This window comes from Exiguobacterium sp. BRG2 (genome assembly GCF_031844245.1).
GTDB lineage: Bacteria > Bacillota > Bacilli > Exiguobacteriales > Exiguobacteriaceae > Exiguobacterium_A.
Window position 1 is genome coordinate 169,910 of sequence record NZ_JAUZUW010000005.1, and the last position, 56,569, is coordinate 226,478.

The following is a 56,569-nucleotide window of genomic DNA, read 5'->3' on the forward strand; positions in this document are numbered from 1 at the left end:
GATTTTTCAGAAAAAATTTGATCGAGAAGGGTTTCTCATCAATCTGTTTATCACTTTGTTAGTTTTAGGGTTGTTATCTCCGACAATGATAAAGACAAGTGAGTTCACAGACAAAGCCATTACAAACATCAATCAAGATGGAGTATATGAAAATCGGGATCATACTTTATCACAATCAGTGCTCCAAAAAAATATAAATGATTTAGTCGAATACGATAAAACTGCTTTCAAAGATACAAAAATTAAAATTCCAAACTCTATTCCAGCAAGCCAAATCAAGAATATAGACATTAATGATGTATTTGATAGCGATGAGTATCGATTGAGTAAAGAAGGCGAAGATATTTCTCAGAACAAACTTGCTTGGAATGGGAAAGAAATGACCGAAACCGAGTTAGACCAGAGCGGTGTTGAATGGAACAACCAGTACTACTATCGCTATCATCCGAACTGGTTGACGATTCTTGTCACCCTTGGCGTGATGGGCTTCACCCTCTTCTCGATTGCCTACAAGCTAGCTCGACTTTCGTTCGAGTTGGCTTTTAATTATGTTTTAGCGATTTTAGTCGCCCCCGCTGACTTGCACAGCGGACAAAAGACGAAGAAGGTCATTCAAAGCATCCTGAACACGTTCCTCGTCATCATCTTGATTTTTGTTTCAATCAAGCTCTACACAATTGGGACAGCTTATCTTGCTGATACACTCGACGGTCTCGCCTACTTGATCGCGTTGATTGCTTTCTCCGCTGCTTTGATTGATGGACCGAACATGGTGGAACGTCTCTTCGGGATTGATGCGGGTCTGAAGCGTGGATGGGGGGTCGCACTTGGTGCGTATGCTGTCGGGAAAGGTACTGCGAAAGTCGGAGCTCGTATCGCTGGGCAGACGATGAAGAGAACATCACAACCAACTACTCCATCTGCCTCAGAAGCTGCCAGTACGAAGTTACCACCGAATCCACCATCTGGTGGTGGCACACCGACGGGTCGTCCGGATCGTTCGTCCGATAGTGTGCCAGTTCGTTCGCAAGCACAAGAGCGCACTTCACGATCAGCCAGACAAGAGAACCAGCGCATTGAATCAACTGATTTATCGACTCATGACATGAATTCGGAGAGTCCGACTGCAACAACATCAAAAGAGTCCATGCCACGTCGTTCGGACGATGTCTCACCACAATCACCTGCGACTACTCCGTCATCATCGCAAACACCACTTTCACAATCGAAGATGCCCGATGGATCTATAAAGGAACAACCAACTACTTCACCTGATGCGTTCAATACTTCCGAAACAACTATCGCATCGCAACCTACTTCATCGTCGGAGCCACCAACTGGATCACGTGCACCTAGTTCGACTTCTGTTCACTCAGGATCAACATCTGACATGAAACCTAATGTACTTGCACATTCTTCTAATACACCTGAAGACGAAACACCTACTATCTCCTCTTCAGGAACGAGCAATCCTTCACCTTCTATCACTGAATCACAGGAAACATCATCTGAAACACAGCGGCAACGAAAGTCGATCTATCAAACACTGGAGACGACGACACAAAAAGAACTCAAGCATGTCGAACAAGCGCAGACGCGTGTGACGTCAGAGTCGTCCCGGATGTACTCGACGGATGTCCCGCGCCTAGATCTGAAAAAGGAGTGAGAACATGCAACAGCGCCAGTACCGGATTCCGAACGAAGTCACGACCGAGCTGAAAATCAATAAGATGCTCTATCTCTATGACTTACTGTTTCTCGTCGCTTTGATCATCGTCCGGTTGATTGCTCTTCCGTTCATCCCAGACGCCTTACATCTGCCGTTCACGTTTTTCCTCGTCGGGTTTGGACTTTTCCTCGTCATCCGACCGACGACGAATCCAGAGAAACGGATGATTCATGTGCTCTATTACGCCCTCATCAAGAAGAAGGACACCTATATTGCCTTGACCGACCAAAAAGATGACACGAAAGGAGCGTGATGGGATGAGTTTATCGGAAGACACACGATTAAAGACTGACCCCACTTCTGAAATCACTTGGCTCGACGAGGTTCAGTTGACGACACCACCAACGCGCAAGGAGAAGCACGTCCGTATTCCGCCTTCTGTCGCCTCTCTGCTACCAATCATTGATGCCACGACGCTCGATGGGTTCGAGATGCAGGATGGGACGTTCTGCGACATTATCCAGCTGACTTCGAAGGATATTTATGGATTGTCCGAGACCGAGAAGGACCATGACATCTTCTCCCTTGCCTATCTGTTACAGGCGTACATTCATCCGTTGAAGGTGATTCCGCTCAATACACCACTTAATTTGGAGAAACAGAAACAGCGTATCGAACGACAGCTACGGCAAAACCAAAACACTGCCTATCGACCGTTCCTACAAAAGAAGAAACAGGAATTGATCTACCTTGAGGAGCATCGCACCAATCGCGATTATCTCCTCTTTTTTTATGCGCCAGATGAGGCGATGCTGCGGGAACGAAAGCATCAATTGACGAAACTGCTTCGACGCAGCAACCCAATGGTCGAACTGACACTTGAACAGAAAATCCATGTTCTGTTCCAGCTACACAATCCGAATACGAAACCGACTCAGGACGGAAAGGAGTGATGGTGTCATGTGGCGTACACGTTTTTTACGGAAGCAGGACCCGGAGACGATCAAACGACAGGATGGCTACAATCCGACGTTCGTCCAAGCCATCCAGCCGCAAGGCGGACTTCGCTTCGAACCGAACTATGTCCGGACCGGTGACGGTTATCTCGCTTGCCTCCATGTCTATAAGTATCAATCAACCGTCTACGACTTTTGGCTCGAACCGATCCTCAACCTCCCCGGTGTCTTGACGACGCTCGACATCGGGACGGCGGATAAACGGGAGATGATTCGGACCATCAACAAGTCGATGGCCGAGCAGAATACGCGCTTCGAGAATGCAAAGGACAATGTCGACCGGATTGATGCACGCGAGACCTACAAGGAATTGAATGAACTCTACGAACAGATCACGCAGGGTGAGGCGATGAAATATCTGCACCTACGGCTCTACGTCAAAGCGAAAACACTCGACACACTCGAACGCCAAGTTCAGGACGTGATGGAGGAACTCGAAGCGCGGAACTTCCGCGCAACCGTCTTCCTGAACGAACAGGAATGGGAATGGCAGAGCCTGTTCCTCAGCTACGAGCAACAGCAAAAGCTACCGAACCGTCGTCGCGGGAAAGAGATTCCGTCGCTCTCGATCGCGGGTGGTTATCCGTTTCATTTCACGTCGCTACAGGATCCGACTGGGACCTATTACGGGACGACCGATACGAACGGAAGCGTCATCTTCGACTTATTCCACAAGGACAAGCAGCGGAAGTTCTACAACGCCTTGATGATCGGCAAGATGGGCTCCGGGAAGTCGACCTTGCTCAAGAAGACGGTCTTCGATCAAGCGATCAAAGGGAATCATGTCCGCATCTTGGACGTGACGGGTGAGTTCTCCGATCTCGTCCGACAACTGGGTGGAAAGGAAATCGCGCTTGATGGCTCCGCGGGGCGGATCAATCCGCTCCATGTCTATAAGACTGTGACGCACGCCAACGGATCGGCAGACGAAGCGCTCTCGTTCATGCAACACCTGTCGAAGATTGCGGTCTTCTATCACTACATCAATCCGGCAGCCACGCAGGAAGAAGCGAACGAGTTCGAGATTCTGCTCCGGCAACTCTACCTTGAGAAGGGGCTTTGGAACGAGGACGGTGACGCACCGATCACGACGCACCCAGCAAACACCTATCCGGTCTTCTCCGACTTCTTAGCGCTCGTTCGCTCTGAATTGTATGCGGACGCTGCACGGACGACGATCCGCGAGACGATCAGTACGAACCGTGTCAGACGACTTGAGAACATCGAACTCGCCATCACGAACCTCGTCCACAACTACGGCAACATCTTCGACGGACACTCTTCAATCGAACGGTTCGATGAGGAAGCGATTGTCTCATTCCCGCTACGCAACCTGACCAATCTGAAAGACGAAATCTTTCAGGCACAGGTCTTCAATCTGATGAACATGCTGTGGGACGGGATGATCCTCAACGGTGCCGGACAACTCCGTAGCTACAATCAGGGCGAGTTATTAATCGAAGATGCCTTCAAGTATCTGATTGTCATCGATGAGGCACATCATCTAATCAATACGCGGGATATTGCCCAACCGGCGATCCTATACCTACAACAGTTCATGCGTGAAGCGCGAAAATACTTCGGCGGCATCTTCTTCGCTTCCCATTTGATCACGGACTTTGTTCCGACCGGTTCGAAGTCGGAGAATGCGGAGAACGTCAAAACCCTGTTCCAGCTGACGCAGTATAAGTTTATCGGTGAACAGGATGCCGAAAGCATCCCAACGATCCAGACCGTCTTCGACGGACAGCTAACGGAGAGTGAGACGAGGTTAATCCCATCGCTCGAGACGGGACGGATCGTCCTCAGTATCTCCGGTGTGAAAACGCTGATTTTCGATGTTGATGTCTCACCCGAGGAGCTGACCTTGTTCGGAGGTGGTGCCTGATGTGGAGTACGGTCCGGCAGTCGGCACGTGTCGCCGTCCGGATGAAATGGCGACTCCTGACCTTGAAGTATCGTCTGATCGCTCTCGGAATCGCGCTCCTGCTCCTCCTGCTGATCATCATCGTCGCAGGCATTCTCGATACGTTGACCGGGATCGAGAACGATCAGGCGACGGAGACACCGATCGCTTACTCGGACGCGAGCCTGCAAGTCAGTGATGATGTCCTACAATACCGCGAAGCGATTGCACGTGAATTGAAGAAGGAACAGCTTGAGGGACAGACGAACGTCGTCCTTGCGTTGATGATGCAGGAAAGCGGTGGACGAGGAAACGATCCGATGCAAGCGAGTGAATCGAAGTGCGGACGGATCGGCTGCATCACCTCGCCTGATGAGAGCATTCAGTACGGCGTGAAGCACTTCGCATCTGTCTTCCGGCAAGCGAACAAGGACGTCAAGCTGACACTCCAGAGTTACAACTTTGGCGGAGGCTTCATCGATTACGTCCAAGAAAATGGCGGACGCTATACGAAACAACTCGCGATTTCTTTTTCACAGATGATGTACCAACGCGTCAAGAAGAGCGGCATTTATCAGTGCCATCGCCCAAGCGCGATCGAGCATCAAGCCTGTTACGGTGACATCGAGTATGTCGATGCCGTTCTCCGATATCTGACACCGACGGTACTAGCGGAAGGCAAAACAGGACCGATCAAAGGAAAACTCCATGCTCCGCTCGACATCCCACTTCAGATGACGTCGGGGTTCGGATCCCGGATTGTTTTCGGAAAGACGGACGTTCATACGGGGATCGATTTCAGTTGTCACAATACGGATACCGTCCACGCCGTCCGCTCCGGTACCGTCACCTATAGTGGTCTACGCGGACCGTATGGGCAGTTGATTCAGATCAAACAGGGCGACTGGATTACCGCTTACGCCCACCTTTCCGCACGTCAGGTTAAGACGGGGCAAAAGATCGAGGCTGGTCAAGCGATCGGGATGTGTGGGTCAACCGGACGGTCGACGGGCAATCATCTACACATCGAATTCAAGACGAGTGATTGGTCCGGACACATTGATCCAGCACCACTGTTTTCGCTATAAGGAGGGATGAACTATGGCATTGACGAGTCGTCATCTTCTGTGGCTCGTGTTGTTCTGTCTGTTGCTGTCGATCAGTGCCAATGTCTATCAATATCGCTCCATGGCAGTAGATGAATCGCATCGAATCGTCGAGAAAGACGAGAAGCATGTGTTACCACAAACGACGGTGTCGGATCCGCCTATCCCGACTAACGAACAAGAGCAAGAACAAAATTCGACCATTTCGAAGAACGCGGAACGCTTCATTACGTTCGCTTTCACATGGGAGGACGGGACCTATCCCACGCGTAAACGACAAGCCGATCAGTATATGTCAGAGTCTCTCAAACGGACATTATTTGCGAGTAGCGGAAGCGATAACAAGTTCACCGCCTCCGTCGCTGACATCGAAGTCTTTCTGAACCGTGACAATCCGAAGCATTGCCTTGTCCGCTTCAAACGGACGTTGACGATTGATTCAAACGACTATGAAGAGACATCCGATGAGCTGGTCGAACTGACGTTTACGAACCAAGACGGACATTACATCGTCGATCAGATGAAGAGTCTTCAAACGTCAGGAGGTGTCTAAATGCATCCAGGAAAGCGAAAGACGCTGACCCGTGACTGGTCGCGCTTGTATCTCGGAACAGGTCTGTTCTTCTTGATCGGCTTTCTGTTTTTCGGTTTCTCCTCCCTCTTCTTTGCTGAGGAACAACCGATCAATGCGACACTCATCGGCGAAGAACAACGGTTGACGAATGGACAGACCGTTACGCTTCTCGATTGGTCCCATGATGTGCAGCGGAAACAAATGCGCGTCCGTCTCCAGTTCGATCAACCTCAAGACTACGCGTCAAAGCTTGTGGCACGAATCGCCTATAAGGAACGACCAACAGATGAGCAACGTGTCCGCGTCGTCTATCAGCAGGACGAGCACTACGTCTTCGAAATCGAAGATGTACCGCGTGACTTTGATCAGCTAGCCCTCCGTTTGTATGTCATGAAGCCTGAACAGTCACTCGAGAAGCTAAGTGCTACGAAACGAGAAGACGCGCTCGTCGAATCACTCTATATGGATCAGCGACGTGTTCTAAAGACATCACTTTCTATTCAACAAGCAGACGATTATGCACAACTTTTTCTCGCTGACGAGCACGTACAAAGTCAAAAACGGGTCAAGAACATGAAGCGTGAACAGACAGAACACGCTTCCCTCATCCAACAAATCGAACAGGACATCGAGATGAAACAAGCCACCTTACCCGACCTCACACTCGATGAACAAGTCGAACGTGAGGATGAAATCTTCAATCTGAAGCAGGACAAAGAAGACGCACTGCTGAGACAAACGGAATTGAAAAAACAACTCACACAAGAAGAAAAAAGACAGAATCAGCTGCGTATTAAAGCACGTGAACTGAAATGGTAAGGTGGCAAACACCGTGCCAAAATGCGGTTTTTAGTGGCACGCGGTGTGACCTTTTGGCGATTTTGATGATATCAGGGAAACACTAGGCTCCGCCTAGGCTAGCACGCTGAGTGATAGCAGTTTCCCCTTATGCTCTTTTTCACGGTTTTGAACTATTTTTGGTTTTTCTCCTCTAAAAAAATCGACGTACATTTAGTCATTCTATCGACCTTCATCAACTCTTAGATTGATTCTGTTACGTCACTTTTTTCGACTCTTTTCATCTCATGATGCTGTATCTTCGACCAGATATTTTTCAAAAGTTCGACGGTCAAGGAGACGCTCACGGCTTCTCCAAGTGCGTAACCGTGTTCGATGATGGGTTGCATATGTTTCCTCCGTTCTTCGTCTAAGTAGGATCACCTTTCTCACTTCTAATGACAGGAGGAACGAGTGAATTGTTCGGAAAACTTTTCATTTTTTTAAATCATTAAGACTGACTTTTCTGATGGAAGGAGGAAGACGAATGGATCTCTTGATTCGTGACATCGACCCCATATTCGTCAAACAACTCGACGAACAGGCGGAGAAACAGATGTGTTCCCGACAAGAATTGTTGAAAGGATTGTTGACGACCTGGTGCACGGACGGCATCCAGTCGACACAGGTCGCACGCCTCGAACGACAGCTTGAAGCGAATACCTTGCATCTGAAGCGAAGTGCAACCGAACTCGAACTCTTGACTACACTCTTCCGTGAGGTGATGCAGGATGAGTAACATTCCAGGCGTCATCATCAAGTCGAAGTTCAAGTTGCCGCAAGCAACCCGACGTTCGCATCGTTACACGACCTACCTCAGCTACATCGATCGTCCGGAGACGAAAGCACAATCGCATCAATTTGAGAACTACCACGACTATATGGAAGACGAACTGAAATCAAGTGGTCTGTTTACGGCGACGCAAGACCGATTGAATGTGAGGGAACGAGAGCAGTTACGCGATATCTTCCGTCGGGCACAAGAGAACGGTAGCATCCTCTGGCAAGACGTCATCTCGTTCGATGAAGCCTGGTTACAGGAAGTCGGCGTCAAAGAAAATCGTTACATCGATGAACAACGGTTGATGCAGGCGACACGGAACGCGACCGCGCTGATGATCGAAAAGGAACAGATGCTGCATGCGACGTGGACCGCTGCGATTCATTACAACACGGATAACATCCACGTCCATGTCGCGACAGTTGAGACAGTTCATCCACGTGAACGGGGCAAACGTAAACCAAAAACGATTGAGAAGATGAAGGCACAAGTCGTCCAAACACTCGCCGATCGGACACGGGAACAGGAGAAGTTGAATGCCTTTATCCGTGATGAAGTCCTCGCGCACAAACGAAATCATGCAACACTATCCGTTTCAAATCGCGTGCTACATCCGGAACTCGTACGCCAGTATAAAGCGATTCAGAAACGACTACCGGACGACAAGCGGCAACGGTATTACAACATGAACAGCATGCACGAACTGCGTCCTTCACTCAATCAGTTCACCGACACATATCTTGCGACACACTTTGAGAAAGAACACGCCGCGTTCAAGCAACGACTCGTTACAGAGGTCGCATTCTACGAGCGAAGTTACGGATCGGCATCGCAAGCATCGACTTATCGGAAGACGAAAGAACAGGATCTCTATACACGAATGGGAAACGCCATCCTGTCCGAGATGCGTGAATCAGATAAGTCGTCCCCGAAGCTTGAGAAGTCGAAGACACCCTCACCTAAACAAAAAATCCGATCAGCGTTTCGACGTGAACGGATCATGCAAGAGACACTTTATCGGATCGGACGACACATGAATGATGAATGGGAACACATACAAAATCAAAAAGCGTTCGAACTTCTTCAGCAAGAAATTGATCACGATCGGTAAAAGAAAAAGTCACCCTTACAATAAAAGGATGACAACCAGCAATTTTTTTATCGACGATTCATTTGAATTGCATAGTCACTCAAACGCTGGAATTCTTCATTGTACATTCGATTCAATCTTGATCTGGAGAGTTTGTAAAGAATAGCATAAGCCCATTTCGGTGTATCCACTATTAAATCGATTTGTAGCTCTGTTTGATTCTGTTTCGATTGCAAATGGTATTGACCAATCATCGTTCCCACCTCATTCGAAGTTCTGAGATCAATAAAGGACGGTGCCTCGATATTCTCGACCCAAGCATCAGCGCAATACCTTTTTCCACGATGTTCTTGAATGACTTGAAGTTTCTGACCCGCGTATGAATATTGCAATGGTTCTCCGTTTGAATAGATGTGATCCTTAGTCATATTGTTCCAACTCAGAATGTGTTCATTCTTCGTCAGGTAATCGTATACCTCTTCAATAGGGGCATCAATCAATAGAACAGAATTGTAAAAATGAATTTTTGACATATTTGTACCTCGCCTTAACTAATTTATCTGTTCATCATACCATTCGAACGGAGTCCTGTTTCTTTGGCAGTCGTTTTTACAGTTCGTGATTATAGAAAGGAGCATACAAATGGAGGAAACGAAGCAAGTACGAATCAAGATGAGTGCCGTGACCGCTGAATTTTTAGAGGAATACCGGGAGAGAGAGCGGTTGTCCGGGATTGGTCCGGCCATCGATCACATCATCCGCGACTATCAGGAGATGATCAAAAAGCAATGGGACTTGAACTATGTCAGTCGTTCCGTCTCGAAACAAATTGAACAAGCGTTAACGTCGTTCTGGGAAGAACAGATCACGAAAAGTCTTTCTCCGTTACAAAAGAGCGTCCAACAAACAGACCTTCAAACACAGGTATTGATCGAATTGCTACAAGCCCTGATGCAGACGGAGAGCATCGAGGACATCATCCCGACGACCGAATACCGTCCCTCGTTTCTTGAGACGGCAGAGACGGCTGTAAGAAAGCGAATCGACCAACGAAAGCAATATAAGCATTCAGACGAAGAAAGGATGATCCACAAATGAGACGACTCGAAGCCTTCACACTCGCCACACTTCTCGAACTGCATCAGACTCATGTCGCCGTCATGATTCATCAAACGCGCTATGACATTCCCCTTTCACAGGAGGAACACGCGCTACTGCAACTCTTACAGGAAGAACCCTTGGTATTACTCCCGGTATCACGTGATCGCCGTCATCTACTACTGGATCGACTGGTTAACGACTTGATGGTATTAGAAGAGTTGAACGATTTTGAAGGTGCTGCTGATTCGTACGTTTCGTCGGAAGGAGCGTGAGTGGTATGGCATACAAGAAGAAAACACGTGAGGATTACCAGAAGGAAGTCCAAGCGTTAACCGATAAAATGGAGACGCAGCTCGCCTCCCACTTCGTCAGTCAGGAGAGCATCAAGGAACACCTCGACTTCATGAGCCGGTTCCATCGCTACTCGACGCGGAACATGCTGTTGATCGAAGAACAGTTCCAAGGCGCACGTGCTGTCGGTTCCTATGCCTACTGGGAGAAGCAAGGTGTCCAAGTCCAAAAAGGAGAGAAAGGAATCAAAATCTTCGTCCCCTCCCCTGTTACGTTCATCAAACGAGAGACGGATTGGGTGGCGTGGAAGGACGCGACGAAGGCGGAGCAAAAACGTGCGAAGGAAGGTTCTCTTCCGACGCGGAAAGCGATGTACTACAAGATTGGTCATGTCTTCGAGTACACACAGACCGATGCACGGGAAAAGGGACTTGAAGTCTCTGAGCTGTTTGCTTCCTATCATCGAAATGGCTCGTTACGTGAGGCGGAATTGTTTCGCCGCGCATTGAACGGGATTGCCGAGACACAAGAGGTGAAAATACTCGACCAGCCACTCAGCGAGCTTGGTACGGCAAAAGGATGCTTTTATCCGGAACTGAATGCAATTGCACTCAATCCGCGAAATTCGGACATCGAGAACGTCACTATATTGATTCACGAACTCGCGCACGCCAATCTGCATAACACAGAACGGAATGAAGAGCGCGGAATTGAGTTGAATCCGCACGAGAAGGAATTCCAAGCGGAGATGGTCGCTTACACGGTCGCGGCTCACTTTGGTTTTCCGACGGACGAGTTTTCCTTATCGTATCTCGCCAACTGGACGCAAGGGAGAGACTTGCGCGACAAGGAAGACATATTGCACGAAGTTCATCAAACATCCGGGCACTTCATCCGTGAGATTCACGCTTCACTTGAGCAGGAGCAAATCTTGGAACGCGAAGCATCACCTATTAAAATGATTGAGTACATCGAACAGACTGCACAAATCACAGAACACGGACTACCGTTAGCTGAACGGCTAGAACGAATCATGCAACATTCACCGGAGGACGTCGGTGCTTACCTGACAAGCATCGCTAAGCAGGACACGCAACAAGACCTTTCAACGTTCGAAGAACCAATGATGCTCGTTCATGGGTCGACAGACTTCTTCGAACCGTTCGCGAAAGCCAACGACCGTGACTTTGACGAACATGAGACTGTCGCCTATACGCTCGTCATCCCGGGCGAAGAACCGATCAGCCAACACTTTCGCATCCTCGATGATGCGATGGGACCGTACCATCATATCCTGAACACAGGAGTCGTTAGTAAGGAGACCGAACAAGTACTTGAAAAAGCATGGTACGACGAGATGATTTCGACGGAAGATCGTGACCTAGAAAAAGTCCGTCAAATTGTGACGCGTCACTTCAATGTACCGGAACAGGATTTCCGTAGTCGATAAAAAATTTGTATATTCAATCACTGTTTAAAAATTACTGAAGTAACAAAACACCATACTAAACTCGATGGAATATTAGTTCGAGTTTAGTATGGTGTTCTAATACATCTTGTTCATATATTGCCTAATCTCTTATTGATTTTAAAGTTATGTCATAATATAGGTCTTTTAGATTGACCAGTAGTGAAAAGTCACTATCGAATAAAGGATAGCTTCTTACTTCCAGTTTTCTATTCGATTTTTTATTGAACAACATGATTTTATTTTATTTGATTTGAATTGTAGAAAAAGGATTAGATATATTTTAATTATTTTTTAGAGTCTTTGTATAACTTCCAAACGTAATCAGAGTAAGTAGATGATTTGCGATATCCTGCAGCGCTGATCTTAGCTTTGAATTCAGGATGAGCTACAAATAGCTTACTCATGTACTTCATTCTTAAAGCTCCGGTGGTACTAGAATGAAATTCTTCATCTAGTAAAATGAAGTCAGTAATTTCTTTTAACTCTTCTTCAGCTTCTTCAACTAATTTAAGTTTTATTTTTTTAAGTTTTTTTTCATCATAAATTTCTAGAACTTCGGATTGTATTTTCTCATAAGTCTCTTCAGAACTATTCATATCTGCATAGTCTTCATTAAAAACTGAATAACTAACTATAATTCCTTCATGGATGAAGTAAACATGTAACATATAAGGGTTAGTAAAGTTTATCTCTTGAAGACTTTCGTTATGAAAACAGATTCTCTTGTTGATTTCATCCTTAATTTCCTCAATCATTGATTGACTATCAACAAAATCAACCGTAAAAGTTTCCTCATCAACTAATAATGACTTAGCGAATAGAAGCTTTGGCTTAGCTTGAAAGTATGCTCTTTCAAATTCTTTTAGTGTCAGCAATGATATTCCGCTATTTAAATTATCATAGTCAATCGAAGAATGAAGTAATGACTCGCCTTTATTCTTGATCCATTCGTCAAGTTCTGCAAACTTATTCATAGAGTTGCTCCTCTAAATACTAATATGATTTATTTCAGTTCAATCTTCTTTTCACCCAACTCTTTTCCTGCTAATCCTTGAGTAGCTTTCAAGGTGACGACTGCCTTGGGATCCTCAATGTCATAAGCCATAATCCCTTTTGCAGTACCACCCGGTTTGATATCATCCAGCTGATGCTCTAAATAAGAGGCATACTTCTCTTCTTGTGGCGTCATCCCTACCTCTAGCTTGTTAATTGTATCGGTTCCTTCTTGTGTCGCTTCAAAGCATGCAATCCAGACATTCATTCCATTAAGCGGCTTCTTGCTGTCATTCGTCGTCTCATATGTGAAGACGAGTTGGGGCTTTTCGCGGAAGTATTCTTTACTCGGCTCAAGTACTTCTGTCGAAAGAATCTTGACGGTCGCCATGTCGATCTTTAGCGTGTCGTCTTTGAAATAGACATCTTCCTTTTTCGGCTCTGCTACCTTGACCTTTTCAGTCGGATTCGCTGCTTTTTTCGGTGGATCTTCTATCGTTTCTTGTGTGCCGCATCCAACGAGTGATAACCCTAGTCCGATAATGACGACCGCTTTTCCTAACTTATTCATCTGCTTCAGCTCATTTCTTTTTTAGTCTTCCCATAGTTCTTCCATCAACTCATCGATTTCGTCTGACAGTCGTTGCCGTTCGCGATCGTCCTTCTCGATATGACCGTATTCATCCATCCAAATAACATCGCCTGACTCGACGGTCATCGGGAAACGAGAAATCAAGATATCACACATCCCATCGTCGAACTCGACAACGACCCACTTCTCCTCAATCCGATCGATGATTCCCTTTCGCTTCATCATTTCAACTTCTTGATCGTGTAGGACGATCCGTTCCCTTCAAAGACGATCGTGCCACTCTTATCCGTCCGCAGCATCGTCGCCTTTGCACGCTTCAGGTTCGTCACGACTTCCTTCGTTGGGTGTCCATACGCGTTCTTTCCGACACTGATGACGGCATACTTCGGCTTGACGTACTTGAGGAACGTCGCGCTCGTCGATGTCTTCGCCCCATGATGACCGACCTTGAGGACGTCCGCACGCAGTGTCTTCTTCTTCGCAATCATGTCCTGTTCCGATTTCAATTCCGCGTCTCCCGTGAACAGGAACGTATTCTTCTTGTAGGCGACGTGTAAGACCGCACTCCAATTGTTCAGATCACTCTTCGCATAGTCTTTGACCGGTCCGACAAACTGTGCCTTCACGCCTTTGACCGGAAACGAAACGCCTGCCTTCGCCGTCTTGATCGTCAGCTTCTCGCGTTTGACCGCCAACAAGAAGTCTTTGTAGGCTTGTGTCGTGTGCTTGACCTTCGGTGCGTAGACGCTCTTGACTTTGAACGAGTCGAGGACTTCATCAAGCCCTCCGATGTGATCAGCATCTGGATGCGTCGAGATCAATACCTCAATATCACCGACCTTCTGTTTCTTCAGATAGGTGACGAGTGCATCGCCCTTCCCCTTGTTGCCACCATCGATGACGATATCCTCGCCACTTGGCATCTTGATGTAGATAGCGTCACCTTGACCGACATCGATATAGTGGACCTTGATTTTCGGTGTCGCTGCCTCTGCGCCTTGTAGTGGTCCGACGAGTAATCCAACACTTGCGAGCGCTAAGCTCGTACCTATCCATTTTCGTTTCACCTTTCATCGCTCCATTCTTGATTTGTAAGTTATCTTCAGTATACAGTGAATACCAGGAGAAAGTTGGTTATATTTCCCACCGATCTATTTTTATTGATAGGTTAGTCTGTATATAAATCCATATAAAAAAACAGACCTCAAAGGGTCTGCTTAGTAAAGTACGTCTGCATGAAGTCAGTCAGTCGATTCACGTCGATGAACCATGTCACATGCTCAATCGATCCTTCTACTTCTCGCACGAATCGAAGCTGGGCATCGATCAATGTTACCTTATCTGGTATCTGTTTCCCCTTCGCTTGCTCCATGACCTCAAACATCTCTACTATATTCATGTGCTCCACCTCTCATTTGATTTCTTGACTAGATCATACGTCGAAACATCAGGAACTGACGACTCATGCTACTTTACGTAAGTGTGCCCTTATTTGAAATAGAGAGAACTATTACCAAGCTGAACGCGGCATAGAAATGACTATACATAAAAATACGACTCAAATCCTCTTGCTATCAAGGACTTGAATCGTATGATAAAGCATCGAGTGAGTCATCGCACCACTCAAACAATCGACGTAAAGGCTTTAGCGGTCACGTTTAACTCTCCAGCGGTTTCTCCCATACTATTGAATCTGTCGACGGTTTTCTCCATCACTTGAAGACTGTCCGTCGTATCTTTTGCTGATTGGTCCATTACCTTTAATACTTTTTGCAGTTCTCCGTTCATCTTTTCAGTCGTTGTCCGAACATCCACCACAGCACGTTCGACAAGTTTCGATAGATTTCGGACTTCTGTTGCGACGACGTTGAACCCTTTACCATGATCACCGGCTCGCGCCGCCTCAATGGATGCATTTAAGGACAATAAATTGGTTTGGGAAGCGATCCCTTTAATGGTCGCAGTAATCTGTGTAATCTCGTCCGCCTGTTTTTGTAGGTTTTGAACGATCTTATAGTTCTCTAACGTCTCGTTCGCCATATGTTCAATCGTCTTCTTCAATAATCCACTCTCTTTAATCCCATAGAGCGCTCTTTCGTTAAGTGTCTCTGCGATTGTGTCGAAAGTTTTCGCATACGTTTCGACTAGTTGTTGTCGCTCCGAGATATCCGTTGCGATTTTGACGACCCCGACGACCTGACCGTCTTCAATCAATGGCATGTATGTCGCTTCTAACCAGACGGAATTTCCAAGAGAATCAATTCGTTCGATTTTTTCAGAAGTACTTAATCCGAAAAACAGCTTCTCCCAAAACGCCTTATATTCATTACTATTGACAAAGGAGGGAGGACAAAACAGGTGATGATCCATGCCAATCATCTCTTCCTTCCGATATTTCAACGCTTTCGCAAAAAGATCATTCACATCGACTACTTTTCTTTGTAAATCAAATCGAATCATCGCTACATGATTTTTTAAAGAATCCAACACTATACCAGAAGAAAGATTGACTGTATCTGAATCCATTACCTTCACCCTCTTGACGTCTTTTTTTAGATGCACAATTCGTATTTCCTCATTATGTATATATAAATATAGTAATAAAGTGCTATTTAACATACACCTTTTTTGAAATAAGTATCAATGTTTTTAGTTTTTTTATTATTTTCTCCCTCTAAAAACTGGTATCAAAAGTACTAATAAATTATTAGGAAATAAGAAGTTTATATCCCTCGAATTCAAGGTATTAATAATACATTTATACTCTTCTTAAAGAGTGATAAGACTATAATAGAAAGGAGCGAATCCGTTATGTCGAATTTATCCGAACCACAAAGTTTGACTCTCATGCCAAGGTTATCTCAACACTTCCAACATCATGACATTTTACAAAACGTAGGTCTCCTATCAATCCGGATCATTCAAAAGAAAAGAGCGGTTTCACTGGTCGAGTATCGACGATCATATTCACTTCTCGATCAAGAGCAATTGGATTTTCAGACCTGCGTCCCTCCGAATATCAGACAGTGCCTTATTTTATGTATTAACCTCTCTTCTCACGAGTGGAATATCTCCTTACCGGACCATCTCTTTTATGAAGAATTTTTTCGATTTCCGACCGATTGCCCTCCCCTACAGTTTTCTCGTTTCTATGCGACTACTCATCACTTTATGACTTCACTTGAATCATTCATCCTATCTTTATTTTCTACGAGTATTGAATTCAGTAGTGCTTCCACTTATTATCAAGATACAGCGTTACCAAAGTGAGAGATTCTACGGAACTCCTGAATTACATTTATGACTAAGAATGCTGACTATTTTACTGATTGCAATTGATAAACGAAAGTAGAATAAATAAGCATTCCTTGTTCGAACGGAGTGATAACCATGCGCATCACACAATACACAGACTACGGACTCCGTACCTTGATATACCTCGGTGCTCATCCTAATGACATCGTCCCGATGCCACAGATCGCAGAACACTATGCAATCTCCTCGAATCATTTGATGAAGGTTACCTAGCAATTGACGAAGCTTGGCTATGTCGAATCTGTCAGAGGGCGAAACGGAGGACTCCAACTGACGCGTGCTCCAAAAGAGATTAACATCGGAACCGTCGTCCGTCAGATGGAACCGCTCGACATCGTCGAATGCTTCAGTCCGAACGGGCAATGCATCATCGCCCCTGTCTGTCGTCTCAAAGGGGTTCTCGGACGGGCAATGCGCGCTTTTCATCAAGAACTTGCGAAACATTCTCTGGAGGACTTACTCGATAATCGGGATCAACTTGTCGAGCTTCTTCACTCTTCCACTCCAAGTGTCGAAACCACTTCTACCTGATCAGTTTTGCTTCTTACCATCGACTGATTCATCTAATACATATCGCTATGAGAAACAGACCTAATCACATGTGTGGTGATGTTATATGTTGTTAGCCATACCAACAGCCGATCGGAACGTCATCAAAAAAATCACCTCATTCTACTTACTACTTCTTTACCACCTATAGCGAAAATGATGAAAAGGAGAACATTTTATGCACTCGTCTGATTTTCAAGACCGTTGTAGACAAGTTGCTTTAGAAGCGTTTCTCGAGATGTATTCACGCCTTTTACATGCAACAGACTCACCTTTGAAGCGACAGCAAGTCGAAAGCGTTCTTGAAGAGATGCGCAAAGAGTTCTCTCTTGAAGTCTTGACGGCTTCATCTTCAAACCAAACCATCGAAAATGCTCAAAAACTCTATCTAGAGCTTCATCTTTTTTTGAACTAAAAGATTCATTTTAAATAAATGTTTTATTCTATTTCGCTCCGTGCCTTCCGTCGCAAGGAACAGGAACGTAGAGATGCCTCGCGCAGGCGATGTGCAGCTCTCGTTATCGATCCGGCAGGAGGGCAGCGGTGCGATGAGGATGTTGCTGCGTGCAGCCTACAGCCTCACGCACGAGCCCAAAAATCCTCCTTGTGTTGTACGTCCAGTAGAAAGAGCATCACTACCTATCTACAGGGGGATCGATTCACTTCAATCAGCTATCTCTCCTCGAACCTTCGTACACTCTACTACTGTCTCACTACTGCATCCTCCATAACACCCTTCTATCTATATAGAAAAGAATAGATGTACTTTCTCACCCGCAGTGGATCCGTCCACTGCGGGTCTCTCATTGCCCTTGGATTCGGGACGAATCCATTCCTTACTCGCTTGCGCTCTCTCAAAAGAAAAACGACGTCGTTTTTCGTCCATGCTCTGGCGCGCAGACAGAACGGAATTGTCCCGTCCGTCTACGCTCTATTGTCTCTTTACAAAACACCTTGTGCTTTCAAACTGACGTATTCTTCTCCGGCACCGACGATAATGTGGTCAAGCAGCTGGATGCCGACGATACGTCCGACTTCGACGAGCCGTTCCGTCACCTCGATGTCTTCCCGTGATGGATGCGGGTCACCGCTCGGATGCTGATGACTGACGATGAGCGATGTCGCATTGTTAAGAATAGCGGACTTAAAGATTTCTCGAGGATGGACGACACTCGAGTTGATGCTACCGACGTGTGCCCGATGGACGGCAATGACGCGGTTCTTCGTATTGAGCAGGATGACGAGGAACACCTCACGGTCATCGTCCTGGATGAAACGTTTGGCGACACAGAACGCGTCCTCAGGTGACGTGATGTGCGTCGTCTCGAGCGCGACGTCCGGCTCTCGGACCTCTTGGCGGATACGGGTGATTTCAACGAGTGTAGTCAGTTTCATGGAAAAGCTCCTTTCGCGAGTGGGATGCAGTCCGACACGGTGCCGTCCTGTTGACGGGAACGCAGCGAGCGTCGCGAGGCGGCGCAAGGGTGACCGCAGGGAAAGATCAAAAAAGCGGACAGCGCACCGAGACGAAGGCTTCCGGAGCCCGCGAGCGAAAAGCGTGCTTTGAGCCAAAACGCGGAGGAAGACGAGGAACGGCAGCGGCTTTTTTTGATGGCCCTTGCGCCGGCGAGAAGCGAGCTAGAGTACGGAAACAGGACGGCTTGCGGTCCCTTTCCATCAGACAGAGCGGTACCGCTCTGTTCCATGCCTTTGAAAGGATCATTTATCGCCTTACGAATACCGAATAAGACAGCAAGAACTGGTAAGTAGCGTTATAATGAAGGACGCAATGACAGACTGAACAGTAAAGGAGTATACTCATGAAGATTTCTTACATAGCGATTCCTCTTGCCGTCCTATTGATGGCAGGATGTACAGATACGGAGACAACCTCACCTCCACCCGATCAAACAGAGCAAGTAGCGCAACAGGACGACACGACTACACAAAAGACCGATGCGACGAAGGACGCCGATCAACATTCTGAAAAAAAGGCGGATACTCGTACAGTCAAGCAATCAAAGGATACGAAGGCATCAACGGAATCAAAAACGCCAACTGCAAAAGATTCTTTCACAGGACATAAGAAGATTTTAGTCGATGGTGGAGACCTGTCCGGTAGTCGTCAGGCGAACGTTGTTGTCGACATTGGATTCGGTGACCGGAAGTACTGGGCGTTCACGAATGAGCACGGACAGCTAGTCCGCGTCATCGCGAAGAAGATCGTCCTCCAAAATGATGCGACAGAAAGCGTCACGCGTGACGGACGCTACTACTCCGATGAAGCGAAGGTACCTGGTGTCGAACGCGCGGATCTCGATGAAGGACATATTATCGCCGATTCGCTCGGGGGCGTCTCGAACGCCTACAACATCACACCACAGGACAGTACCTTGAACCGTCATGGTGATCAGGCGTACATGGAGGACGTCATCCGCAAGGCGGGTGGCGCGACAAACTTCGAAGCGCAGATCACCTATCCGGATACGTCTACGATGATACCATCCGCGTATCAGTATACCTACACGGTCCGAGGGAATACCGTCGTCGACCGGTTCAAGAACAGTAACCCGGACGAGACGAATGCCGCACTTGGTCTGACGAAGAAGGATACGAAAAAAGAACCGACATCGAAATCAGCTCCTGATACCACAGCGACCGAGGACGTCTCGCGCGTCGACACTGACGGCAATGGTCAAGTGACGATTCAGGAAGCGAAGGAAGCAGGCTTTGCGATGCCAATCACGGAGAAGCACTGGTTGTACCAATATATGCGGGACAATGATCATGACGGCATGGTCGGAGAATGAATCCTCCATCCAATCGAATGGGCGAAACATATTAGGGCAGTGACGAGATACTTGTCGCTGCCTTTTTTCGTTCCCAGAAACGGAGGCATTGATGAGACGTCGAAAAAGCGGATTGAAAACGAAAGAAACAAGGAACATAATAAGAACAAATGTTCTTGTTATGAAAAGGAGTGGTTTTAATGAGTTATGAAGACCGAGGCAATAAGAAGTGGATCCCGTTCCTCATGCCCGAACACAAAGGATTGCTGAAACGTTATTACCAAGAGGTACATCATCTCAAGTTCGAGGATACGGAGGGTCCGATTGATGGGACGATCGAGAACGCCTTGAACGATGCCATCTTCAGCGGAGACATTGTCACGGTGACAGCAATGAATGGTCCGTTGACGCATCGTTTCGATGCCTTCGTTGAGAAGCTCGACTATGTGCAGGAGGAAGTCCACCTCGTCAAACGAAATCTCGATATCGAAATCGTTCCGTTCAAGCAAATATTAAGTGTCACTCTAACGGAGTGAAGAAAAAATTATGGTCATTGATTACTTAAACATGGTCAAAATAAGGACGAATGACTATGTTCATTCCAATTTGAACATGATCTAATTCAATTTTGACATCTAATCATACTCATCCGTGATTTTCAGCAGCCCAGCTCTATCTCGCAGAGAATATTCATTCTGAATTATCCTCGATTCTATGTACTAAAAGCTCAATATGTATTACAATGTATTACAAAGGAGCTGATAATCATGAGTACCATTTCCGTACGTCTAGATGATCAAGATACACGACTCATCAAGGAATATGCGAAGGCAAAGAACATCACGATTTCTACACTCGTTCGCGACGCCGTCCTCGACCGCATCGAAGACGAAATCGATTTACAACTCTATCATGATTCGATGGCAGCACACCGTAAAAAATCAGAAGCGATCTCTTTCGACGATATGATGAAGGAACTTGATTTAGAATGACAGCATATACGGTGGAGTTTGAGCGCGGAGCTCAAAAGTCTCTCAAGAAGATGGATCCCCAACAAGCGCGGATTATCATGTCCTGGATCAAGAAGAATCTGGTCGGGACGGATGATCCGCGTCGTCATGGTAAGGGACTCGTCTCGAATCGCTCGGGTGAATGGCGTTATCGCATCGGTGATTATCGTCTGATTGCTGACATCCAGGATGAGAAAGTCGTAATCTTGATTCTTGAGATCGGACATCGTCGGGATATTTATAAATAAATTTTTTAGGAGGAACAGAAATGGCAACAGCAAACTTAGGATTCGAAGAAAAACTATGGGAAATGGCAGATAAATTACGCGGCTCGATGGATTCAGGTGAGTACAAGAATGTCGTCCTCGGATTGTTATTTTTAAAATATGTCTCTGATGCATTCGAAGAAAAATACTTAGAACTAAAAGAAGATGAATGGGCAGAGGAAGAAGATCGTGATGAATACGTGGCGGAAAATATTTTCTTTGTCCCGCAAGAAGCACGCTGGTCTTTCATTAAAGATAACGCTAAAAAACCAGAGATTGGTCAGCTTATTGATACTGCAATGATTGCAATTGAAAAAGAGAATTCAACATTAGTTGGAGTCCTACCAAAAACGTACGCTCGACCAGAATTAGATAAAACACGTCTCGGCGAAACAATTGACTTGTTTTCTTTCAAAGTTGGTGATGAAGATAGTCGCGAAAAGGATGTTATCGGACGCGTTTATGAGTACTTTTTAAGTAACTTTGCCAGCGCGGAAGGAAAAAATGGTGGGGAGTTTTATACACCGTCTTCTATCGTTTCTTTATTAGTTGAGATGTTAGAACCTTACCAAGGACGCGTTTATGATCCAGCCTGTGGATCTGGAGGAATGTTCGTTCAATCATCGAAGTTTGTTAAAGAGCATCAAGGACGGATTGATAATCTATCAGTTTACGGTCAAGAATCCAACCCTACGACATGGAAGCTTTGTAAAATGAACTTGGCGATTCGAGGAATCGACGGTAATCTTGGACAATATCAAGCAGATACATTTTTAAATGATTTACATAAAGGACTAAAAGCTGATTTTATCCTTGCTAACCCTCCATTTAATATCAAAGATTGGGGCGGTGATAAATTACAAGACGATGTACGCTGGCAGTATGGACTTCCACCACAAAATAATGCCAACTTTGCATGGGTACAACATATGATTTCTAAACTAGCACCTGCAGGTACAGCAGGATTCGTTTTGGCAAATGGATCTATGTCATCCAACGCTGGTGGCGAAGGTGAAATCCGTAAAAATCTAGTTGAAAATGATTTAGTGGAATGCATTGTTACACTACCAGGTCAGTTATTTTATTCGACACAAATCCCTGTATGTATTTGGTTCATATCTAAAAACAAAATAAAAACAGGTAAACGCGAACGAAATAATAAAATTCTTTTTGTTGATGCGCGTCATCTTGGGTTTATGGCAGATCGTACACATAAAGAATTTAGTAAAGAAGATATTAATAAAATCGCTAAAACATTTCATTCATGGCGTGGAACAAATGATCATGAATATATCGACGAGTTAGGATTCTGTAAAGAAGCAACTCTTGAAGAAGTACGTGAGCACTATTACGTATTAACCCCCGGACGCTATGTAGGAATAGCAACGCATGAAGATGATGGTAATGAAATTTTTGAAGAAACAATGGAACGATTAACAAGTGAATTAGCAGAACAGTTTATTAAATCAAAAGAGTTAGAAGAACAGATTCGTAAATCGTTAGGAGCTATTGGTTATGGAGTTTGATTTAGTTGACTTTGAGACCTTATTTAAAATCCCCCTAAAAAACGGGTTGTCTAAACCAAAAAAAATTAGGGGTATAGGATACCCTATGGTGAATATGGGAGAATTGTTTAAACACGATATTATTTTTGATATAGATATGGACTTTGTTCCTATGAATGAAAGAGAAAAAACACACTCATACCTAAAAAAATACGATTTACTATTTGCTCGTCAGTCACTTACGTTGGCAGGTGCAGGAAAATGTTCGATTTTTTTAGGAGAAAGCTGTGAAACTACATATGAGTCACATCTTATAAGAGTTCGATTAGATCAAGAAAAGTGTAATCCTTTATTTTATTATTACTATTTCCAGTCACAACATGGAAAATCAAATATGAGTAATATCGTTGAACAAGTTGCTGCAGCAGGTATTAGAGGTAGTGATTTAAAAAAATTAAAAGTTCCATATGTTGAAAAAAGTATTCAAGACACTATAGTAAAATTACTTTATGGTTTTGATGAAAAAATAGAACTGAACAAACAAATTATTAATAATATTCAAGAAATCACAAAAAACATTTTCAAGCATTGGTTTATTAACTTTGAATTTCCGAATGAAGAAGGAAAACCGTATAAGTCAAGTGGTGGAGAAATGGTGGAAAGTGAGTTGGGATTAATACCTGCTAAATGGTCAATCGTAAAGTTATCAAATATAACTACTCTTTTGAAAAAAACTTTTAATCCTCGCAAAACAAATCTGACTCAGGTAATGCATTTTAGTCTACCAGCATATGATAAAAATCAACAACCTATTTTTGATGATGTTTCTACTATAAAAAGTAACAAATGGTTAATTGAAGAAAATTGTGTCATTTTCTCAAAAATGAATCCAAGCACACCAAGAGTCTGGTTGACTACTATTAATAAAGAATTTTTTAGTGTAGCATCTAGCGAGTTCGTAGTCTTAAAAAGTGAGTCTAAAGAAATGAATAGCTTTATTTACAACATATGTAAGTCGGAAGTTTTTAATAGTTACTTAACTACACATGCAACTGGTTCTACAAACAGTAGGCAAAGAGTGACTCCAACAGTTGCTTTAAAATTTTCGATAGCTTTAGATGACAATATAATCAAAAGCTATAGCAAAAAAATTGTAGGAATGACTGAAACTATCAAACTATTAAATAAAGAAAATGCTCATTTACAGAAAATCCGAAACATCATTTTACCTAAATTAATGACTGGAGAAGTAAAAACTATTGATGTAGTGGAGGAGTAAAAATGTTCAACTATAATGAATCGGAACTAGAAGAAGCAACTCTTGAATGGTTAGACGAATTGGTATATGACATCGTAGAAGGTCCTGACCTCGCACCTGATGGAAATTTTCCTGAACGTAATAGCTTTCAAGATGTTGTGTTAATCGATCGTTTACGTAGATCTCTAGAAAAAATTAATCCAACATTTGATTTAAAAGTGATTGATGCAGCTGTTCAAAAAATTTTAGCGAATGCTTCTCCGAATTTAATTTTGAATAATGAACAATTTCATCACCTCATAACAAACGGTATCGAGATTCAAGTACAAGGTGAGGATGGTTATAATCCGACGGTTTCTGTTCAAGTGTTCGATTTTAAACAGCCACAAAATAATGATTTTTTGGCGGTCAATCAGTTTACCGTGGTTGAAGGACAGGCGAATAAACGTCCTGATGTAATTGTATTTGTGAATGGTCTCCCTATAGTTATTATCGAATTGAAAAATGCAACTAACGAAGATGTAGATATATCAGATGCCTATAATCAAATACAAACTTACAAACAAGCCATCCCTACTCTTTTCCGTTACAACGCTTTCCTAATCATAAGTGACGGTATTAACGCACGTGTGGGCTCTCTCACCGCAAATGAAGAGCGTTTTATGAAATGGCGTACTGTCGATGGATCTTCGTTAGCAAGTCCTGCAGAGCCACAACTTGAAGTGATGTTGAATGGAATGTTAGCCCCTCATCGACTACTAGATATAATTCAAAATTTCATCCTTTTTCAATCAGATGGCGAGAATACCTTCAAAATTCTTGCAGCCTATCATCAATATCATGCGGTGAATAAAGCTGTTGAAAAAGCACAGATAGCGACTGACGATACTGGAGATCGAAAAATCGGTGTTGTTTGGCATACTCAAGGCTCTGGTAAGAGTTTATCGATGGTCTTCTATGCTGGAAAAATAATTAAAGCAATGAATAATCCTACAATCGTAGTTTTGACGGACAGAAATGATTTAGATGATCAATTGTATAAAACATTTTCTTTGTCAAAAGAAATACTTCGACAATCTCCTAGTCAAGCTCAATCGAGTGATTCTTTACGTGAGTTATTAAATGTTGAATCTGGTGGTATTATCTTCACGACGCTGCAAAAGTTTGCTCCTGATGAAGAAACAGGTGAGATGCCATGTCTGACAGATCGTAAGAATGTCATTGTCATAGCAGATGAAGCACATCGCTCTCAATATGGTTTTAGCGCTGCACTCTCACAACAAAAAGATCGTGAAGGTGAATTAAAGTATGGCTATGCGAAGTATGTTCGTGATGCTTTACCGAACGCATCATTCATTGGTTTTACTGGAACACCTGTCGAGTCGACGGATCGAAATACACCAGCCGTATTCGGTGACTATATCGATGTTTATGATATGTCTCAAGCAGTCGAAGACGGTGCAACAGTTAAGATATTCTATGAGTCACGGGTCATTCCTTTGGAGTTACCAGAGGGATTAGCTATTGATGATGATTATGAAGATATTACAGAGGATCAAGAATCATCAATCAAAGAAAAGTTGAAATCGAAATGGTCTCGTTTGGAAGCAATTGCTGGTGCTGGTTCTCGCGTCGAAAAAATGGCACAGGATGTAGTCCATCATTATGAAGAGCGTGAAAAAGCGATGTTTGGTAAGTCTATGGTTGTTGTTATGTCGCGTCGAATCGCAATTGATCTTTACAAAGAAATTATTAAAATTCGACCAGAATGGCATTCAGACGATGATGATAAAGGTGTTATCAAAATTGTCATGACCGGTTCTTCGAGTGATCCTGTAGAGTGGCAACCTTTTATCGGCACTAAAAAACGTCGCGAATTTTTAGCACGCCGTATGAAAGATAATAGGGATCCTCTAAAAATCGTCATTGTACGTGATATGTGGTTAACAGGCTTTGACGTTCCTGCTATGAATACTATGTACATCGATAAGCCAATGAAAGGACATAATTTAATGCAAGCTATCGCTCGAGTAAACCGCGTGTTTAATGACAAACCAGGTGGTTTAGTAGTTGATTATATTGGTGTAGCCGATAACTTAAAGGAAGCATTAAAGCAATACACTGATAGCGACCGTGAAACAGCTGGTGTCGATACTTCTCTTGCAGTTGATGTGATGTTAGAGAAACATCAACTCATTTTAGAGATGCTGCATCATCATAACTATTCGAATTTTCTGTCTGAAAAGTCGTCACAACGAATTAGAGCAATCGTAACGACAATGGATTATGTAATTGGTCTCGGAGAAGAAGAAAAGAAAAGATTCTTAGACACAGTAACAGAGTTATCCAAAGCATATGCTTTATGTGCAACAACACCCGAAGCTGAGGAACTGAATGATGAAATTGGTTTTTTTAAAGCGGTGAAGGCAAGTATTGTAAAAACGATCGGCGATGGTAGTAAGAAAAAAACAGCCACACAAATGGATGCACAGATTAATCAATTGATTTCACAATCGGTTATTTCCGAAGATGTCATCGATATCTATAAAGAACTAGGCTTAGAAAATCCCGATATCTCGATTCTATCGGATCAATTTCTAGAAGATGTTCGTGCTTTGCCAGAGAAGAACCTAGCTGTCGAATTATTAAATCGTTTATTAAATGGTAAAGTTAAAAATGTTCAACGGAACAACTTAACCAAAGCGCGGAAATTTTCGGACATGCTATCTAACGCATTAAATAAATACAATAAGCGAACCATTGAAACTTCAAAAGTTATTGAAGAATTGATTGAATTAGCTAAAGAAATGGATGAAGCATTTAAACGTGGTGAGCAGAACGGGCTCAGCAAAGAAGAAATTGCTTTTTATGATGCACTAGCAACTCACGAGACTGCAGAACAAGTTTTAGGCGATGATACATTAAAAATCATTGCACATGAGCTCACAAAATCTATTAAAGATAATATGAGTATCGATTGGAATTTGCGAGACTCAGCTCGTGCAAGAATGCGTATCATCGTTAAACGATTACTAAAAAAATATGGTTATCCACCAGAAATCAGTAAACAGGCAATTGATACTGTCCTTGAACAAGCAGAACTCATGTCAGAACAACTAGCTTTAAAAATATAAGACTCAAAACCATTTTTAACTAGAATTCTAGTTAAAAATGGTTTTTTTGAGACTAAAATTCATAAATTCTACATTGTAACTTATTGTACGTTAAACAACCATTATGCATACAAAAATAGTTAGTCTTTCACAAATGTGTATTCAGTTGATTTACTACACAAGTTAAAGTTCATTAACTCATCTTTTTATCAATGTGTTTTTAAACGTCCTTTCCTACGAAAAAAGACAAAAAGGATCAACGTATAGATACTTTTAAAGTGTCTGTACGTTGATCCTTTTCCTAATTATCAATCTAAACGTTGTTCTGCTGTTTTATAAATCTCATCTTTATCTCGTTTACCAATTGCTACAATTTGAATGATCTGGAGTTTACCCTCTACTTCTCTAAAAACAACGCGTAACCCCATCTTTCTGTTTTTTAATTTATTGCAATGTGCCAAGTTCCCACTGAGTGGCTGTCCTGCTGCCATTCCTAAAGAAACGATGCGGTTCAATGCTTTATCTACGAATACCCTTTGACTACCATCGAGGTTATCGTAATCTTCTTTCGAATACTGCGTCCACTCAAGCTGATACAATGATCACTCCCACCCATCCATTTCATCAATAGTCGTTGGATGAGTTCCTTGTTCTCCACGGACTTCTGAATCGGTATAGGTGCGGACATTTTTGTTAGATAGTCGCATCTCAACAGTCAAATCATCTAATCGGCTGTACAACTCTTCGATTTCTTTATTAAGTGATTCGTACTGTTGTTGCGTCAACATGACGCCTGCAACTTTTTCACGGTTAAAAACATATACGCCGGCTGCTTCACGATCTGCTCTTTGAAATGCTTCCATAGGAGATCGTTTCACGTCAGATATAGAAGTGGTTGGAATATCAAGTATTCGCATCCCCATTATCATACCCTCCTCTTATTTTCTTTAGTATACACCGTTTAAAAGACTTTTAAAAGTCTTTTAAACACTCCTTTCAATTCTTATAATGTCTGTATTAACTTCTCTTTTCAGAATAAAATCAAAAAAATAGGGTTCTCATTTATTTAGTTCTCTATTGTTTGTTAGATGCTATTTAATCTGAGTATACGTTAATTCGTAATCAAAAGATTATTAAATGATCTTTCATTTTACATCTGCTTGAGTTTCTAATACATCGCCATCCTCACTAAAAAATGTATTCGAGTTCACATCATCCAGACCAAGAATTGTGTTTACTTTCAAGTCTCCATCTATAGAATTAACTGTAAAATTCGCCCCTTCTCCAATACGCTCAACACGGTATCGATTGACTGACACATCATCGCTGTTTCGCTCGGTGGCGTCTCGAATGCTTACGACATCACACCACAGGATAGCACCTTGAACCGTCATGGTGATCAGGCGTACATGGAGGACGTTATCCGCAAGGCAGGTGGCGCGACAAACTTCGAGGCGCAAATTACCTATCCGTATACGTCTACGATGATTCCATCCGCGTATCAGTATACCTATACGGTCCGTGGAAACACTGTCGTCGACCGGTTCAAGAACGACAATCCGGACGAGACGAATGCGGCACTCGGTCTGACGAAGAAGAAGGAGACGAAAAAAGAACCGTCAGCGAAGTCCTCTGCCAGTACAACAGCGACCGAGGACGTCTCGCGCGTCGATACCGACGGCAATGGTCAGGTGACGATCCAGGAGGCAAAGGAAGCCGGCTACACGATGCCAATCACGGAGAAGCACTGGCTATACCAATATATGCGGGACAACGACCATGACGGCATGGTGGGAGAATAAATCTCCTCATTTAATCGAATGACTGAAATATACTGAAGCAGTGACGAGATACTCGTCGCTGCCTTTTTCCGTTCTCATAAACGATGGAATTGATGCGATGTCGAAAAATCACATTGAAAACGCCAGTATTAATAATCGTCACTGATGGACAAATACAGCACATAAAAAAAGAAGGTAGCTAAAATACCTACCTCCTTCATTCATGCCACAAAGCTATTCATCATTTATCTTTTCTTTTTACAGCATCCAGATAGACACGCTCCCGTGTCCGCTCTCCAATTGCTAAGATATTGACGACACCTTCAACCTCTTGTTCGACTTCGCGTCCGTCTGAGATTTTTATAATGGTGACCTTCTCATCTTTTATTGTATAGACAAGACGCAAGTTAAATGCCTTGTATTTGAGCTTATAACAGCCGGATAATGGTGCGCGTAATGGTTCCCCACTCATTTTCGGATCTACTGCAAGTTTTTCCTTTACGTCTCGCTGAATGATTCTGATGATTCGTGAATCGAGTTTCTTTAGTTCTTTGACCGCTTTCGGGTGAAAATTGACATTATACATGAGCCTCACGCACCTTCAACATTGATTTATTCTTCAATGCCAAGGGAAGCAAATACATCATCCGCATCGATGAATGTCTCTGGTGACGTTTCTGCATCACGTAGTCGAGACAAGATTTCGAGTTCTTCGATCAAGGCAGCTTGTCTTACAATCATTTCGCTCATCTCTTCGAACTGATGAAAACCGACGACGACTGTATCAATTTCTCCTTGTGCATTCGTGACGAAAAGGGGTACCTCTTGCGCTTTTTCTCGTGTCTTCTTAAAAGAACGCGCAACAGCAGTCGTTGAGATGATTTGGTCCGCTGTAAGCGTAACAACAGATCGTTCTCTAGATTCGGACATCATATGAACTTCCTCCTTGCACCCACTCTTTGCCTTTCAAGACTTCTCACTTTTTCTTACAAATGGACATCATAACATGTGAAACGCTCATAAAATGAATGGAATACCACGTCGTAAAAAAAGAAAGTTAGTCAGCTGGCCCGCTTAAAGGAATAGAAAGTAAAAGCGCGTGGGTTTATATGGTTAAAATTAAAATAGACCATTTATTCGATGTGATTACATACATTATACAACACGTTTAAATAAACGTATATAAAAACGTTTAACAAAACATTTAAATAATGAAATAACCATTTATTTGTATTATAAAATGAATTCATATAGTATTTTGGTTAAATATGTAACCGATAATCATTTACATAAATCATACTATACGAAAGGTGTTTTTTTAATGAGCGAAAAAAAGATAGGTCTGTTTTTTGGTGCTGGAGCAGAGATAGGTTATGGATTGCCTTCTGGCGGACGATTTGCTTTAGATATCTTTAAGGGATCCAAGAGCGAAGATAGGGAGGCATTTCGAGAACAAATCTCCACTATCGACACACAATCTCAGCTTGCAACTCAATGGCTTCCAGATAACTTTAAATCTAAGCGAATTAACGTCTTCGGAAAAGGTAATTTTGAAGAAATTATTTCATCAAGTTTAGAGCATCGTCGTCAAAGTACATTAAGTTATTTAGAGAACTTTGATAGTAAAATCGAAGCTATTTTAAAAAATTGGGATATTAGTGAAGAGGATCTTCGTAATTCATTTCAATTAGAAACAGGTTCAGATATAGGTGATAAACTTTATTCGCAAGAAATTGCATTAAACAAAAAGCTAGCTGATCAAGTTTCTTTATTTGGCTCTGAATACTTTTCTGCATTTATTAAACTTATTGAAGTAAAACCAGATAATACATTAAAGAAAATAATTACCGCTTTTTTAGAATTATTGCTTGGAGCACTAGGTCAAAATCTTGTGTCTCAACTAAATGATGAGCTATTTGAAAAAGCACCGACGACTGTAAATATTGAACTGAACCCTGAATGGTGGACACTTGATAAAAGACCCCATTCGGGGTTTTTTGTGTTTAAAGATATCGATATACTGTACCTATTCAATTTAGACGGGGGAACTATTCATGAACAGACGCACCTTCAATCCAGATCAAATCAAACAACTTGAAGCGAATCTTCACGTATCCTCTGTATCAGATCGTACGATTCAATACAAAGGAGAATTTAAGATTCACGCTGTACGTGAGAATTTAGCTGGTAAGCGACCGATACAAATCTTTGAGGAAAGCGGCTTTGACTTGGACATGATCGGTAAGCAAACGCCGAACGAAGCGCTGAAACGGTGGCGGAAGACATATCGCATTTATGGAGAAGAAGGACTCTTGAATGAGAGACGTGGAAAATCTAATCTTGGAGGTCGACCGAAAAAAGATGATTCCGTCGAACGACGACTTGCGAGAGCTGAAGCACGAATCAAGTACCTCACAGCGGAGAATGAATTACTAAAAAAGCTAGAAGCTCTCGAAAGAGAGGCGAAGTACCGAAACTAACGGCATCTGAACGTTATCAGGCAATCAATATTGTCTTACGAAAACAATCGTCGAGTCGGTTCGTGACGGATCTATGTATGCTCGCTGAAGTGAGCCGCAGCGGTTATTACGCCTGGCTCGCACGTACAGATAGTGTTTCCCTTCGGGAAGAACGCGACTATGCGGACTACCTCCTTCTGAAACATGTTCATGATCGTCATAAGGGAAAAATCGGCTATCGTGGTCTTTACATGGAGATGCTTGATCTTATCGGGGGACCGATGAATCATAAACGTATTTTGCGTATCATGAGGAAGTTTGGAATCGTGACGAAAATCCGTAGGCAGAACGCCTACCGTAAAATCGCTAAAGCGACATATGAACATAAGACTGTACCAAATCACTTGAACCGTCGGTTCGATCAGCAGGAGCCTGGTAAAGTATTCGTCACAGACATCACTTATCTCCGTATTGGATCTGGTCAAACTGTTTATCTTTCTTGTGTGAAGGATATCGCTACACGTGAAATTATGGCACATCATGTATCTAAAAGCCTCCATATGGAACTCGTCCTTCATACAACGAATAAACTCGCAGAACGACTTCAAGGGAATATACACCCGGAAGCCATGATACATTCCGATCAAGGATTCCATTATACGCATCCTGCTTATCAAACACGCATCCGTGAGATGGGAATGCTTCAATCCATGTCTCGTAGAGGAAACTGCCTGGATAATGCCCCGATGGAATCGTTCTTTGGGCACTTGAAAGATTATGTCGATTATAAATTAGCATCTAACCTCGATGAGGTCTGTGCCATGGTCGATGCTTACATTGATTATTACAATAGCGAACGAAGACAATGGAAACTACAAAAGATGACTCCGGTACAATACCGAAGCCATCTCATAGCAGCTTAAAACGTTAAGGGTGCTTTTATTAAACTGTCCAAACTGTAGGGCTCAGTTCAGACCAGATGTTTTGAGCATCCGGTCTTTATTTGAATTCATGCTGTAAATCCTCTGGAAATCCTCCGTTTTTAAAGATAAAACTTGACAACCTAATCCGGTTCCCTTCCATATCTAGAAAATAAGTTACGTTAGGTTCATTTGCAAATTCGACTTCGATTGAAGCCGGATTCGCCGAAGACTCATACGAAAATTTTTGTGTTTTTATATTGTAGACTTCATCAGGGAATCGACGTGCTAGTTCCACCTTAAGCAATTTCTCATTCTCAGCAATCTGTTGATTGACGAGCGTCGGTCGGATGTACCAAAAGGAACTGCACCCGATTGCCACCAAACCAAGTAAAATTAAGCCATATCGCTTCCACCGCTGCGGCAGGAATATCACGCCGCAGCTGATTACGAGTAGTGTAAAAACGATCGTCATCCCTTCGATTATGAAATTTGGTACCATCTCATTCACTCCTTTCGTTCTATCCTCGACTAGAAAACCGTGATATGATCAATTCCTATGACAAAAAATAGAAGGTCTATGATGCGAAAAATCATCCTGATTGGTTCTGGTGGGTCCGGTAAATCGACGTTTGCCCGCGAGATGGGCAAAAAACTAAGTTATCCCGTTGATCACCTCGACAGCTTATTGTGGCGTCCGAACTGGGAGGCGGTTTCGCGTGAGGAACAACGCCAGATTCAACAAACACTCATATCGCGTGATACATGGATCATCGACGGTAATTACGGTGGAACGCTTGACTTACGAATCGATGCCGCTGATACGGTCATCTTCCTTGATCTGCCGCGGACGCTTTGTCTGTACCGTGCGATGAAACGGACCTTGCGCTATCGTAAGACCGGCCGACCGGATATGGCGGCAGGCTGTCCCGAGAAACTGTCGCTTGATTTTCTGAAATGGATTTGGCGGTTTCCGATCGATAAGCGACCGAGTATCCTTTCAACGCTTAAAGCGACGTCCGATAAACAAATCGTTCATTTGCGGTCCCGCCGCGCTGTCAAACAGTTTCTTCAATCACTTTCATAACATCCGTCCATCTGTTACCTTTCGTCATCCTTAGTGATGTACATACGACGAAACAAATTTACTCTCCTGCCCGTTTTCCAGTCATTACCACAAATAAAAAAACGACCATGACGGTTACCCCTCATGGTCGTAGTGCAATATCTTACACGCTGAATCTGCCTGTGACTTGTTTTAAATCATCCGCCATCGTCGCGAGCGATTGCGATGCAGACGAAATTTCTTCCATAGACGCCATCTGCTCCTCGGTCGAAGCGGAGATGTTTTGTGTCCCAGCAGCGGTTCCTTCCGTCACCGCTTGAATCGTCCGCATGACAGAAGCGATCTGTTCACTCGCTGCCGCCATTTCCTGAACTGCGCCGGACACATCTTCGACGTGCCCTGTCACGTCGGTGATCGCTGTCTCGATTTCCGAGAAGGATGTCCCTGCCTGATCGACGACGGCAATCCCGCTCGTCATCTCGGTTGAGACTTTCTCCATCGAGGCGACCGACGCCTCCGTCTCTTGCTGAATGATCCGAATCAACGACTCGATTTGTTTTGCCGAGACCGCCGATTGTTCAGCAAGCGTCTTGACTTCCGCTGCAACGACGGCAAATCCGCGTCCTTGTTCGCCGGCGCGTGCCGCCTCGATTGCGGCGTTTAACGCGAGGAGATTCGTCTGCGCCGCGACACCTTTGATCGAATCCGTGATTTGACCAATTTCCTGTGATCGGTTGCCTAGACCATCGATGACTTGGCTGAGTTGCGAGACGTCTTCTTGAATGCGTCCCATCTGTGTCCCAAGTGTACCGACGACCTTTCCACCGTGGGCAACTTTTTCCATCGCCTCTGTCGTCCGTTGCGTCATCTGTTGCGCATTACCGGCGACGTAACGGACGGACGTCGTCAATTCTTCGATCGTCCGTGAAGCATCGGACACTTGATGCAGCTGTTGACTTGCGCCGCTTGCCATCTCTTCCATCGTCACAGCGACCATCTCCGTTGCTTTCGTCGTTGATTCCGCATTGACGCTCAGTTCATCCGACGCAACAGCGACGCGGTCTGCCGTTCCCGTCAGTTCAAGGACGACTTGTTGTTGTGAGGCGATCATTTCATTGAACGATGTCGTCAATTGACCGAGTTCGTCTTTCGAATCGTAATGACCTCGGACGGTCAAGTCACCCTTACCTGATTGATCCATCCAGCCTTGCAGTTGACGAATTGGACGCGTGATGAGACGTGTGATGTATATGGCAAGTCCTGCAAACAAGAGGACCGTGAGTAAAAAGATACCGAGCATTATGTAAAAGGCGGTCTCTTTTTCCGCTTGGTTCTGGGCGTCAAGCGTCTTCGCTTGTTTCGTCATCGAAGCCATCAATGACTTTGCTGAGTTTGCGACGTTATCACGAACTTGTTCCAGACCATCGGAATACGCCGTGTAGGCTTCCTCTGTCTCGTTGCGCGTCGCCGCATCTTGAACGAGCGTCATCGAGTTGTCGTAAGCGAGGACATTATCCTTCAACTCCTCGAGTTGTTTCTTTTCTCGCGCATCGAATTGCCCCGTTTTTTCAATCTTCGTGACCGACGACCGAATCTGAGCCTGACGTGTATCGATATCAGCTTGAAGTTCTGTGATGCGTTCCTCATTCTTCGTTAGAATCATCTCGACTAAAAAGGAATCAAGAGCCCGTGTATCGATCCGAATCTGTGCTACTTCTTGGATCGGAATCAAGTTCTCCTGATACATCGCTCGGGAAGCGCTGGACATCTGATTCAAGAAATAGAGTCCTGCTCCCGCAATTAGTAGCATCGCAACGACGGCTGTTGCGATCAAAGCTTGTATCTTCCGTCTGACTGACATGTGTTTCATTCCATCCCCTCCCGCTTTTGTTATCGGTTCAGGATTGAAAAAGTTGACTGTTTTTTCAATATTCCCATATTTTGATGTGCTCCAATAAAGTCCTTCTATACGACTTTCGGTCATCCATTCGATATAATCAGCGTACAGCAGTTGAAGAAAGGGTGAGTCCTATGCAACGTGTAGCCAATGAAATCACACAATTCCGCGGCAGTCACTATGACTTCGGTCGCGAACAAGGGCGTTACGTTAAACGAAATCAGTTACTCCATAACCGCGAGGACAACTGGAAAATCCGTGTCCCCCGTTTTCAAGTCGATCCGGTCGAGACAAAGGAGATGTTTCTTCGGTATGCCCCGCATATTTGGGACGAGTTGCTCGGACTGCAAGACGAACTCAAACTATCATTGCCAGACACATTACTCCATTTCGGACATTACCGGGTCGAAGGACCGAAAAGCGGTTGTTCAATCATGACCGGTGATAACTTCCTCGTTCGAAACTATGACTATCATCCGATGACATATGACGGACGATTTTCCGTCTTTCAACCGAACGATGGCGGTTCAGCGATCATCGGTCCGGCATCTCGGGTGACCGGTCGAATGGACGGGATGAACGAACATGGTCTTGCGATGGGTTATAACTTCATCAATCGTCGGCGGCCGGGAGATGGATTCGTCAGCTTCATGATCGGACGGATCATCCTCGAGATGTGTACGTCGGTCGACGATGCGATCTCACTCGTCAAAGAGATTCCACATCGCGGATCGTTCACGTACGTCGTCCACGATAAATCCGCGCGTTCGTTCGTGATCGAGGCGACGGCGCGAGACGTCCAAGTGCGGGAATCGAATCTATGTACGAACCATTTTGATTTGCTACAACACGAGAACCGCTATCATCTCGATGACTCGAAACGTCGAATGATGGAGCTGAAGACTCATCAACATATGATTCAAGATGCAGAGTCTGCTTTTCGACTCCTGAATGATACCGATAAAGGCGTCTTCGCTGATTTATATGCGCAGTGGGCAGGAACGATCCATACGTCTGCCTACTTCCCGGAAGAGTTAAAGGTATGGTTCGCGCTCGGTGGTGATCAAGAACCGGTCACGTTCGACTTTGCTGACTGGCTCGCCGGCAATGACTTCACAGCAAGTGAAATCACAGGAGAACTTGAGACGAACATCCAGTTCGCGAATACACTTCAGACATGGCGTTAAACGAAAAAGATGTCTCCTGCTTGCGCAAGAGGCATCTTTTTACTCGGAATCATCTAGTCGTTTCGACATATAATAATCCGTTTTCTCATACCCGAGCGAGTTATACACATGAATCGCCCGTTCGTTATGCGCGAAGACGTGTAACGAAATCTTTTTGACGTTCATTCGTTTTAACATCACTTCCAGTAATCGGAGTGCTTCTTTGCCGTACCCTTGGTTTTGTTTATCGGACGTAATCTTGACATCGAAGATGAAAGCGGAACGTCCGCGTGATTCTTCTTTTACGTGAACCCAGACCATTCCGATGTCGCTGTCTGTCTCGTCACGAAACGTAAACAAATAATGATTCTTCGTTTTCAGACCTTCAGGCAACAACTTCGCGAACTCTTCTGTCGACTTATCATGCGCCTCGTTCTCTGACCACGTACCGGCGCGACACTTCTCTGCCGCATACCCCTCGATTGCCACGGGTAGATACACCTCATAGGTCGCTTGTTTCATTGGCTCGATGCGCATGCTGCCACCTCCTGCGTTTTCGTCCAGTCCCGTCGTAACATCGCATAGACCTGGATGTCGTGATACGTCCCGTATAATTTCTCGGCGTCCCGTAAGATGCCTTCTTTCGTGAATCCGAGTCGTTCCGGGATTCGTCTGCTCCGGACGTTTCCCGTCGCACACTCGATGACGACGCGGTTCAAACCGAGCGTCTCGAAACAATAGTTCGTGACGAACCGGACGACGTCCGTCATGATACCTTTTCCGAGTCCCTTTTCTCCTAAGTAATAGCCGATCGACGTTTGTCCGAGGTGCCGATCGATTGCATGCAAACCGATCGTTCCGACGAGTTCCTCCTGAAGATAGATGCCACACGTAAACCCGTTACCATCGGCAAACTGTTGCAACCATGCTGGGATGACTACTTCCTGATATGTAATGGCATCTGTTGTACCATCAACCCAACCGAGCCATTCGCGAAGATGTGCGCGATTGGCATCGACAAGGGCGAATAATGTCTCCGCATGGTGCCGTTCGAACAATTGAAGCGATACGTGATCGGACACTTGTAACCTGAACATGACCTCTCTCCTTTCTAGTAACTGTTGTTTGACGTCACGACGTCGTTTCCCTGCTAGACGTCACGTTCCATTCCATCCGTCTTGAGCGGACAGACATTCCGAGTGCCTCGTAAAAGGCGATCGCTTCTTGATTGGCGTCATCGACGCCGAGTTCGATCCGGTCGCAACCAATTGTTTCCGCATGCGCGTAAGCGGCTTGCATCAATCGCTTGCCTACTCCTTGCTTCTGATGCGTATCCGCAACGACGAGACTGATGACCCGTAAGTAATGTTTATCAAAGACGAAGCCGCTCCCTTCGATGATATCTTCCTTTAAGACGATCACACCGGCAAGTCCTTTGTATTCCGCGACGAGGATTTCGAAATCTGATCGGTCGAGTTGCGACAAAAATAAGTCTTCCGAAACCGGCATCTCGTGCGGACGGTAGTGATCGGGGCGTAAAGCTACATGCTGCTCATGAATTTGTTGGAATAGCGGAATCAACGCCTGAAAATCGTCAGGGCGGGCGGTTCGAATGTTCATTAGAAAATCGCTCCCTTTTCGTTTTGTAGTATATTAACATATTATTCCAAAGAACGGGTGGACTTTCAAAAATAAAACGGCATTCCAGTCGACCGGAATGCCGTGTATCATCTATAACGTTATATCACTTGTGTAAAGTCCCGCGCCGTCTCCGTCAACGTGGATGCCGCACTCTGCACGTCATGGAAACGATCAACTGTTTCTGCGACGACGGTGACGCTTGCTTGTGCATCATTCGTTGCTTGCGTCATCGCACGGGCAATCCGCTGCAGTTCATCGTTCATGCGTTGCGTCGTCTGGCGGACATCGACGACAGCTTGTTCAACGAGTTTCGAGAGATTTCGGACTTCCGTCGCAACGACGTTAAATCCTTTTCCGTGTTCACCGGCTCGCGCTGCCTCGATCGATGCATTGAGTGACAAGAGATTCGTCTGTGAGGCGATCGTTTTGATCGTCTCGGTCACTTGGGTGATGTCTTGCGCTTGGCGCTGCAGTCGTTCAATCGTCAGATGATTATCGCGGGTCGTCTCGGCCATCTGTTCGATCGTTCGCCGTAACGCTTCGCTTTCTCGCTCGCCATGCGTTGACCGCGTATTCAAATCACTAGCAATCATATCAAACGAAGTCGCAAACTTTTGAATCGTCTGCTGACGATCAGTAATATCAGAAGCGATCTTCAAGACACCTGTCACTTCCGTTCCATCGTAAATCGGCATATAGGTAGCTTCTAGCCAAATCGACTGACCATGCGCATCGATTCGTTCAATTTTATCTGCCGTACTGAAACCACTGTAAAGCTTCTGCCAAAATGCCTGGTAACTGTCACTCATTGCAAATTCGGTTGTGCAAAAGAGATGGTGTTGCATCCCGATCATCTCTTCTCGTTTATATTTCATCGTCTTAGCGAATAAACCATTGACGTCGACGACACGACGTTGTCGGTCGAATCGAATCATTGCGACATTATCTCGCAGGGAGGCTAAAATATCTTGGGATCCTAGGTCGGTTGAAAGTTGGGTGGTCATGATTACAAGCTCCTCTCGCCATCTACCTCCAGTTACAGGCTATCCAAGATATTACAAATCGGAATAGTATGAATTAAAGATATATGACTAAAATTTTTTATCTTCTTTTTATATAGCCAGACAACGATAGGATGAAACGTTATTTCTCTAAATATTCTTATCCTACACCTCTTTTTTAAACTTGTCTTTTATTCCCAGACATCAGTAGTGACTCAGTCGTTTGATTCATGTCGGTCAATGGACGGCATTTGTCAGGGCTGGCTGTTTCATCTTCGCACCCGCTGCCTGGATGCCGCTTGGTTTCGTACTTATTGGGTTTGGTCTCGTAACACATCCATGTTTATCGACTTGAAGTAGAAAAAGCGTCCTTAGAAAAAATCTTCTTGAAACTAGGTACAGAAATTCGCTCTGCATAAAGCTGAGTAACTTCCTTCATTAGGAGCTCAAGAAACCTCTTAAAACATTAGAAATAATTTAACTTGTTCAACTAAGAGCGAGTTAAAAAAATAGGCTACCTGACACCGTATCTAACGATGTCAGATAGCCTATTAATAATATGGAATTAATCATTTATCACTAAGCAAAACATGATGATTATTATACTAGGTTGTTCGCTGGATGCTGCTATTTGAAGCATTTTAACTTAAAATAGTCGCATTCACTTCGACTTCATTTTTTTCGAAGGACATACTAGCAGTAGGCATAATTCCCTTTTCATCCATTTCAATGCTTCTAAAGTACTCTTGTGCAATCATCGATGTCTTGAACTCAGCAGTTGGATCGATTGTTTCGACTAAGGTTTGTAATTCTTCAACTGTTGTTACGAAAAACTCTTTACGTAAATTTACTTTATTAAATCGCTTGGATGTCAATTCTTTATGAAGTTGATATTCTAAACCTACTGCATCATCGGAGAAAATCATTGCATGTACATCAAATTTAAATGGTACAGAGGCGTCCCCAAGTTCGTCTACTCGATCTTGTGGGTTCATACGTCTTGTCATTCCCACTTTGAATACCTGTTGACCGAACGATCCTAGATTCGAGATGACGTAAACGTAACCAGCCTTGCCGTTCGCTCTCTTTAAAATTTCTTCTTTTTGCTCTAAGATGTTATTTTGCTGTTGTAAAAGTTCTTCAATGCGTGACTGCAGTTGAGCAATAATGTCAGGGTTATTTTCGCTTATCATAAGCTCGTTCGTTCGTTGTAATTCTACATCGAATTTTGCCTCTTCTGATTCTAATTTTTTCTTTTGTGCTTCTAGTTCTTTGCGTTCTGCAGCTTCTTGACGCATTTGCTCTCGTATTAGACGTTGTTCTTCTTTTTCCTGTTCGCGTTTAATGTAATATTGGTACTCGACCTCTACCGCTTCGATGAACAATGGCTCTAGTTCTGCCAAAAATTTAGAGATTGTAGGTGAAATGGAAGCATTACCGTTAGTTGAAATAGCTAAATATTTCCGAATTAGAGCTTTCGCATTACCAATAGCCTCCTCATGCTTAGCGTATGAGAGAGTATAGAGAATATTTTGCAGTTCTGCTTGTAAGCCAACCACCATCAACTGATAAATAGCTTGATTCGCTTTTGTTTTATAGCGATCTTTGTATCTGTCTAACAGTGTAGCTATCTCTTTTTTGATTTTATTAATCTGTTTACGTAATTCTTTTGAATTCATAGAATGGTAATCTAGCTCTACCAAACTCTTCATGATACTTTCTTCATCATAACCTGCCAATAGAAGATCTAACTCATTCGGAAGATCTTGTTCATTGAACAACTTAGGAAATATACTAATTAAGTTGCGAATACCATTGAACTCCGTTTTCAATTTTGAAAGCTTTGTACTTTGAGATTTAATATTTTTGCTTAACTTTTCATTTTCAACCGCTAAAACATCACGTTCTTCCGCGAACTTTTGGAGCTCGGAGATTTTCTCTTGATTGTCTGATATAATTTCTTCGATAATTCGTTTTCCTTCAGATTCAAACTCAGAACGGATTTGCTTTATGTATTGTGCTTTACTTTCTTCAAAGATGACTTCAGAATTCGAAATATTGTTTTGGATTTCTTTCCGCTTGATATCTAGCGTATCTAACTCTGTTTTCAATGAAGTGATTTCTTGTTGTAAGTTAGCAGCTTCGGAAATCTGAGATTTTAGTTTTTCAGACTTGATATAGTAGAGACGGCCAAACAATAATATGATACCTATCATTGAAGTTATACCGAACGTTATAACACCAGTCAGAATCAACAAGATTATTAGCCACCCACTAAAATACCAAGGAACTTTTGCCTTCATTCCTCCAGATTTATCTTTCGTCATATCATATCAACTTCTTTCTCCATAATATTTGATGAACTCGTTTCACTCACTGATAAAAGCCAATATCATATATTAAATACCTCACACTTAAACCTTCTCACAATATGTAAATATTTACAAAGATTTAAGTTTAAAATGAAATAGCAATAAATATGCAATTGTAAAAAAGACTACTGCTACAATCAACACCTATCTCGTCTCTCAATACATCAACGTCTATCGACTCGAAGTCGAGGAAGTATCGTAGGAAAAATCTTCTTGAATCTAGGTTCAGAAATTTGATCTGTATAAAGATTTCTCTATGACGGCTCCAATGAAATAAAAAAAGTCAGGCTACCTGACACCGATGAAATACGATGTACTGGTAGCATGATCAAGATGTTTAAAATATTGCTTATGGACCCGTACCGCAGGAAACAGCATACTTTTCCGCGTTTACCTTCTTTGAATAACAGATAAAAGGTGTTCCTCCCGTTTCACTTTTCCAATCATACCAAAACATATGGTACCGTTCTGCAACAGGATCTTGTTCCGTAATGATCGCAAAGTAATTTTGATAGTAATAGCCTTGTTTGTATAGTTCGTGTCTAAGAGCACCTCTAGGCGTAGCATCCGTAAACAGAATAGGTGATAGTACAGGCATGAGTAATACAATGAGGGCTATGACTCCTAAAAATAGTGCCAATACTTTCTTTTTCCTTTTTTTCTTAAAATTCGATTTACTCATTTTTATACCCTTTCCTTTTTTGGTTTTTTTTGTTATATAATAACATGAATCAAACAATAGAAAGAGGTCGCGATCGTGAAAAAAACTATTTTTTCATCCCTCACTTTAGGTGTCATCCTATATGCTGGTTTCTTATGGAGTAATGCGATTGCCGATTCTAATGTTGCACAAGAAAAATCTAAGAGTAGCATCACAGAGGAACAAGCTTTCGATTTTTTCACTACAGTGCTTGAGCAACAAAAAGCAGATTTTTTAAACAATACTCCGTTAGCACATACTAACCTTTCAAAGTTATCTGAAGGGGACGAGGCTGTATTGATTTTTCTATCCACTACGGAAGTCGATAAAATTCAGCTGAATTCATTCAAATACAACATTTCTGATGTCAAAGTCTATTCAGAGAATCAAAAAAATTATGCTGAAGCGTATGTCACACGAACTTTTAACTTCGGAAAAAGTGGTCTTGAAACGGGTTTAGGTGATCAATTGGTACTTGAAATTCCATCACATGTAGACGATCAAAGCACATCGGTTTCTTCGAGTAAATTAACCATTGAATCGAATCCAAACGCTAATAACGTTTCAGTTGATGAATTTTTAGAAAAGTATAAAGAGGAAGTAGAAAAATCAAACCAACTTGAAGCCAAATAAATATAGAAAGATGTCGCCATGATTCGTCAAGTGCGTACTTCTTTCCTTTCATAAAAATGGAGTTCTTCGCGTAATCGCTAGGACTCCATTTTGGTAGATCGAACATCATGCCGTCCGTTCTCTCCGTAAAAGATACAGGAAATACGGAACACCGATGATCGCTGTGATCAATCCGGCTGGTACTTCAAGTGGTGGATGAATCCCCCGACCGAGCGCGTCGGCAACGACGAGTAACCCTCCGCCGAGCAACAATGCCATCGGTAAGACGGCGAGATGTTTATGACCGACGAGACGCCGCGCCAAATGCGGGGCAATCAGACCGAGGAAACCGATCGCACCGACCGTCGCGACGGCAACACCAGCTAGGACGACAGCGAGCGCCAAGAAGATGTGCCGCGTCCGCCGAATTGGTAATCCGAGACCGATACTGACTTCTTCACTGAGTGATAAGACATCGAGTTGACGATGGCGATAGAAGATGATTGCACCAATCACGACGAGCACGGGCGCTAAGATCATCACTTCCTGCCACCCTTTCCCAAACAGACTCCCAGCGAGCCAGACGAGTGAATCGTTTGTCTGAAGTGGAAACTTGATCAACAAGTATTCCGTCCCGGAGGCACAAATCGCGCTGACCGCGATACCAAGCAACGCAAACGAACTGCGGGAGACATTCCCGCCCCCCTCAAGCATCATTAAGGCCAGCATGACGAGTGCTGCTCCGATGAAAGCAGCGATTGGTGTTAACAAGAGCTGACCATCCGGCACGAGGGCAATCGTTAAGACGGCGAACAGTGACGCACCATTCGTCACACCGATCACATCAGGCGAAATCAATGGATTACGGATGACACTTTGTAAGATGACTCCGGCAAGTGAGAAACTCGCACCTGCTAAGAAAGCAAGGACAGTTCGCGGCAGACGATAATTTTGAACGATGAAGGCATCCTTTCCACCAAAGAACGACTGCCATAGATCCGATAACGATAACTGAATCGAGCCGACCGACAGTAAGGCAAAACTCGCGAAGAACACGAGCACCGTAACAATCAAAATCCGACGCATGTCTTTCATCGTAATCCCCCTTTCATCTGACGACGTGCCAGAACAAGGAAGAATGGTGCACCGAGCAATGACGTCACGATGCCGACCGGTGACTCATACGGATAGGCGATGAACCGCGCGAGGACATCGGCATACGTCAGCAGAAGTCCACCGATGACGGCAGCGACCGGCAGAACGATCCGGTAATCTTCCCCGACGAGGCGCCGCGTGATGTGCGGAACCATTAATCCAATGAAACCGATCGCTCCGGCGACTGCAACCGTCACCCCTGCGAGTAAGACGACGCTGATCCCAGCAAGCAATCGAATTCGCGTCACTTTTTGACCGAGACCGACCGCGACGTCTTGTCCAAGTTGGAAGACAGCGAGCGATTTCGCGAGACTCGCCGCAAGAAGCAAGCCGGCAAGTGACCACGGTAAGACGATCCGTAGTTCAAGCCAGTTCGCGTCACTGAGCGAACCGGACAACCAGTACAAGACGTTCGTGATCCGGTCGTTAAAGAGAATCAAGCCTTTCGTCAGCGACGTTAACAAGAGATGAATCGCCATCCCGACGAGGGCAAGTTTTAATGCTGTCATCCCGCGAACGGAGGCGAACGAAAAGACAAGCACTCCACCGACTAAGGCACCGGCAAAGGCGAAGTAGATCAAATTAGCCGTTCCGAGCGACGGAAAGACAAGCAGGCTTAAGACGACGAGAAATGACGCACCGGCATTGACACCAAAGACTTGCGGTGAAGCGAGCGGATTTCGTGTCACGGCTTGCATGATTGCCCCTGCAACGGCAAGATTCGCTCCGAGCAACAATCCGAGTAAGAGACGTGGCAAGCGCAGATTCGTCAGGACGAGCCCTGCTTTTGATGTCGTGCCACTGATCCACTCTTGGACTAAGTGAATCGGATTCATCTGTGTGATGCCAAAGAACAGGCTACTATAAACCGCCAAGCAACCGAGTAATAGAAGTACAAAAATCAGACGTTTCCGCTGCACCGGATGGTTCCCCTTTCATCAAGACGAAAAGCCAGATTGCTCCGGCTTTTGTCGTTCATTATTTCTGTTGTAACAATTGAATCGCTTCGTCAACGATTTGTTCTGCAGCATCAAGTCCTCGATATCGTGTCCAGAGGTCACGATTGACTTCATAAACGTCTTTGTTCTTAACCGCTGTGATTTGATTCCAGAGCGGGTTGTTTTTCCACTCCTTCAGCAGTTTCGGATCGGCTTCCGCCATGAAGATGACGTCCGGATCCCATTTGACCATCTGCTCTAACGTAATCGTAACGGTAGGTTCCGCTGTTTTCGTAACAGCGTTCTCGATACCGATCTTCTCGAGTAATTCACCATCAAACGACGTCTCACCGTGTGCCGTCAGTGAATCGGCGCGGAAGACACCAACCATCACTTTTCGGTCGTCGTTTGGATCCACCTTTTTCTTCGCTGCATTCAATCGTTCTTCATGCAGTGCAAGTCGGTCATCCATCTGTTTAGTTTTCCCGACTGCTTCCGCAATCGTCTTGAACGATTCGATGTTCTCTTCGTACGTCGCATTCCGACTCTTCAAGATGATCGTCGGTGCGATTTTTTGCAGTTGCTTGTAGATTCCTTTATGACGGTTGAAGTCGCCGATGATTAAATCCGGCTGCAAGGAACTGATCACTTCAAGATTCGGTTGTTGACGTGTACCGACTTCCGTGAACGCGATGTCTTTTCCGAGTAATCCGGAGACATCGGTCTTATTTTCTTGTGCGATTCCGACCGGTGTGATGCCGAGTTCGTCTAACGCATCGACGAATGAGTATTCAAGTGCGACGACCTTCTTCAGGTGCTCCGGCACTTTCGTTTTTCCTGCCTCATGCGTAATCGTCCGCGTCTTTTCGTTTGTTTGTTCTGCTTGACCTGAACAGGCCGCAAGCATCAAACTGCTCAACACGAGGAGCGTCAACGCTGTCATCCAAGTTTTCCGTCTCATGATGAGACCTCCTTTAGTTCGTGATTCGTTATTGAGAATCATTCTTAATTAATCCTGTCTCAGCATATCAAAGATTCCCATCGAACAAAAGGGTTATCCTTATTTTCAGATAATATATGCTCGAATTCACATTTTCTGAAGCAATATGGGATAATCAGGTAGTATATAAAGGAGGGATTACAGATGGATTGGATGAAAGACTTGGAACAACGGCTCGGATTTCCGCTTGAGACGATCACATTTGATCAGTTACCTCGCTTACTCGAAGCCTTTGCCTACCAGTTACCGTTTGAGAATACGACTGTGCTTGAGAAACGAATCCGTCCGTTTAACGACGAGCGCTTCATTGAAACGTTTCTGACGGAGCGACGTGGTGGTGTCTGTTATGACTTGAACGGACTGCTGCATCGTGTCCTACAAGAACTGAATTGTCCTGTTCGCCTCGTACAAGCGACCGTCTATGATCAGAAATCCGCAGCCTGGTCAGCGACGGGACCGACACACGTTGCAATCATTTGGAATGAGACACACCTACTTGATACCGGCTTCGGTGTCAATTTACCACTCGTTCCGGTTCCCTTTAGTGGGGAGACGGTTCATTCCGCTAGCGGTAGTTACCGGATTGGCAAAGGTGATGTTCTCGAAATGCAGCAGACAGGACAAGCCGAGTTCGTGACTGGCTACAAGTTCGACCGTGAGAAGGCAATTACAAAGGGTGACTTATCAAAGATGGAACAGATCATCCAGCAGAGCGAAGCTTCACCGTTCAACAAAGGTCGTCTCATCGCAATACGGACTCCAAGCGGTCAAAAGACGTTGACCGAGCGGACGTTACGAATCGAAGACACGACGACGACCGAATTGCCGGTCGCAGGTCCCGCTCAATTCGAGATGCTGTATCAGACTCACTTTTTAGGACAGGAGTAATGAACATGGATCGATATACGCTTTGTTTAATTCGCCACGCGGATAGTTTTTTACTCGTCAACCGCCAAAAACGACCAGCGATGGGCATGTGGAACGGTGTCGGCGGCAAGATTGAACCGGGCGAGACACCGGAAGTTGCTGTCATCCGCGAGACGTTCGAAGAGACCGGCATCCCGTTAGATTCGGTGACACCAAAAGGCATCGTTCGCTTACACGGGGAAGAAACGTCTGGCATGTATCTCTACCTGACTGATGTAGAAGAGCGTCCATTTCCAACACCGGTCATGACAGTCGAAGGAATCCTCGATTGGAAATCGCTCGACTGGATTATAAACGATGATAACATGGGAATCATCAGCAATCTCCGGCATTACTTACCGATCGCTTTGTCAACGGATCAACCGTTGTTGCATGACTTCCATTATGATGGACATACAATCACTGCTTACGAGACACACGAATTGATCGAGACATAAACAGAAAATCCCCACTCGTCCGTTATCGGACAAGTGGGGATTTTTCATGAGAACAGATGGAGACCGGTGACGATAACTGCGACGATGACGATACCCGGTAACAAGTTCGCAACACGAATCTTCGTGATGCCAGCGAGATTAAGACCGATTGCCGCAATCATCACCCCACCAGTCGCCGTCATCTCTAAGATGAATTCTTGCAACGCGGCGTCGGGAATAAATTTCGTGATCGCAACGGCACTTAATGCAATCGCCCCTTGATAGAGAAAGACGGGAATCGCTGAGAACATGACACCGATCCCGAGCGTTGAACTAAGGACGAGTGCCGTAAAACCGTCAATCAATCCTTTCGTATAAAGGACGTCGTGATCCTGACGTAATCCACCGTCAAGAGCTCCTAACACACCCATCGCGCCAATGACGAAAATTAACGTCGCTGTCACGAATCCTTCCGCGATGTTCGACGGACGACCGCGACTGATCTTACGTTCGAGCCACGCTCCCATCCGGTCGAGTTTCTCATCGAGCCGGAACCACTCGCCGATTGCACCACCGAGAACAAGACTACCGATGACGATCAAGAAGTTCGTGCTTTTCATCCCCATCTGCATTCCGAGCACGACGACAGCAAGTCCAATCGCCTGCAGGACGGTCTCCTTCATGCGTTCCGGAATCCGGTGGAACATTAATCCAAGCAACGTCCCGATGATGATCAGGACGGTATTGACGAGTGTACCTGTTAAAACCATCTGACAGCCTACTTTCTCAATTGATTTTTCGTTTAGTGGAACGAACGACGGTTCGCTCTGCCTGATTCAAACTATGTAACGTCATCCCGAGCATTACGAGGATGATCCCGAGTGTTGCGAGTCCCGTTGGTAGTGCCGCGTGAAGGAAAAGAATCTCTCCGAGAACAGTAAAGACGATCTCGAACGATTGCGTTGCCTCGATCGCAGCTAACCGGACCGGTTCTGTCCGGACGAGTGACGTCGCGTAGAAAAAGAGCGACGTTGCGATGACGCCTGAGAATAAGGCGACGAAACCGGACTGGGTGACTTGGCTGACACTCGGTAAGCCGACCTGTATGTAGGCAATCACAGAAAGAACGATCCAAAACGGTAGACTGGCAAGTGTCATTCCGAGAATCCGTTCAAACACATCGAGCTCGTTCCCATAGCGTTCCATCATCTTCCGGTTCCCGAGTGGATAGGCAATTGCCGCGACGAGGACCGGTAAGGCTCCGAACAACAGCGACTGTAGCGATAGGCTTCCCGCGACCGATAGTTGCATGACGACGACCCCGAGGACGATCAGGACGGAATACTTCAGTGCTGACCACGGGATCCGTTGGTTGAACAAGGGGGCAAGCAACGGTCCCGCTAAAATCGTCAACTGCCATGTCCCGGCAATCAACCAGCCTGGTGCGTAGTCAGCAGCAAAACAGATGCTTCCGTAGAACAGTCCGAAGCCGATCGTTCCATAAAGTAACCAAAAGCCGATATCGGCTCGAAGCGCCTGGAAGACGCGCCCGATCCCCCGTCGCATCATGACGATGACGACAAAGAAAGGCAACATCAGGAAAAAGCGGAGCGATGCACTATAAATCCAGTGACCGCCTGCCCCTTGCATCGATTGATTCAAGATGAAGGTGACCGCAAAAAACATTGCCGCTAAAATTCCATAAATGATTGGTCGCATCAGCTCTCCTCCTTTAATGTCGAGACGAGTAGACGCCCGAGTCCGTTCCAGTTATGCTCCGTCGCCTGGACGAGCTGCTCGACATCCTGTTGTTGACATGCATCTAAAATCGTTGCATGATCGGCAATCGACTGGCGTCCGAGACGATCAAACTGAGCATATTCGAGCCGGCGGATCAACGGGGTCAACCGACGGATCGTCTCGCGTAGTTGATCGTTTTGACTGCGCTGCACGAAGACATCGTGAAAGGCATCGTCAAGTGCTAGTGCCGCCTCTGTATCCTGCTGATCAATTGCCGTCGTGAATTGTTGATGAATTGACCTCAGACTTGTTAGATCGTCATCCGTCAGCATTGGTCCTGCTAAACGCGCCGCTAACCCTTGCAGTGTCGCAATGATTGGATAGGTTTGCTGTGCCTGTTCGGCATCGAGTTCCGTCACGATCGTCCGTGAACCCCGTTTTGCTAAAATCAATCCCTCCTCTTCGAGTCGTTTCAAGGCTTCGCGGACCGGTGTCCGACTGACACCGAACGCTTCCGCGAGTGCTTGATCGTTCACCTTTTCTCCTGGGGCAAGACGTAAGGTGATGATGTGGTGTTGCAAGCGTCGATACACTTCCTCACTTAAAGGAAGTCGTGCAATGGCTAAATCATTTGTCGGTTTCGTACAAGTAATATATTACATATCAATTCATCGTGAAAGCACCATCCTAAAATTCATTGGATTTATTTTACTCACTACCTTGCAATACAAAATAGCATAACGTATCATTACCTTGTAATACCAAGTAGCGAAAGGAAGATGCGGATGTCATCGACGCAAATGTTAAAAGGAATTCTCGACGGTTGCTTACTCGCACTGATTGCGGAAGAAGAGATTTATGGCTATGAACTGGCGACGAAACTGAAAGCGTACGGTTTCGCCGACATCAGTGAGGGAACGATCTATCCTCTATTGATTCGGATGCAAAAACTGGACTGGATCGAAGCAACCTCTCGCGTCTCCCCGACCGGTCCAAAACGAAAGTATTATTCGATCACGACGAGTGGTGTTGAAGAACTCGCCGCTTTCAAACAAAGATGGCATCACCTTTCAACGAGTGTCGAAAGCATTTTAAAGGAGGACGAATGAGATGACCCTATCGACGGAATCAACACGATTTTTGGAAGACTTAAAGGTATACCTACTTGCTTCGGGTAAAAATGAACTGGCGACGAACGAGATTGTCAACGAACTCGAAGATCACCTGATCGAAGCGGAAGCAGACGGAAAATCCGTTCGCGCGATCACGGGTGATAGTCCCGCCGATTACATCCAATCGATATCTAAAGAGATGGCATTTGATCCAAAAGAAGCGTTTTGGATCGTCTTGCAAGTTTTTCTCGGCGCATCCAGTTTTCTCTATCTCCAAAACCTCTTGAATGGTACAACGACGTTCAGTATCCTGCTCGTTGGCGGTTTCCTGTTGATTAGTGCCGTTTACCTGACCACCCTGGCGTTTCTCTTCCGTCAAGATGCTTTGCGTGATGGCGCGCGCCCTCGTATCATGCGTTATGGTATTCATGGTAGTATTCATTTTCTGTTAATCATCGGACTATTGATCGTCAACGGACTTGTCGATTCACAAAAGATCACGTTATCCCCAAGCGTCAGCTGGATGGTTGGTGCCCTATTGATTCTCTGGATTCTCGTCACGGCATGGAAGACGAAGACATGGATTTTACCGATTGCAGTGTCCATCTTTTTCGTGCCTCAACTGCTGCTTTTGTTTGTATTTAATTTGTCAGAGATTACCGCCGTCCTCGTGAGTTATGTTTTGACCTCGATTACGATTGCAGTTATCTTTCTCCGAAAATCTAAGCAAGATCAGTCAAAAAATACAAAACTCTAAAGAATCTATTTAATTCTGATACCAAAAAACGACCTCAGCGCTGAGGTCGTTTTTGATGTATTACGTATTCTTCATCCCGTTCTTTGCTTCATACCGCTCACGCGTCCAGTTGTAGACATGGCTCGTCACGGTCCGACCGTCGATTCGCTCTAATACGAATGGTCGGTCAAGAACAGGCGTAAAACCGAGTTTCTCAACGACACGGCGTGATTGATCGTTGAAATCAAAGTGTCCGCACCAGACGATATCGATTGGTAACTCACGGAAGATGAAATCAAGAATCGCTTCGACGATCTCCGGCATCCGTCCATCTCCCCAGTAGTCAGGAGCGAGGACATAACCAATCTCGACTTGACGGTCATGCGTGATCGACTCATCCGGGCGACGATTAAAGTGAAAACCGAAGCTCCCGATCACTTCACCGGTTGTCTTATCCGTCACGGCATACTCGCCGGGCGACCCTTGAAAAATTCCGATGACTTCGCGACTCTCGTCAACTGACACGTGTGGTGCCCAGCCTGCCTTCGGTCCGACATTTGGATCCTTTGCGTACGCATACAGTGCTGCTGCATCATCTTCTTGCCAGCGGCGCAATAAATGTCGTGGTGTTTCTAGTGTATCTGGTAAATTCATCTCGATTCCCCCTTATTAAGATACGTTTCGCTGTCGTTCGACCGATTCCTTCACGAAAAGACTCGTGTAGACCAATCCGAAGCCTGTCAACAGGATCAGTCCGAGATAGACACTCATCATCGACGGGATCAAGAATGTCCCGACTAAAATCGTCGACCGTGAGAGCAGGTCGGCTCCAGCAAACGACGTTCCCGCGAAGGCTGAGTACGCCCCGCGTTGATCCGCCGGCATCATGTTCGCTTTTTGTGTGTTCAAGACCGGGGAGTAGAGTAACTCGCCAATCGTTGCGATAAAGATGAAGACCATCAGTGCCATCATGCTGTTGGCACTCGTTACGACGACGTAGCCGATCGAATAAAGAAGGAGACCTGCTGCAAGCGTTCGCCGTGGTGATAATCGTTTCGCAAGTCGCTGGACGATGAACGTCAAAGTGACGACGAGCAACGTATTTTCAATATTGATAATACTCATCATCCGGACCCCATTGATTGACCAACCGGCAAATGCGAGCGGTTCGAACGAATCGGCGAGGCGGACAGCAACGTAGCTCCCCATCGAAAACTCAGCCGCTAAGATACACATTGAACCAAAGACAACTCTGACGAACGGACGATCTTGCCAAGCAAGTTGATAACTGTTGAAGATATCGCTGAGAACGCCACGTAGCTTTTGGCGCTGCCAAGTCCGCGGCGTGTCTTCGAGAAATAGGTAGTAAGCGATCGGTAAGACAGACGACGTGAAGCTCAAGATCCAGAACAAGAGTAATTGGTTGCTGACGTAGAGCCAGCCACCGAGCGCCGTTCCGATAGTAATCGAGAGATTGATCAGCCAGTAGTCGAGCGCGTAGACCGCTTGTCGGTTTTCCTTCGTCGTCGCATCGATGATGATGGCGCTCATCGCCGGGCGACCGAGATTGCTCGTCACTGAGAAGACGGCGTAGATGACCATGAACAGCAGCATCCAGTCGAGCGTCAACGAAATCGTCATCGTGATGAACGTCAGTGCTGTTAACATCGATGTCGTGACGAGTAGGCGTTTACGTGAAAAACGATCAGCGAGATATCCGCCGAGTAGATTGGTGACGAAGCTAACGAAGACCATTGCAATTAAAAATGCACCAGCAACGACTTCGTTGAATGCCTTGACGAATAAGAGGGCCATGAACGGCATGATCGAAAACGAGACAGCCCGGTTGAAAAACGATGTGATGAGACGTACTTTAATTGGTTTCGGTATTTCTTTCCATTTCATATTGTCACCTTCCATTCTCTACCTGTATCATAAACAAGACAATACATAAGAAAAATGGACGTCATTCAAAAAAGATGTCCCCTTTTAAGGAGGATGAATGAGATGGATGCTTATCTTTTTATGTTATGGAAGACTTGCCGAAATGGAAACTACTCGATTGCGACACTCGCTGACGCCATCCATTTAAGTCCTAAACAAACAAAACGATATCTCAATAAATGGCAGGCTGAAGGCTGGATTGACTATACGAGTGGTCGTGGCCGAGGTAACTTAAGTGAACTTGTCTGGTTACGCCACGTCGAACGGGAGTATGCGAAACGGATGCTCGAGCGAATCGACCGTGACTCAATCGAATCAGTAACGGAGGAATTGACGTGGGACTGGTCACCGGCGCAAGCAGGACGGTTCATGCGCCAACTCGAGCGAAAGTTTGGCTATACGCAAACGACGTCTGATGCTTTACTGATTCCGCGAAAACGCAACTTCCTGACGACACACCCGTTAGAAGCAGCAGACATCCATAGTGCACATCTTGTCCAAAACGTTTTCAACCGCCTGTTTACGATTGACGCTGACGGAAACATCCAGGGTGAACTGGCACATCACTATATCTGGAACGGTCCGACGCTCAGTCTCTTCTTACGCAAGGATGTGCGGTTTCATGACGGTTCGCTCCTGACGAGTAAGGAAGTAACGAAGAGCCTGCGTGCTTTAATCGCTTATCCTGCTTATGCCTATTCCTATCGGCACGTGAAACACATCGTCTCAAACGGTCCGTACCGGGTCGACCTCACACTCGATCAGCGCCGGAGTTCGATTTTGCCGCAACTTGCCTCACTTCATACGAGCATCATCAAGGACGGTATCGGTACGGGACCGTTCCAACTCGCGCAACATGACGACAAGAAAACTGTTCTAACGGCATTTCCGAATTACTTTGGGATCCGTGCTCTTCTCGACCGGATTGAGTTCATCCAGATGCCGGAGCAGTACGACCCGGTCTACCGGACGTCGGCTTCTGACTCCAGTCCGATCGATACGATCGCAACGCAATCCGGCTTTGGACTCGTCTTTCTCCATCCGCGTGTTGGCGGACCATTCGAATCGGTAGCAGCGCGACATTACATCCATCGCCTCGTTGCAGAAATCCGTGGTAACATCCATGCGTTTGAGGAACGCGCACAACCGAACGACTGTGGTTTTCTCGAGTCCTATAGTCAACCGTATACTGTCCCGGACGGTCCCGCTGTCTTATTCACGCTACCGATTCGAATCAAGATGACCGATTTCACGGACAAAGTAACACGTTGGCTCTGCGAACGGTTCGATCAAGACGGAATTCCGTACGAGTTCGTCGAGGTCGGATTTAAAGAGAGTATTACGGAGTTTCATGCGTACGACACGATCGATCTCGCTGTCCATGCTGAAGTGTTCGAGCGAAATCTACCGTTCGCCTTCTATCAGTTCATGACGAATACGTTCTCACCGCCAATCCGACTATTTCAGCAGATGCCAGAAATGCTGAAATGGATCGAACAATACGACAAGACACCGTTCGAAGACTGGCTTCCGATTCATCAAACGATCGAACGCTACTTGATTAACGAATCGTATTTCATCCCGTTCTATCACGATACACGACTAATTCCGTATCCGATCGAGCTGCAAAATATCACGATCGACTCGTTCGGTTATTTTGATTTCTCAAAGCTCTGGATTTCCAATCAATCGTGACGAATCCTTGTCGATATTTTGACTTGCTTGTGACAAAACGCACGATATTCTTTAATCTAGTATTTTAAATGTTGTATTAATGACGAGGCTACGAAATACTAAGACTGTCTTCATTACTTAGTGAAAAGGAAGTGGTCTTATGTTATCAACCTCTACCATTCAAATCGTTCAATCGACGGTTCCCGTCCTTGCGTCGCACGGTGCCGCGATCACGAAAGTCTTTTATCAGCGCTTGTTTCAAGCTCATCCGGAACTGAAACACGTCTTCAATCAATCGAATCAACGGAGCGACCGCCAATCGCAAGCACTCGCTACAGCCGTGTATGCCGCTGCTGCTCACATCGATCGACTCGAGACGTTAAAACCGGTCTTATTACCTGTGCTCCATAAGCACCGAAGTCTACAAATCAAGCCGGAGATGTATCCACTCGTCGGTCAAGAATTACTCGGAGCGATGCAAGACGTTTTAGGGGAAGCCGCAACGCCTGCAATCCTGCAAGCATGGGGCGAAGCGTACGGGGAGATTGCCGATTTGTTCATCACACTCGAAGCCGAACTATACGCGCAGGACGAACAGGCGAAAGACTTTTCCGGTTATCAGTCCGTCAAGATTTCAGATATCCAGGAACAAGCAGACGGCATCCGCTCGCTGACTTTCAAAACGGACGGTCCGCTCCCTGATTATCGAGCAGGGCAATACATCACGGTACGGATTCAGGATAGCGACGGCTTATGGCACAATCGTCAATACAGTCTGACGACGGCATCAAACACGACGACTTATATGATTGGTGTCAAACGAGAAGGCATCGTCTCGGACTACTTACATGCAGCGCAAGTCGGTGACACGGTATTGATCAGTGCGCCAGCAGGTGCCTTCACGCTTGATGCATCAGGTGAACCCGTCGTTCTGATTGCTGGTGGAATCGGCATCACACCGATGCTTGCAATGGCAGACGAAGCGTTAGCTGCTGGTCGACAGGTAACGTTACATCACGCCGTCCAAGATGAACGCAATCGTCCGTTTACAGAACAACTTGCCTTACTCGAGCAGCGTGGCGCTCGCGTCATTCGTTACGCAGAGCACCAGGCGACGGATCAAGCGGGTCGTCTGCCGAAAGACGTCATCGCAAGCATCACGGATCCGACATACGTCTGTGGTCCGGAAGCAATGATTCATTACGTCATTAAACACTTTACGGCGTCTTCAGACAAACTGCATTACGAAATCTTTGGACCGGCACTCGCTTTTGCCGCGGAAACGCCAGTCACGCAGTAAAAAACATCCCGCTCTCTTTGATACACGTCAAGGAGAGCGGGATGTTTGATTAGAGTGGCAATCGTTCTGACAACGGACGGACCAAAACGACATCTGTCGCCATCCGGTTATCTCGGCGCGGTTCATCGACTGGTTCAATCGTCCAGTTTTTCGCGTGGAGTGTATTTAAGGCATGCGCTAAATCGTACATCGAATAACGATCGTTTCCGTTCAACTGATAGAGACCTGCTTCCTGTTCGAGTAAAATCGTAACGAGCGCTTCTGCTGTATCTTCAAGCAACGAACTCGACGGATACCAGTTTCGACTTGCTTGAATGACACCGTGTTGCTTCATCTCGTTCGTGAAGAAGTCGACCATGTTGTTCGAACCTGCCTCCGTCCCGATCTGCCAGCCGATCCGGACGATTTTTGCTTGAGGATCAATTGCTTGAATCGCTTGCTCGCAAGCAATCTTATAGGCACCATACTCATCGCTCGCATCCGGCACAGCGTCCTTTTCAATCGGTGCTGGTACGTCGTCCGAGAAAACAGATACTGTACTCGTGAAAAAGAACGGAATCCGATATTCCTGGCACAAACGGACGAGCGATTCCGTCCAACTGACGGACCCCATCCCAATATGTAGGAAATAATCCGGTCGTTCCGTTTCTAAAAACGTCCGCATCTGAGACTCGTCAGTCGTTGAGACTTTTGTCCGATCCCACGCGACTGTCTCGATGTCGTGCTTTGCTAAGACGTCCGCAACGACAGGCGCTACCGTACCATTCATGCCTGTAATAA

General features: G+C 45.2%; 62 protein-coding genes and 1 pseudogene (2 of these 63 cut by a window edge). 33 read left to right on the plus strand and 30 right to left on the minus strand.

Annotated elements, in window-relative coordinates; genetic code table 11:
* The 7 genes in view from Q9R23_RS08950 to Q9R23_RS08980 are tightly spaced (at most 13 nt apart) and all read left to right on the plus strand, a layout consistent with a single transcriptional unit that may run on beyond the window.
* Window positions 1–1,666 carry the 3' portion of a pLS20_p028 family conjugation system transmembrane protein gene (locus Q9R23_RS08950; protein ID WP_311246913.1) on the plus strand. It extends 269 nt beyond the left edge of the window, so only the last 1,666 of its 1,935 coding nucleotides appear in the window; its start codon lies beyond the left edge, outside the window; it ends in the stop codon at window positions 1,664–1,666.
* Between the two features lie 4 nt (window positions 1,667–1,670).
* The gene (locus Q9R23_RS08955; protein WP_035412850.1) at window positions 1,671–1,982 is read left to right on the plus strand and encodes a DUF5592 family protein; all 312 of its coding nucleotides are present in this window, start codon (window positions 1,671–1,673) and stop codon (window positions 1,980–1,982) included.
* A gap of 4 nt (window positions 1,983–1,986) precedes the next feature.
* Entirely contained in the window at window positions 1,987–2,622 is a 636-nt protein-coding gene (locus Q9R23_RS08960; protein WP_311246914.1) for a hypothetical protein, read from the plus strand.
* Between the two features lie 7 nt (window positions 2,623–2,629).
* On the plus strand, window positions 2,630–4,573 hold the full coding sequence (locus tag Q9R23_RS08965; protein WP_311246915.1) for a VirB4 family type IV secretion system protein: 1,944 nt from the start codon (window positions 2,630–2,632) through the stop codon (window positions 4,571–4,573).
* Window positions 4,573–5,679, plus strand: a complete 1,107-nt coding sequence (locus Q9R23_RS08970) for a lysozyme family protein (RefSeq protein WP_311246916.1) — start codon at window positions 4,573–4,575, stop codon at window positions 5,677–5,679. Before Q9R23_RS08965 ends, Q9R23_RS08970 begins: the two co-directional genes overlap by 1 nt.
* A 13-nt stretch (window positions 5,680–5,692) precedes the next feature.
* Complete coding sequence (locus Q9R23_RS08975) at window positions 5,693–6,250, plus strand: hypothetical protein (RefSeq protein ID WP_311246917.1); 558 nt, start codon at window positions 5,693–5,695, stop codon at window positions 6,248–6,250.
* The gene (locus Q9R23_RS08980) at window positions 6,251–7,090 is read left to right on the plus strand and encodes a hypothetical protein (RefSeq protein WP_311246918.1); all 840 of its coding nucleotides are present in this window, start codon (window positions 6,251–6,253) and stop codon (window positions 7,088–7,090) included.
* A gap of 221 nt (window positions 7,091–7,311) precedes the next feature.
* Here the strand turns inward: Q9R23_RS08980 and Q9R23_RS08985 are convergent, their stop codons facing one another.
* Complete coding sequence (locus Q9R23_RS08985; RefSeq protein ID WP_215115888.1) at window positions 7,312–7,458, minus strand: hypothetical protein; 147 nt, start codon at window positions 7,456–7,458, stop codon at window positions 7,312–7,314.
* A gap of 137 nt (window positions 7,459–7,595) precedes the next feature.
* Between Q9R23_RS08985 and Q9R23_RS08990 the strand changes: the two genes are divergently transcribed.
* Both Q9R23_RS08990 and mobP2 read left to right on the plus strand, forming a co-directional pair.
* Complete coding sequence (locus Q9R23_RS08990; protein WP_052019183.1) at window positions 7,596–7,847, plus strand: hypothetical protein; 252 nt, start codon at window positions 7,596–7,598, stop codon at window positions 7,845–7,847.
* A complete protein-coding gene (gene mobP2 / locus Q9R23_RS08995; protein WP_311246919.1) occupies window positions 7,840–9,000 on the plus strand; it encodes a MobP2 family relaxase in 1,161 nt (386 codons plus the stop codon). Before Q9R23_RS08990 ends, mobP2 begins: the two co-directional genes overlap by 8 nt.
* Window positions 9,001–9,047: 47 nt before the next feature.
* Here mobP2 and Q9R23_RS09000 read toward each other — a convergent pair whose 3' ends face one another.
* On the minus strand, window positions 9,048–9,512 hold the full coding sequence (locus Q9R23_RS09000; protein ID WP_311246920.1) for an SRPBCC domain-containing protein: 465 nt from the start codon (window positions 9,510–9,512) through the stop codon (window positions 9,048–9,050).
* 109 nt (window positions 9,513–9,621) lie between these two features.
* Between Q9R23_RS09000 and Q9R23_RS09005 the strand changes: the two genes are divergently transcribed.
* The 3 genes from Q9R23_RS09005 to Q9R23_RS09015 are packed head-to-tail and all read left to right on the plus strand — an operon-like array spanning window position 9,622 to window position 11,821.
* Window positions 9,622–10,077, plus strand: a complete 456-nt coding sequence (locus tag Q9R23_RS09005; protein ID WP_050678825.1) for a hypothetical protein — start codon at window positions 9,622–9,624, stop codon at window positions 10,075–10,077.
* Window positions 10,074–10,352: a hypothetical protein gene (locus Q9R23_RS09010; RefSeq protein ID WP_311246921.1), complete on the plus strand. Its 279-nt coding sequence runs from the start codon at window positions 10,074–10,076 to the stop codon at window positions 10,350–10,352. The genes Q9R23_RS09005 and Q9R23_RS09010 overlap by 4 nt, the downstream gene beginning before the upstream one ends.
* A 5-nt stretch (window positions 10,353–10,357) precedes the next feature.
* Window positions 10,358–11,821 carry an ArdC-like ssDNA-binding domain-containing protein gene (locus Q9R23_RS09015; protein WP_311246922.1) on the plus strand — a complete coding sequence of 488 codons (1,464 nt, stop codon included), beginning with the start codon at window positions 10,358–10,360 and terminating at the stop codon, window positions 11,819–11,821.
* A gap of 305 nt (window positions 11,822–12,126) precedes the next feature.
* On the opposite strand, the gene Q9R23_RS09020 is transcribed toward Q9R23_RS09015, so the two are convergent.
* From Q9R23_RS09020 to Q9R23_RS09045, 6 genes are all read right to left on the minus strand, one after another.
* On the minus strand, window positions 12,127–12,816 hold the full coding sequence (locus tag Q9R23_RS09020) for a hypothetical protein (RefSeq protein WP_311246923.1): 690 nt from the start codon (window positions 12,814–12,816) through the stop codon (window positions 12,127–12,129).
* Between the two features lie 29 nt (window positions 12,817–12,845).
* Window positions 12,846–13,406 carry a DUF5067 domain-containing protein gene (locus Q9R23_RS09025; protein ID WP_311246924.1) on the minus strand — a complete coding sequence of 187 codons (561 nt, stop codon included), beginning with the start codon at window positions 13,404–13,406 and terminating at the stop codon, window positions 12,846–12,848.
* A 21-nt stretch (window positions 13,407–13,427) separates the two neighbouring features.
* Window positions 13,428–13,649: a DUF3006 domain-containing protein gene (locus Q9R23_RS09030; RefSeq protein WP_311246925.1), complete on the minus strand. Its 222-nt coding sequence runs from the start codon at window positions 13,647–13,649 to the stop codon at window positions 13,428–13,430.
* Complete coding sequence (locus Q9R23_RS09035; protein ID WP_396136366.1) at window positions 13,649–14,494, minus strand: ComEC/Rec2 family competence protein; 846 nt, start codon at window positions 14,492–14,494, stop codon at window positions 13,649–13,651. Before Q9R23_RS09035 ends, Q9R23_RS09030 begins: the two co-directional genes overlap by 1 nt.
* A gap of 137 nt (window positions 14,495–14,631) precedes the next feature.
* Window positions 14,632–14,826, minus strand: coding sequence for a hypothetical protein (locus tag Q9R23_RS09040; RefSeq protein ID WP_311246926.1), 195 nt, complete (start codon window positions 14,824–14,826; stop codon window positions 14,632–14,634).
* A 224-nt stretch (window positions 14,827–15,050) separates the two neighbouring features.
* Entirely contained in the window at window positions 15,051–15,953 is a 903-nt protein-coding gene (locus Q9R23_RS09045; protein ID WP_311246927.1) for a methyl-accepting chemotaxis protein, read from the minus strand.
* A 1,005-nt stretch (window positions 15,954–16,958) separates the two neighbouring features.
* Here Q9R23_RS09045 and Q9R23_RS09050 point away from each other — a divergent pair.
* Both Q9R23_RS09050 and Q9R23_RS09055 read left to right on the plus strand, forming a co-directional pair.
* Entirely contained in the window at window positions 16,959–17,273 is a 315-nt protein-coding gene (locus tag Q9R23_RS09050; protein WP_311246928.1) for an Rrf2 family transcriptional regulator, read from the plus strand.
* Window positions 17,274–17,469: 196 nt separating this feature from the next.
* Window positions 17,470–17,706, plus strand: a complete 237-nt coding sequence (locus Q9R23_RS09055; RefSeq protein WP_214813988.1) for a hypothetical protein — start codon at window positions 17,470–17,472, stop codon at window positions 17,704–17,706.
* A 527-nt stretch (window positions 17,707–18,233) separates the two neighbouring features.
* Here the strand turns inward: Q9R23_RS09055 and Q9R23_RS09060 are convergent.
* Window positions 18,234–18,686 (minus strand): JAB domain-containing protein, encoded by a 453-nt coding sequence (locus tag Q9R23_RS09060; protein ID WP_082318459.1) that lies wholly within the window; start codon window positions 18,684–18,686, stop codon window positions 18,234–18,236.
* A gap of 425 nt (window positions 18,687–19,111) precedes the next feature.
* On the opposite strand from Q9R23_RS09060, the gene Q9R23_RS09065 reads away from it, so the two are divergent.
* The 7 genes from Q9R23_RS09065 to Q9R23_RS09095 all read left to right on the plus strand — a co-directional run bounded on the left by Q9R23_RS09065 (window position 19,112) and on the right by Q9R23_RS09095 (window position 27,253).
* Entirely contained in the window at window positions 19,112–20,101 is a 990-nt protein-coding gene (locus tag Q9R23_RS09065; RefSeq protein ID WP_311246929.1) for a DNA/RNA non-specific endonuclease, read from the plus strand.
* A 179-nt stretch (window positions 20,102–20,280) separates the two neighbouring features.
* The gene (locus tag Q9R23_RS09070) at window positions 20,281–20,616 is read left to right on the plus strand and encodes a YolD-like family protein (protein ID WP_311246930.1); all 336 of its coding nucleotides are present in this window, start codon (window positions 20,281–20,283) and stop codon (window positions 20,614–20,616) included.
* Between the two features lie 231 nt (window positions 20,617–20,847).
* On the plus strand, window positions 20,848–21,072 hold the full coding sequence (relB, locus tag Q9R23_RS09075) for a type II toxin-antitoxin system RelB family antitoxin (RefSeq protein WP_026829710.1): 225 nt from the start codon (window positions 20,848–20,850) through the stop codon (window positions 21,070–21,072).
* Entirely contained in the window at window positions 21,069–21,338 is a 270-nt protein-coding gene (locus Q9R23_RS09080) for a type II toxin-antitoxin system RelE family toxin (RefSeq protein ID WP_035399392.1), read from the plus strand. The genes relB and Q9R23_RS09080 overlap by 4 nt, the downstream gene beginning before the upstream one ends.
* Window positions 21,339–21,358: 20 nt before the next feature.
* Window positions 21,359–22,882, plus strand: a complete 1,524-nt coding sequence (locus Q9R23_RS09085) for a class I SAM-dependent DNA methyltransferase (RefSeq protein WP_311246931.1) — start codon at window positions 21,359–21,361, stop codon at window positions 22,880–22,882.
* Window positions 22,872–24,140: a restriction endonuclease subunit S gene (locus Q9R23_RS09090; protein ID WP_311246932.1), complete on the plus strand. Its 1,269-nt coding sequence runs from the start codon at window positions 22,872–22,874 to the stop codon at window positions 24,138–24,140. Before Q9R23_RS09085 ends, Q9R23_RS09090 begins: the two co-directional genes overlap by 11 nt.
* 2 nt (window positions 24,141–24,142) lie before the next feature.
* A complete protein-coding gene (locus Q9R23_RS09095; protein ID WP_311246933.1) occupies window positions 24,143–27,253 on the plus strand; it encodes a type I restriction endonuclease subunit R in 3,111 nt (1,036 codons plus the stop codon).
* A 287-nt stretch (window positions 27,254–27,540) separates the two neighbouring features.
* Here the strand turns inward: Q9R23_RS09095 and Q9R23_RS09100 are convergent, their stop codons facing one another.
* On the minus strand, window positions 27,541–27,831 hold the full coding sequence (locus tag Q9R23_RS09100; RefSeq protein ID WP_058266069.1) for a type II toxin-antitoxin system RelE family toxin: 291 nt from the start codon (window positions 27,829–27,831) through the stop codon (window positions 27,541–27,543).
* A 3-nt stretch (window positions 27,832–27,834) separates the two neighbouring features.
* Complete coding sequence (locus Q9R23_RS09105) at window positions 27,835–28,155, minus strand: hypothetical protein (protein WP_214725449.1); 321 nt, start codon at window positions 28,153–28,155, stop codon at window positions 27,835–27,837.
* Window positions 28,156–28,548: 393 nt separating this feature from the next.
* Between Q9R23_RS09105 and Q9R23_RS09110 the strand changes: the two are divergent.
* Window positions 28,549–29,034, plus strand: a pseudogene (locus Q9R23_RS09110) (DNA/RNA non-specific endonuclease); the annotation flags it as partial.
* 220 nt (window positions 29,035–29,254) lie between these two features.
* On the opposite strand, the gene Q9R23_RS09115 reads toward Q9R23_RS09110, so the two are convergent.
* On the minus strand, window positions 29,255–29,599 hold the full coding sequence (locus tag Q9R23_RS09115; RefSeq protein WP_311246934.1) for a type II toxin-antitoxin system RelE family toxin: 345 nt from the start codon (window positions 29,597–29,599) through the stop codon (window positions 29,255–29,257).
* A gap of 26 nt (window positions 29,600–29,625) precedes the next feature.
* The gene (locus Q9R23_RS09120) at window positions 29,626–29,946 is read right to left on the minus strand and encodes a hypothetical protein (protein ID WP_214767865.1); all 321 of its coding nucleotides are present in this window, start codon (window positions 29,944–29,946) and stop codon (window positions 29,626–29,628) included.
* A 388-nt stretch (window positions 29,947–30,334) separates the two neighbouring features.
* On the opposite strand from Q9R23_RS09120, the gene Q9R23_RS09125 reads away from it, so the two are divergent.
* Entirely contained in the window at window positions 30,335–31,111 is a 777-nt protein-coding gene (locus tag Q9R23_RS09125; protein WP_311246936.1) for a hypothetical protein, read from the plus strand.
* Window positions 31,068–32,395, plus strand: a protein-coding gene (locus tag Q9R23_RS09130) for an IS3 family transposase (protein ID WP_396136364.1) whose coding sequence is annotated in 2 segments (ribosomal slippage) — window positions 31,068–31,446 and window positions 31,446–32,395 — 1,329 coding nt in all. Because the reading frame shifts where the segments join, the coding sequence is not laid out codon by codon here. Before Q9R23_RS09125 ends, Q9R23_RS09130 begins: the two co-directional genes overlap by 44 nt.
* Before the next feature lie 76 nt (window positions 32,396–32,471).
* Here Q9R23_RS09130 and Q9R23_RS09135 read toward each other — a convergent pair.
* The gene (locus Q9R23_RS09135; RefSeq protein ID WP_311246937.1) at window positions 32,472–32,894 is read right to left on the minus strand and encodes a hypothetical protein; all 423 of its coding nucleotides are present in this window, start codon (window positions 32,892–32,894) and stop codon (window positions 32,472–32,474) included.
* An 81-nt stretch (window positions 32,895–32,975) separates the two neighbouring features.
* Between Q9R23_RS09135 and Q9R23_RS09140 the strand changes: the two genes are divergently transcribed.
* Window positions 32,976–33,479, plus strand: coding sequence for a DNA topology modulation protein (locus tag Q9R23_RS09140; protein WP_214853625.1), 504 nt, complete (start codon window positions 32,976–32,978; stop codon window positions 33,477–33,479).
* 142 nt (window positions 33,480–33,621) lie between these two features.
* Here the strand turns inward: Q9R23_RS09140 and Q9R23_RS09145 are convergent, their stop codons facing one another.
* Window positions 33,622–35,328: a methyl-accepting chemotaxis protein gene (locus Q9R23_RS09145; RefSeq protein WP_311246938.1), complete on the minus strand. Its 1,707-nt coding sequence runs from the start codon at window positions 35,326–35,328 to the stop codon at window positions 33,622–33,624.
* A 161-nt stretch (window positions 35,329–35,489) separates the two neighbouring features.
* On the opposite strand from Q9R23_RS09145, the gene Q9R23_RS09150 reads away from it, so the two are divergent.
* A complete protein-coding gene (locus Q9R23_RS09150; RefSeq protein ID WP_214853620.1) occupies window positions 35,490–36,542 on the plus strand; it encodes a C45 family autoproteolytic acyltransferase/hydrolase in 1,053 nt (350 codons plus the stop codon).
* 39 nt (window positions 36,543–36,581) lie between these two features.
* On the opposite strand, the gene Q9R23_RS09155 is transcribed toward Q9R23_RS09150, so the two are convergent.
* The 6 genes from Q9R23_RS09155 to Q9R23_RS09180 form a co-directional block, all read right to left on the minus strand.
* A complete protein-coding gene (locus tag Q9R23_RS09155) occupies window positions 36,582–37,058 on the minus strand; it encodes a GNAT family N-acetyltransferase (protein WP_214853618.1) in 477 nt (158 codons plus the stop codon).
* Entirely contained in the window at window positions 37,040–37,618 is a 579-nt protein-coding gene (locus Q9R23_RS09160; RefSeq protein ID WP_290754661.1) for a GNAT family N-acetyltransferase, read from the minus strand. The genes Q9R23_RS09155 and Q9R23_RS09160 overlap by 19 nt, the downstream gene beginning before the upstream one ends.
* Window positions 37,619–37,652: 34 nt before the next feature.
* Window positions 37,653–38,141 carry a GNAT family N-acetyltransferase gene (locus Q9R23_RS09165; protein WP_214853615.1) on the minus strand — a complete coding sequence of 163 codons (489 nt, stop codon included), beginning with the start codon at window positions 38,139–38,141 and terminating at the stop codon, window positions 37,653–37,655.
* Between the two features lie 119 nt (window positions 38,142–38,260).
* Complete coding sequence (locus Q9R23_RS09170; RefSeq protein ID WP_214853612.1) at window positions 38,261–39,166, minus strand: methyl-accepting chemotaxis protein; 906 nt, start codon at window positions 39,164–39,166, stop codon at window positions 38,261–38,263.
* Between the two features lie 638 nt (window positions 39,167–39,804).
* Window positions 39,805–41,490: a GIY-YIG nuclease family protein gene (locus Q9R23_RS09175; RefSeq protein WP_311246939.1), complete on the minus strand. Its 1,686-nt coding sequence runs from the start codon at window positions 41,488–41,490 to the stop codon at window positions 39,805–39,807.
* Between the two features lie 394 nt (window positions 41,491–41,884).
* On the minus strand, window positions 41,885–42,217 hold the full coding sequence (locus Q9R23_RS09180) for a hypothetical protein (RefSeq protein ID WP_394679490.1): 333 nt from the start codon (window positions 42,215–42,217) through the stop codon (window positions 41,885–41,887).
* Window positions 42,218–42,292: 75 nt separating this feature from the next.
* Between Q9R23_RS09180 and Q9R23_RS09185 the strand changes: the two genes are divergently transcribed.
* A complete protein-coding gene (locus tag Q9R23_RS09185) occupies window positions 42,293–42,868 on the plus strand; it encodes a hypothetical protein (RefSeq protein WP_290754664.1) in 576 nt (191 codons plus the stop codon).
* 105 nt (window positions 42,869–42,973) lie between these two features.
* Here the strand turns inward: Q9R23_RS09185 and Q9R23_RS09190 are convergent, their stop codons facing one another.
* From Q9R23_RS09190 to Q9R23_RS09200, 3 genes are read right to left on the minus strand one after another with little or no spacing between them, the layout of a single operon-like run.
* Complete coding sequence (locus Q9R23_RS09190; RefSeq protein WP_290754666.1) at window positions 42,974–43,942, minus strand: FecCD family ABC transporter permease; 969 nt, start codon at window positions 43,940–43,942, stop codon at window positions 42,974–42,976.
* Window positions 43,939–44,922, minus strand: a complete 984-nt coding sequence (locus tag Q9R23_RS09195; RefSeq protein ID WP_396136367.1) for a FecCD family ABC transporter permease — start codon at window positions 44,920–44,922, stop codon at window positions 43,939–43,941. The genes Q9R23_RS09190 and Q9R23_RS09195 overlap by 4 nt, the downstream gene beginning before the upstream one ends.
* 58 nt (window positions 44,923–44,980) lie before the next feature.
* Window positions 44,981–45,901, minus strand: coding sequence for an ABC transporter substrate-binding protein (locus Q9R23_RS09200; protein ID WP_311246940.1), 921 nt, complete (start codon window positions 45,899–45,901; stop codon window positions 44,981–44,983).
* A 183-nt stretch (window positions 45,902–46,084) separates the two neighbouring features.
* On the opposite strand from Q9R23_RS09200, the gene Q9R23_RS09205 reads away from it, so the two are divergent.
* Both Q9R23_RS09205 and Q9R23_RS09210 read left to right on the plus strand, forming a co-directional pair.
* A complete protein-coding gene (locus Q9R23_RS09205) occupies window positions 46,085–46,828 on the plus strand; it encodes an arylamine N-acetyltransferase family protein (protein ID WP_311246941.1) in 744 nt (247 codons plus the stop codon).
* Between the two features lie 5 nt (window positions 46,829–46,833).
* Window positions 46,834–47,304 carry an NUDIX hydrolase gene (locus Q9R23_RS09210; protein WP_311246942.1) on the plus strand — a complete coding sequence of 157 codons (471 nt, stop codon included), beginning with the start codon at window positions 46,834–46,836 and terminating at the stop codon, window positions 47,302–47,304.
* A gap of 44 nt (window positions 47,305–47,348) precedes the next feature.
* Here Q9R23_RS09210 and Q9R23_RS09215 read toward each other — a convergent pair whose 3' ends face one another.
* Genes Q9R23_RS09215 through Q9R23_RS09225 form a run of 3 tightly spaced genes read right to left on the minus strand, consistent with a single transcriptional unit; the run spans window position 47,349 to window position 49,616 of the window.
* Complete coding sequence (locus Q9R23_RS09215; RefSeq protein ID WP_035408116.1) at window positions 47,349–48,053, minus strand: DUF554 domain-containing protein; 705 nt, start codon at window positions 48,051–48,053, stop codon at window positions 47,349–47,351.
* A gap of 16 nt (window positions 48,054–48,069) precedes the next feature.
* On the minus strand, window positions 48,070–49,002 hold the full coding sequence (locus Q9R23_RS09220) for a DMT family transporter (protein ID WP_290754674.1): 933 nt from the start codon (window positions 49,000–49,002) through the stop codon (window positions 48,070–48,072).
* Window positions 49,002–49,616 (minus strand): GntR family transcriptional regulator, encoded by a 615-nt coding sequence (locus Q9R23_RS09225; protein WP_311246943.1) that lies wholly within the window; start codon window positions 49,614–49,616, stop codon window positions 49,002–49,004. The genes Q9R23_RS09220 and Q9R23_RS09225 overlap by 1 nt, the downstream gene beginning before the upstream one ends.
* Window positions 49,617–49,808: 192 nt before the next feature.
* On the opposite strand from Q9R23_RS09225, the gene Q9R23_RS09230 reads away from it, so the two are divergent.
* Complete coding sequence (locus Q9R23_RS09230) at window positions 49,809–50,132, plus strand: PadR family transcriptional regulator (RefSeq protein ID WP_290754678.1); 324 nt, start codon at window positions 49,809–49,811, stop codon at window positions 50,130–50,132.
* Between the two features lies 1 nt (window position 50,133).
* Window positions 50,134–50,892 (plus strand): hypothetical protein, encoded by a 759-nt coding sequence (locus Q9R23_RS09235; RefSeq protein ID WP_290754680.1) that lies wholly within the window; start codon window positions 50,134–50,136, stop codon window positions 50,890–50,892.
* A gap of 60 nt (window positions 50,893–50,952) precedes the next feature.
* Here Q9R23_RS09235 and Q9R23_RS09240 read toward each other — a convergent pair whose 3' ends face one another.
* Together Q9R23_RS09240 and Q9R23_RS09245 are read right to left on the minus strand one after the other, a co-directional pair.
* The gene (locus tag Q9R23_RS09240) at window positions 50,953–51,525 is read right to left on the minus strand and encodes a GNAT family N-acetyltransferase (protein ID WP_290754682.1); all 573 of its coding nucleotides are present in this window, start codon (window positions 51,523–51,525) and stop codon (window positions 50,953–50,955) included.
* Between the two features lie 15 nt (window positions 51,526–51,540).
* A complete protein-coding gene (locus tag Q9R23_RS09245; protein WP_290754684.1) occupies window positions 51,541–52,776 on the minus strand; it encodes an MDR family MFS transporter in 1,236 nt (411 codons plus the stop codon).
* A 102-nt stretch (window positions 52,777–52,878) separates the two neighbouring features.
* On the opposite strand from Q9R23_RS09245, the gene Q9R23_RS09250 reads away from it, so the two are divergent.
* Window positions 52,879–54,510, plus strand: coding sequence for an ABC transporter substrate-binding protein (locus tag Q9R23_RS09250; RefSeq protein WP_311246944.1), 1,632 nt, complete (start codon window positions 52,879–52,881; stop codon window positions 54,508–54,510).
* A 139-nt stretch (window positions 54,511–54,649) separates the two neighbouring features.
* The gene (locus Q9R23_RS09255; protein WP_290754688.1) at window positions 54,650–55,789 is read left to right on the plus strand and encodes a globin domain-containing protein; all 1,140 of its coding nucleotides are present in this window, start codon (window positions 54,650–54,652) and stop codon (window positions 55,787–55,789) included.
* A gap of 49 nt (window positions 55,790–55,838) precedes the next feature.
* On the opposite strand, the gene Q9R23_RS09260 is transcribed toward Q9R23_RS09255, so the two are convergent.
* Window positions 55,839–56,569 carry the 3' portion of a sugar nucleotide-binding protein gene (locus tag Q9R23_RS09260; RefSeq protein ID WP_290754690.1) on the minus strand. 10 nt of this gene lie beyond the right edge of the window, so the window shows 731 of its 741 coding nt (coding positions 11–741); its start codon lies off the right edge, out of view; the stop codon is at window positions 55,839–55,841.

Coding starts and splice junctions, on each gene's coding strand:
- Q9R23_RS08965 (WP_311246915.1), top strand. CDS start 2,630: ATGTGGCGTACACGTTTTTTACGGAAGCAGGACCCGGAGACGATCAAA.
- Q9R23_RS08960 (WP_311246914.1), top strand. CDS start 1,987: ATGAGTTTATCGGAAGACACACGATTAAAGACTGACCCCACTTCTGAA.
- Q9R23_RS08985 (WP_215115888.1), bottom strand. CDS start 7,458: ATGCAACCCATCATCGAACACGGTTACGCACTTGGAGAAGCCGTGAGC.
- Q9R23_RS09215 (WP_035408116.1), bottom strand. CDS start 48,053: ATGGTTTTAACAGGTACACTCGTCAATACCGTCCTGATCATCATCGGG.
- relB (WP_026829710.1), top strand. CDS start 20,848: ATGAGTACCATTTCCGTACGTCTAGATGATCAAGATACACGACTCATC.
- Q9R23_RS09175 (WP_311246939.1), bottom strand. CDS start 41,490: ATGACGAAAGATAAATCTGGAGGAATGAAGGCAAAAGTTCCTTGGTAT.
- Q9R23_RS09155 (WP_214853618.1), bottom strand. CDS start 37,058: ATGCGCATCGAGCCAATGAAACAAGCGACCTATGAGGTGTATCTACCC.
- Q9R23_RS09095 (WP_311246933.1), top strand. CDS start 24,143: ATGTTCAACTATAATGAATCGGAACTAGAAGAAGCAACTCTTGAATGG.
- Q9R23_RS09045 (WP_311246927.1), bottom strand. CDS start 15,953: ATGGATTCAGATACAGTCAATCTTTCTTCTGGTATAGTGTTGGATTCT.
- Q9R23_RS09020 (WP_311246923.1), bottom strand. CDS start 12,816: ATGAATAAGTTTGCAGAACTTGACGAATGGATCAAGAATAAAGGCGAG.
- Q9R23_RS09235 (WP_290754680.1), top strand. CDS start 50,134: ATGACCCTATCGACGGAATCAACACGATTTTTGGAAGACTTAAAGGTA.
- Q9R23_RS09065 (WP_311246929.1), top strand. CDS start 19,112: ATGAAGATTTCTTACATAGCGATTCCTCTTGCCGTCCTATTGATGGCA.
- Q9R23_RS09125 (WP_311246936.1), top strand. CDS start 30,335: ATGAGCGAAAAAAAGATAGGTCTGTTTTTTGGTGCTGGAGCAGAGATA.
- Q9R23_RS09010 (WP_311246921.1), top strand. CDS start 10,074: ATGAGACGACTCGAAGCCTTCACACTCGCCACACTTCTCGAACTGCAT.
- Q9R23_RS09160 (WP_290754661.1), bottom strand. CDS start 37,618: ATGTTCAGGTTACAAGTGTCCGATCACGTATCGCTTCAATTGTTCGAA.
- Q9R23_RS09200 (WP_311246940.1), bottom strand. CDS start 45,901: ATGAGACGGAAAACTTGGATGACAGCGTTGACGCTCCTCGTGTTGAGC.
- Q9R23_RS08955 (WP_035412850.1), top strand. CDS start 1,671: ATGCAACAGCGCCAGTACCGGATTCCGAACGAAGTCACGACCGAGCTG.
- Q9R23_RS09205 (WP_311246941.1), top strand. CDS start 46,085: ATGGATTGGATGAAAGACTTGGAACAACGGCTCGGATTTCCGCTTGAG.
- Q9R23_RS09170 (WP_214853612.1), bottom strand. CDS start 39,166: ATGACCACCCAACTTTCAACCGACCTAGGATCCCAAGATATTTTAGCC.
- Q9R23_RS09090 (WP_311246932.1), top strand. CDS start 22,872: ATGGAGTTTGATTTAGTTGACTTTGAGACCTTATTTAAAATCCCCCTA.
- Q9R23_RS09085 (WP_311246931.1), top strand. CDS start 21,359: ATGGCAACAGCAAACTTAGGATTCGAAGAAAAACTATGGGAAATGGCA.
- Q9R23_RS09135 (WP_311246937.1), bottom strand. CDS start 32,894: ATGGTACCAAATTTCATAATCGAAGGGATGACGATCGTTTTTACACTA.
- Q9R23_RS09005 (WP_050678825.1), top strand. CDS start 9,622: ATGGAGGAAACGAAGCAAGTACGAATCAAGATGAGTGCCGTGACCGCT.
- Q9R23_RS09030 (WP_311246925.1), bottom strand. CDS start 13,649: ATGAAGCGAAAGGGAATCATCGATCGGATTGAGGAGAAGTGGGTCGTT.
- Q9R23_RS08990 (WP_052019183.1), top strand. CDS start 7,596: ATGGATCTCTTGATTCGTGACATCGACCCCATATTCGTCAAACAACTC.
- Q9R23_RS09210 (WP_311246942.1), top strand. CDS start 46,834: ATGGATCGATATACGCTTTGTTTAATTCGCCACGCGGATAGTTTTTTA.
- Q9R23_RS09150 (WP_214853620.1), top strand. CDS start 35,490: ATGCAACGTGTAGCCAATGAAATCACACAATTCCGCGGCAGTCACTAT.
- Q9R23_RS09120 (WP_214767865.1), bottom strand. CDS start 29,946: ATGATGTCCGAATCTAGAGAACGATCTGTTGTTACGCTTACAGCGGAC.
- Q9R23_RS09255 (WP_290754688.1), top strand. CDS start 54,650: ATGTTATCAACCTCTACCATTCAAATCGTTCAATCGACGGTTCCCGTC.
- Q9R23_RS09245 (WP_290754684.1), bottom strand. CDS start 52,776: ATGAAATGGAAAGAAATACCGAAACCAATTAAAGTACGTCTCATCACA.
- Q9R23_RS09230 (WP_290754678.1), top strand. CDS start 49,809: ATGTCATCGACGCAAATGTTAAAAGGAATTCTCGACGGTTGCTTACTC.
- Q9R23_RS09040 (WP_311246926.1), bottom strand. CDS start 14,826: ATGAATATAGTAGAGATGTTTGAGGTCATGGAGCAAGCGAAGGGGAAA.
- Q9R23_RS09070 (WP_311246930.1), top strand. CDS start 20,281: ATGAGTTATGAAGACCGAGGCAATAAGAAGTGGATCCCGTTCCTCATG.
- Q9R23_RS09140 (WP_214853625.1), top strand. CDS start 32,976: ATGCGAAAAATCATCCTGATTGGTTCTGGTGGGTCCGGTAAATCGACG.
- Q9R23_RS09220 (WP_290754674.1), bottom strand. CDS start 49,002: ATGCGACCAATCATTTATGGAATTTTAGCGGCAATGTTTTTTGCGGTC.
- mobP2 (WP_311246919.1), top strand. CDS start 7,840: ATGAGTAACATTCCAGGCGTCATCATCAAGTCGAAGTTCAAGTTGCCG.
- Q9R23_RS09000 (WP_311246920.1), bottom strand. CDS start 9,512: ATGTCAAAAATTCATTTTTACAATTCTGTTCTATTGATTGATGCCCCT.
- Q9R23_RS09180 (WP_394679490.1), bottom strand. CDS start 42,217: ATGAGTAAATCGAATTTTAAGAAAAAAAGGAAAAAGAAAGTATTGGCA.
- Q9R23_RS09060 (WP_082318459.1), bottom strand. CDS start 18,686: ATGAAACTGACTACACTCGTTGAAATCACCCGTATCCGCCAAGAGGTC.
- Q9R23_RS09080 (WP_035399392.1), top strand. CDS start 21,069: ATGACAGCATATACGGTGGAGTTTGAGCGCGGAGCTCAAAAGTCTCTC.
- Q9R23_RS09145 (WP_311246938.1), bottom strand. CDS start 35,328: ATGAAACACATGTCAGTCAGACGGAAGATACAAGCTTTGATCGCAACA.
- Q9R23_RS09240 (WP_290754682.1), bottom strand. CDS start 51,525: ATGAATTTACCAGATACACTAGAAACACCACGACATTTATTGCGCCGC.
- Q9R23_RS08980 (WP_311246918.1), top strand. CDS start 6,251: ATGCATCCAGGAAAGCGAAAGACGCTGACCCGTGACTGGTCGCGCTTG.
- Q9R23_RS09015 (WP_311246922.1), top strand. CDS start 10,358: ATGGCATACAAGAAGAAAACACGTGAGGATTACCAGAAGGAAGTCCAA.
- Q9R23_RS08975 (WP_311246917.1), top strand. CDS start 5,693: ATGGCATTGACGAGTCGTCATCTTCTGTGGCTCGTGTTGTTCTGTCTG.
- Q9R23_RS09055 (WP_214813988.1), top strand. CDS start 17,470: ATGCACTCGTCTGATTTTCAAGACCGTTGTAGACAAGTTGCTTTAGAA.
- Q9R23_RS09105 (WP_214725449.1), bottom strand. CDS start 28,155: ATGGGGATGCGAATACTTGATATTCCAACCACTTCTATATCTGACGTG.
- Q9R23_RS09115 (WP_311246934.1), bottom strand. CDS start 29,599: ATGTATAATGTCAATTTTCACCCGAAAGCGGTCAAAGAACTAAAGAAA.
- Q9R23_RS09025 (WP_311246924.1), bottom strand. CDS start 13,406: ATGAATAAGTTAGGAAAAGCGGTCGTCATTATCGGACTAGGGTTATCA.
- Q9R23_RS09250 (WP_311246944.1), top strand. CDS start 52,879: ATGGATGCTTATCTTTTTATGTTATGGAAGACTTGCCGAAATGGAAAC.
- Q9R23_RS09190 (WP_290754666.1), bottom strand. CDS start 43,942: ATGAAAGACATGCGTCGGATTTTGATTGTTACGGTGCTCGTGTTCTTC.
- Q9R23_RS08970 (WP_311246916.1), top strand. CDS start 4,573: ATGTGGAGTACGGTCCGGCAGTCGGCACGTGTCGCCGTCCGGATGAAA.
- Q9R23_RS09165 (WP_214853615.1), bottom strand. CDS start 38,141: ATGAACATTCGAACCGCCCGCCCTGACGATTTTCAGGCGTTGATTCCG.